The organism is Sphingobium sp. SA916 (assembly GCF_002894065.1).
Lineage (GTDB): Bacteria > Pseudomonadota > Alphaproteobacteria > Sphingomonadales > Sphingomonadaceae > Sphingobium > Sphingobium fuliginis.
The window spans coordinates 1-56760 of sequence record NZ_LXYF01000045.1; the positions used below are offsets into that span (position 1 = coordinate 1).

At 65.8% G+C, this 56760-nt stretch carries 50 protein-coding genes; 35 read left to right on the forward strand and 15 right to left on the reverse strand.

The window, feature by feature from the left end:
- Positions 1-115: 115 nt before the first annotated feature.
- Both A8G00_RS24810 and A8G00_RS14395 read right to left on the reverse strand, forming a co-directional pair.
- Positions 116-448 carry a hypothetical protein gene (locus A8G00_RS24810; RefSeq protein ID WP_146032596.1) on the reverse strand — a complete coding sequence of 111 codons (333 nt, stop codon included), beginning with the start codon at positions 446-448 and terminating at the stop codon, positions 116-118.
- 83 nt (positions 449-531) lie between these two features.
- Complete coding sequence (locus A8G00_RS14395; protein ID WP_158501015.1) at positions 532-1215, reverse strand: GntR family transcriptional regulator; 684 nt, start codon at positions 1213-1215, stop codon at positions 532-534.
- A gap of 401 nt (positions 1216-1616) precedes the next feature.
- Between A8G00_RS14395 and A8G00_RS14400 the strand changes: the two genes are divergently transcribed.
- The 5 genes from A8G00_RS14400 (at position 1617) to A8G00_RS14420 (ending at position 8705) form a co-directional block, all read left to right on the forward strand.
- Entirely contained in the window at positions 1617-2876 is a 1260-nt protein-coding gene (locus A8G00_RS14400; RefSeq protein ID WP_172451860.1) for an MFS transporter, read from the forward strand.
- A gap of 11 nt (positions 2877-2887) precedes the next feature.
- Positions 2888-3628 (forward strand): HpcH/HpaI aldolase/citrate lyase family protein, encoded by a 741-nt coding sequence (locus A8G00_RS14405; protein WP_172451861.1) that lies wholly within the window; start codon positions 2888-2890, stop codon positions 3626-3628.
- Positions 3629-3684: 56 nt separating this feature from the next.
- Positions 3685-5940, forward strand: a complete 2256-nt coding sequence (locus tag A8G00_RS14410) for a TonB-dependent receptor (protein WP_103000987.1) — start codon at positions 3685-3687, stop codon at positions 5938-5940.
- 88 nt (positions 5941-6028) lie between these two features.
- Complete coding sequence (locus tag A8G00_RS14415; RefSeq protein ID WP_172451862.1) at positions 6029-7426, forward strand: FAD-binding oxidoreductase; 1398 nt, start codon at positions 6029-6031, stop codon at positions 7424-7426.
- A gap of 76 nt (positions 7427-7502) precedes the next feature.
- Positions 7503-8705: an alpha-hydroxy acid oxidase gene (locus A8G00_RS14420; RefSeq protein ID WP_103000989.1), complete on the forward strand. Its 1203-nt coding sequence runs from the start codon at positions 7503-7505 to the stop codon at positions 8703-8705.
- Positions 8706-8807: 102 nt separating this feature from the next.
- On the opposite strand, the gene A8G00_RS14425 is transcribed toward A8G00_RS14420, so the two are convergent.
- The gene (locus A8G00_RS14425; RefSeq protein ID WP_103000990.1) at positions 8808-9176 is read right to left on the reverse strand and encodes a YciI family protein; all 369 of its coding nucleotides are present in this window, start codon (positions 9174-9176) and stop codon (positions 8808-8810) included.
- Between the two features lie 296 nt (positions 9177-9472).
- Here A8G00_RS14425 and A8G00_RS14430 point away from each other — a divergent pair, with 296 nt between their 5' ends.
- The gene (locus tag A8G00_RS14430) at positions 9473-9991 is read left to right on the forward strand and encodes a CYTH domain-containing protein (protein WP_226869811.1); all 519 of its coding nucleotides are present in this window, start codon (positions 9473-9475) and stop codon (positions 9989-9991) included.
- A gap of 43 nt (positions 9992-10034) precedes the next feature.
- On the opposite strand, the gene A8G00_RS14435 is transcribed toward A8G00_RS14430, so the two are convergent.
- The 5 genes from A8G00_RS14435 to A8G00_RS14455 form a co-directional block, all read right to left on the reverse strand.
- Positions 10035-11375 (reverse strand): alkaline phosphatase family protein, encoded by a 1341-nt coding sequence (locus tag A8G00_RS14435; protein WP_103000991.1) that lies wholly within the window; start codon positions 11373-11375, stop codon positions 10035-10037.
- A gap of 4 nt (positions 11376-11379) precedes the next feature.
- Positions 11380-13698, reverse strand: coding sequence for a TonB-dependent receptor (locus tag A8G00_RS14440; RefSeq protein WP_103000992.1), 2319 nt, complete (start codon positions 13696-13698; stop codon positions 11380-11382).
- 242 nt (positions 13699-13940) lie between these two features.
- Positions 13941-14690 carry an SDR family NAD(P)-dependent oxidoreductase gene (locus A8G00_RS14445; protein WP_025550367.1) on the reverse strand — a complete coding sequence of 250 codons (750 nt, stop codon included), beginning with the start codon at positions 14688-14690 and terminating at the stop codon, positions 13941-13943.
- A 70-nt stretch (positions 14691-14760) separates the two neighbouring features.
- Positions 14761-17010, reverse strand: coding sequence for an amylo-alpha-1,6-glucosidase (locus A8G00_RS14450; RefSeq protein ID WP_103000993.1), 2250 nt, complete (start codon positions 17008-17010; stop codon positions 14761-14763).
- Between the two features lie 107 nt (positions 17011-17117).
- Positions 17118-18212 (reverse strand): glycosyltransferase family 4 protein, encoded by a 1095-nt coding sequence (locus A8G00_RS14455; RefSeq protein WP_025550370.1) that lies wholly within the window; start codon positions 18210-18212, stop codon positions 17118-17120.
- A 288-nt stretch (positions 18213-18500) separates the two neighbouring features.
- Between A8G00_RS14455 and A8G00_RS14460 the strand changes: the two genes are divergently transcribed.
- The 9 genes from A8G00_RS14460 to epsC all read left to right on the forward strand — a co-directional run bounded on the left by A8G00_RS14460 (position 18501) and on the right by epsC (position 27178).
- Positions 18501-19025 carry a hypothetical protein gene (locus A8G00_RS14460; RefSeq protein ID WP_253258000.1) on the forward strand — a complete coding sequence of 175 codons (525 nt, stop codon included), beginning with the start codon at positions 18501-18503 and terminating at the stop codon, positions 19023-19025.
- Positions 19026-19180: 155 nt separating this feature from the next.
- Positions 19181-19633 carry a hypothetical protein gene (locus tag A8G00_RS14465; RefSeq protein ID WP_103000994.1) on the forward strand — a complete coding sequence of 151 codons (453 nt, stop codon included), beginning with the start codon at positions 19181-19183 and terminating at the stop codon, positions 19631-19633.
- A complete protein-coding gene (locus A8G00_RS14470; protein WP_025550376.1) occupies positions 19630-20340 on the forward strand; it encodes a response regulator transcription factor in 711 nt (236 codons plus the stop codon). The genes A8G00_RS14465 and A8G00_RS14470 overlap by 4 nt, the downstream gene beginning before the upstream one ends.
- A 206-nt stretch (positions 20341-20546) precedes the next feature.
- On the forward strand, positions 20547-21245 hold the full coding sequence (locus A8G00_RS14475) for a carbonic anhydrase (RefSeq protein WP_025550378.1): 699 nt from the start codon (positions 20547-20549) through the stop codon (positions 21243-21245).
- Between the two features lie 4 nt (positions 21246-21249).
- Positions 21250-22746, forward strand: a complete 1497-nt coding sequence (locus A8G00_RS14480; RefSeq protein WP_061936878.1) for a SulP family inorganic anion transporter — start codon at positions 21250-21252, stop codon at positions 22744-22746.
- Positions 22747-23043: 297 nt separating this feature from the next.
- Positions 23044-23889, forward strand: a complete 846-nt coding sequence (locus tag A8G00_RS14485; protein ID WP_025549718.1) for a TorF family putative porin — start codon at positions 23044-23046, stop codon at positions 23887-23889.
- A 165-nt stretch (positions 23890-24054) separates the two neighbouring features.
- Positions 24055-24765, forward strand: a complete 711-nt coding sequence (locus A8G00_RS14490; RefSeq protein ID WP_025549717.1) for a response regulator — start codon at positions 24055-24057, stop codon at positions 24763-24765.
- On the forward strand, positions 24762-26081 hold the full coding sequence (locus A8G00_RS14495) for an ATP-binding protein (RefSeq protein WP_025549716.1): 1320 nt from the start codon (positions 24762-24764) through the stop codon (positions 26079-26081). Before A8G00_RS14490 ends, A8G00_RS14495 begins: the two co-directional genes overlap by 4 nt.
- Before the next feature lie 92 nt (positions 26082-26173).
- Complete coding sequence (gene epsC, locus A8G00_RS14500; RefSeq protein ID WP_025549715.1) at positions 26174-27178, forward strand: serine O-acetyltransferase EpsC; 1005 nt, start codon at positions 26174-26176, stop codon at positions 27176-27178.
- Between the two features lie 63 nt (positions 27179-27241).
- Here the strand turns inward: epsC and A8G00_RS14505 are convergent, their stop codons facing one another.
- A complete protein-coding gene (locus A8G00_RS14505) occupies positions 27242-28894 on the reverse strand; it encodes an alkaline phosphatase family protein (protein ID WP_103000995.1) in 1653 nt (550 codons plus the stop codon).
- Between the two features lie 79 nt (positions 28895-28973).
- On the opposite strand from A8G00_RS14505, the gene A8G00_RS14510 reads away from it, so the two are divergent.
- From A8G00_RS14510 to A8G00_RS14550, 9 genes are all read left to right on the forward strand, one after another.
- Positions 28974-31007, forward strand: a complete 2034-nt coding sequence (locus tag A8G00_RS14510) for a protein-disulfide reductase DsbD (protein WP_103000996.1) — start codon at positions 28974-28976, stop codon at positions 31005-31007.
- Positions 31007-31744, forward strand: coding sequence for a TlyA family RNA methyltransferase (locus A8G00_RS14515; RefSeq protein WP_103000997.1), 738 nt, complete (start codon positions 31007-31009; stop codon positions 31742-31744). Before A8G00_RS14510 ends, A8G00_RS14515 begins: the two co-directional genes overlap by 1 nt.
- A gap of 87 nt (positions 31745-31831) precedes the next feature.
- A complete protein-coding gene (locus A8G00_RS14520) occupies positions 31832-32890 on the forward strand; it encodes an efflux RND transporter periplasmic adaptor subunit (protein ID WP_061936890.1) in 1059 nt (352 codons plus the stop codon).
- A gap of 12 nt (positions 32891-32902) precedes the next feature.
- Positions 32903-36007 (forward strand): efflux RND transporter permease subunit, encoded by a 3105-nt coding sequence (locus A8G00_RS14525; RefSeq protein ID WP_103000998.1) that lies wholly within the window; start codon positions 32903-32905, stop codon positions 36005-36007.
- Between the two features lie 20 nt (positions 36008-36027).
- A complete protein-coding gene (locus A8G00_RS14530; protein ID WP_025549710.1) occupies positions 36028-36576 on the forward strand; it encodes a TspO/MBR family protein in 549 nt (182 codons plus the stop codon).
- A gap of 45 nt (positions 36577-36621) precedes the next feature.
- Complete coding sequence (locus A8G00_RS14535; RefSeq protein WP_007683948.1) at positions 36622-36912, forward strand: accessory factor UbiK family protein; 291 nt, start codon at positions 36622-36624, stop codon at positions 36910-36912.
- Positions 36913-37003: 91 nt separating this feature from the next.
- Positions 37004-37510: a YbjN domain-containing protein gene (locus A8G00_RS14540; protein ID WP_025549709.1), complete on the forward strand. Its 507-nt coding sequence runs from the start codon at positions 37004-37006 to the stop codon at positions 37508-37510.
- Positions 37511-37521: 11 nt separating this feature from the next.
- The gene (locus tag A8G00_RS14545) at positions 37522-38334 is read left to right on the forward strand and encodes a pyrroline-5-carboxylate reductase (RefSeq protein WP_103000999.1); all 813 of its coding nucleotides are present in this window, start codon (positions 37522-37524) and stop codon (positions 38332-38334) included.
- Positions 38335-38404: 70 nt separating this feature from the next.
- A complete protein-coding gene (locus A8G00_RS14550; protein ID WP_103001000.1) occupies positions 38405-38908 on the forward strand; it encodes an asparaginase domain-containing protein in 504 nt (167 codons plus the stop codon).
- A gap of 76 nt (positions 38909-38984) precedes the next feature.
- On the opposite strand, the gene A8G00_RS14555 is transcribed toward A8G00_RS14550, so the two are convergent.
- Together A8G00_RS14555 and A8G00_RS14560 are read right to left on the reverse strand one after the other, a co-directional pair.
- Positions 38985-39611, reverse strand: coding sequence for a hypothetical protein (locus A8G00_RS14555; RefSeq protein WP_025549706.1), 627 nt, complete (start codon positions 39609-39611; stop codon positions 38985-38987).
- A gap of 104 nt (positions 39612-39715) precedes the next feature.
- Entirely contained in the window at positions 39716-41161 is a 1446-nt protein-coding gene (locus A8G00_RS14560; protein ID WP_044661720.1) for a sigma-54 dependent transcriptional regulator, read from the reverse strand.
- Positions 41162-41330: 169 nt separating this feature from the next.
- Here A8G00_RS14560 and A8G00_RS14565 point away from each other — a divergent pair, with 169 nt between their 5' ends.
- The 7 genes from A8G00_RS14565 (at position 41331) to A8G00_RS14595 (ending at position 46879) form a co-directional block, all read left to right on the forward strand.
- Positions 41331-41438 (forward strand): aa3-type cytochrome c oxidase subunit IV, encoded by a 108-nt coding sequence (locus tag A8G00_RS14565; RefSeq protein ID WP_226869800.1) that lies wholly within the window; start codon positions 41331-41333, stop codon positions 41436-41438.
- 29 nt (positions 41439-41467) lie between these two features.
- Positions 41468-41737, forward strand: coding sequence for a proton-translocating transhydrogenase family protein (locus A8G00_RS14570; RefSeq protein WP_103001001.1), 270 nt, complete (start codon positions 41468-41470; stop codon positions 41735-41737).
- Positions 41737-42546, forward strand: a complete 810-nt coding sequence (locus tag A8G00_RS14575) for an NAD(P)(+) transhydrogenase (Re/Si-specific) subunit beta (RefSeq protein WP_253258001.1) — start codon at positions 41737-41739, stop codon at positions 42544-42546. The genes A8G00_RS14570 and A8G00_RS14575 overlap by 1 nt, the downstream gene beginning before the upstream one ends.
- A 59-nt stretch (positions 42547-42605) precedes the next feature.
- Complete coding sequence (locus A8G00_RS14580; protein ID WP_025549702.1) at positions 42606-43298, forward strand: aspartate/glutamate racemase family protein; 693 nt, start codon at positions 42606-42608, stop codon at positions 43296-43298.
- Positions 43299-43603: 305 nt separating this feature from the next.
- The gene (guaB, locus tag A8G00_RS14585) at positions 43604-45061 is read left to right on the forward strand and encodes an IMP dehydrogenase (protein WP_025549701.1); all 1458 of its coding nucleotides are present in this window, start codon (positions 43604-43606) and stop codon (positions 45059-45061) included.
- Positions 45062-45107: 46 nt separating this feature from the next.
- Entirely contained in the window at positions 45108-46283 is a 1176-nt protein-coding gene (locus A8G00_RS14590; protein WP_103001003.1) for an RsmB/NOP family class I SAM-dependent RNA methyltransferase, read from the forward strand.
- A 77-nt stretch (positions 46284-46360) separates the two neighbouring features.
- Entirely contained in the window at positions 46361-46879 is a 519-nt protein-coding gene (locus A8G00_RS14595) for a tetratricopeptide repeat protein (protein WP_044663058.1), read from the forward strand.
- A 369-nt stretch (positions 46880-47248) separates the two neighbouring features.
- On the opposite strand, the gene ndk is transcribed toward A8G00_RS14595, so the two are convergent.
- The 3 genes from ndk to A8G00_RS14610 form a co-directional block, all read right to left on the reverse strand.
- Positions 47249-47671, reverse strand: a complete 423-nt coding sequence (ndk, locus tag A8G00_RS14600) for a nucleoside-diphosphate kinase (RefSeq protein WP_007684133.1) — start codon at positions 47669-47671, stop codon at positions 47249-47251.
- A 93-nt stretch (positions 47672-47764) separates the two neighbouring features.
- On the reverse strand, positions 47765-48214 hold the full coding sequence (locus A8G00_RS14605) for a DNA polymerase III subunit chi (RefSeq protein WP_103001004.1): 450 nt from the start codon (positions 48212-48214) through the stop codon (positions 47765-47767).
- Positions 48215-48365: 151 nt separating this feature from the next.
- Positions 48366-49811 carry a leucyl aminopeptidase gene (locus A8G00_RS14610; protein ID WP_103001005.1) on the reverse strand — a complete coding sequence of 482 codons (1446 nt, stop codon included), beginning with the start codon at positions 49809-49811 and terminating at the stop codon, positions 48366-48368.
- A gap of 180 nt (positions 49812-49991) precedes the next feature.
- Here A8G00_RS14610 and A8G00_RS14615 point away from each other — a divergent pair, with 180 nt between their 5' ends.
- The 4 genes from A8G00_RS14615 (at position 49992) to rsmA (ending at position 55594) form a co-directional block, all read left to right on the forward strand.
- Positions 49992-52256, forward strand: coding sequence for an LPS-assembly protein LptD (locus A8G00_RS14615; RefSeq protein ID WP_061936928.1), 2265 nt, complete (start codon positions 49992-49994; stop codon positions 52254-52256).
- Between the two features lie 86 nt (positions 52257-52342).
- Positions 52343-53728 (forward strand): peptidylprolyl isomerase, encoded by a 1386-nt coding sequence (locus tag A8G00_RS14620; protein ID WP_048578597.1) that lies wholly within the window; start codon positions 52343-52345, stop codon positions 53726-53728.
- Positions 53706-54731, forward strand: a complete 1026-nt coding sequence (gene pdxA / locus A8G00_RS14625; RefSeq protein WP_025549697.1) for a 4-hydroxythreonine-4-phosphate dehydrogenase PdxA — start codon at positions 53706-53708, stop codon at positions 54729-54731. Before A8G00_RS14620 ends, pdxA begins: the two co-directional genes overlap by 23 nt.
- Before the next feature lie 5 nt (positions 54732-54736).
- Positions 54737-55594: a 16S rRNA (adenine(1518)-N(6)/adenine(1519)-N(6))-dimethyltransferase RsmA gene (rsmA, locus tag A8G00_RS14630; RefSeq protein WP_103001006.1), complete on the forward strand. Its 858-nt coding sequence runs from the start codon at positions 54737-54739 to the stop codon at positions 55592-55594.
- A 191-nt stretch (positions 55595-55785) separates the two neighbouring features.
- On the opposite strand, the gene A8G00_RS14635 is transcribed toward rsmA, so the two are convergent.
- Positions 55786-56553, reverse strand: a complete 768-nt coding sequence (locus tag A8G00_RS14635) for a Crp/Fnr family transcriptional regulator (RefSeq protein ID WP_103001007.1) — start codon at positions 56551-56553, stop codon at positions 55786-55788.
- Positions 56554-56760: the final 207 nt, after the last annotated feature.

Sequence of the window (56760 nt, forward strand, 5' to 3'; positions counted from 1 at the left end):
CGTGCTTCCGGTGCTCACCTACTTTGAGTAGGCTGCGCTCCGGGTCACGGAAAACCACCATTTTACCTTCGGTGGCCTTCGGCTCGGCTCGTCATCTTCTGAATGTCGATTGGCTCTAGGCGTCAGTTGGGCCTCGCGCCGATTTCAGGGTGACGGGACGCAGGCTTTCCTTGTCCTCCGGAGCGACCGTTGCATGAATGTCGGGCCGGTAATGTTCGTCCGCGCGTTGCGATCCGTCGGGATGTTCGGGACCTTCCAGATCGACCGGGCGATGTCCCACTTCGCCGGGGGTGTCGGCCTGTTGCCGATGCGCCGCGGTCTGTTCATCATGCTCCGCTGCTGAATCCCGGTTTCCTGTAACGGGCGTGGACCAGGTTGGGCGTCCGCCTTTCAAGAGTTGCCGCCCGGCCAAGGCCGCGACGCCGAGCAATGCCAAAGTCCTCAACATGACAGGTCTCCTTCGTGATGAAGGAACGCGGCGGAGGAGATAGGTTTCCCATGGCGTTCGATGCCCTTTGTTCGATCCGGCGCTCAGGTCGGGTCGTCATCGTGCAAGGGAATGATGTGATCTGCCGGGTTCATGGAAAAGAAGACATGTTCTTCCCACAGGCGCAGAAGGTCGGCGGCGCGGCCGCTTTGCTGGGCGTTCAGCAATGCCGTCAGCAATTCCTCATGCATGACCGCCTGGTCCTGCAAGACACGGCCGTGCAAATCCTCGACCGAGAGCATGGCGAACCGAATTTGATCTCTCAGTTGGTCGTAGCGTGAGATCAATCGCGGAAGTCCGGTGAGCCGGACCAGCGTCATATGGAATTCGATGTCCAGCGCGGAGATGGTTTCCACATCGGAATTGGCCTGCGCCGCCCGCATTCCATCCACCACGGCGGCTAGCGGACCGAGATCGGTCTTGCGCTGCACGAGGATGCGAATGGCCAATATCTCGTCAGCCGCCCGAAGCGCGGCCAGTTCGGGCATGTCGCCCGGCGCGGACGGAGCAACGACATAGGATCGATTATGCGCCTTCACGATCAGTCCGGATTGTTCGAGCAACCGAAGCGCTTCGCGCACGGGGGCGCGGCTGACGGCCATCCTCGTCGCGAGCACGGACTCCCGCAACGGTTGCCCGGCGAGGAATTCCCCTGACAGCAGCTTTTCCCTGATCTGGGCATATACCTCGCTGACGATCGAGCTGGTTCGAACCGCGGTGAAATTCATGTCATCAGTGCTCGCGCGCGCCATTGCCGTTCCACCGCCTTTATGACGATTTTCCATCCGATCGTCTCACATTGAGGTGCTGGCTGTAAGATAAGGTCCTTGTCCTGTTCAAGGTCGAACGGCAAGCCAGGCCTTCGCCTGACAATGGACGGATCATTGTCATGTCATATGCTTGCATATCGAATCGAGGAAATATGGCTGAATCCCTCAGCTATGCTTTTCCGGCGTGCGACGGGGCGCCCGGCGCGGAATCTGCGCTCTTTGAGAGTAATCGATTGAAAAAATGATATTTTTGGGGGTTTCGGACTTCCTCTTTTCAGCATTTGAAAAAAGCAAAAAACTGTCGACAGTCTACAGTTGATAAGATATGCATGCGTACAAATATAAACAGGAGGGGCGAGTTGGAGAAATCTCCGGTCGATCTCGCGGCGCGGCATATTCTACCTACGCTGGCGCTGTGCGTTTTCGTGAATATCGTCGATCGCACCAATGTGGGCATCGCCGCCCTCAACATGCGCGCGGATATCGGCCTGTCGGCATCGGCTTACGGGATGGGGGCGGGCCTCTTCTACATCGGCTTCTTCTTCGCCGGCGTACCCGCCAACCTGCTGCTCGCCCGAATAGGCGCGCGCCGGTGGATCGCGGCCCTGCTGGTCGCCTGGGGCCTTATCGCGATTGCCACCGGGTTCATATCCGATGCCGGAAGCTTCTATGCGGTTCGTCTGGCCCTGGGCATTGCTGAAGCGGGGTTCGTGCCTGCCATCGTCTATTATCTCGCGCAATGGTTCGACCGGCGCGCAATGTCGAAGGTCATGGGGCTGATGATCGCGATGATGCCAGCGTCGCTGGCGATTGGCGCGCCGCTGACCACGGGTCTCCTGATGGCGGTGGATTGGCGTTGGCTGTTCATCATCGAAGGCGCGCCGGCGTTTCTCGTCGCCATTCTGGTGCTGAAATCGCTGCCCGAGCGCATCGACGACGTGCCCTGGCTTTCCGACGATCAGAAAAAGGCCCTGTCCGCCCGGCTGATGGCGGACGGCGCCCATCGTCAGGCCGGGTCCTGGCGGGACGCATTGACGCATCCCCAGGTGCTCCTGCTCAGCCTGCAATATTTCTGCATAGGGCTGAGCAGCCAGGCCATCATCTTCTGGTTCCCCCAGATCATCCGGTCGACCGGCATGTCGACGCTCGAGTCCGGGTTGTTCAGCACGGTGCCATGGGTGCTTGCGGCACTGCTCACGCCGCTCTGGGCCTGGCATTCAGCTTCGACCAACGAGCGTTACTGGCACGCCATCCTGCCCTGCTTGGCGTCGGGAGCGATCACGATCGCCGGCGCGCTGCTCCTTGACGACAGCGCGCTTTCCGGGTTGTGGCTGCTGTCGCTGGGCGTTGCGCTGAGTTCGATGGCGTCCGCATCCTATTGGGCCATTCCGCGGGTCCATGTCTTTGGCGCGGCAGCCGCAGCAGCGGGTGCGCTCACCAATTCTTTCGGCAATCTTGCCGGTTTCGTGGCGCCGGTCGCCGTCGGCATTTCAAAGGATATGACCGGCGAATTCAGGCTGGTGCTCATCCTGCTGGCCATGCCCGCCTTCCTCGCGGCCCTGTGTTCCACCTTTGCCGGCCGAATGGCCGACCCGGTGGACCGGCGTTCGATCCCATGAGGCTGCACCGCATGCGCGATCGATTGAGGCAGGGCGGTCTGATCGGCATGTTCATCTCCCTGCCTGCTCCCTCGCTCGTCGAATCCCTGGGTGGCATCGGCTTCGATGCGCTGGTGCTCGACGCCGAACATGCCGCGTTCGGCATTGCGGAGCTTGAGGCGCTGATCCGCGCCGCCGACGTCGCCGGTCTGCCCGCGCTGGTCCGTGTGGCGGCGATCGGTCCGGACATCGGCAGAGCCCTGGACCTGGTGGCGGCGGGCGTCATCGTGCCGCGCGTGGAAAGCGTCGCCCAGGCCGAAAGGATCGTCGCTGAAGTCCGTTTCCCGCCGGACGGCGCGCGGGGCGCTGGGGCAGTCCGCGCATGCGATTATGGGGCTTCGCTGCAGCCATATCTGGAACAGGCAAATGATCATCTGGCCGCGATCGTTCAGATCGAGACCCTGGCCGGACTGGACATGGTGGAGCAGATCGCCGCTGTTCCGGGCATCGACGGCCTGTGCATGGGACCGTTCGACCTTGCCGTGTCGATCGGCCATCCGGTGGGGTCGCCGGCGCATGCCGCCGCGATGGACCGGATCTGCCGCGCGGCGCGCGATGCAGCCATTGCCGGCATCGCCGTGTGCGCCACCGCCCGGCAGGTCCGGCATGCCCGCGATGCCGGAGCAAAGCTGGCGATCTTCGGCATGGATCGGATGTTCGCGCTTCAGGCGGCCGCGGCGGCTGCCGCATCCATCGAGGCTAAACCCGGATAGACGCACCGAAAAAGACGCGGCCTTGCCCGCGACGAATATCAACAAGGGGAGGTATCATGACAAAAAGGACGATCCACCGGACAATATTGGTCTGCGCCAGCCTGATCGCCATGCCGGCCATGGCGCAGGGGACGACCGAGGCGGGGCAAGAGGGTGCAAGCCTGGCCGACATCGTCGTCACGGCGCAACGCCGGTCGGAAAATCTGCAGAACGTCCCGATCTCGGTAACGGCCATCACGTCGGAACAGGCGATCAAGCTGGGCATCACCCAGCCGGACGTGATCGCTCAGATGGTTCCCGGCCTGCAACTGAACCACTCCGCCTGGGGCCTTACGCCGTTTCTTCGCGGGGTGGGCACCAATTCGGTCGCCATCGGCAATGAGCCTGCGGTGGCGCTGTTCGTGGACGACGTTTATCTGCCGACCGGTTCGGCTGGTGTCTTCCAGCTCAATTCGATCAGCTCGATCGAGGTTCTCAAGGGCCCTCAGGGCACCTTGTTCGGGCGGAATGCGACGGGCGGCGTGATCCACATCCGCACCAGAGACCCAAGCTTCGACCCCTCCGCCAGCGCGACCGCCAGCTATGGAAATTACGACACGATCTCTGGCCAGCTCTATGGATCGACCGGTCTTACCGACACCGTCGCGATCAATTTCGCCCTGCAGGGCATCGACCAGCGCAAGGGCTGGGGCGTCAACGGCACGACAGGGAACGAAGCCAACAGCATGTCGGGCTGGGGAGGGCGCGCCAAGCTGCTCTGGAACATGGGCGAAGAGACGTCGCTGCTGGTCGCGGGCAGCTATGACCGGCGCAGTTCCGATCAGGGGCAGCCGGGGCGCTCGATTGCAGGAACCTTTACGCGGGACGGTTACAGCGCGGATGCGGCGGGGCTGGGATTCTACGACGTAATGTCCAATCTCGACACCGTGCAAAAGTCGACCACCCGGTCCCTGAGCGGCAAGTTGACGCATGATTTCGGATCTGCGCGGCTCGTGCTGATAAGCGCGTTCAGCAAGACCGTCGTCGATCCCGTGGTCAGCGACAGCGACGGATCGCCCAGCCCCTTCTTCCAGACGCGCGAATTCGCCATGGGCGGGCGCACGTTCACGCAGGAGGTGCAACTGCTCTCGCCCGAAGGTTCTGCGGTCAAATGGATTTTGGGCGCCTTCTACCTGCATGACCGGTCCTTCATGGACGCGACCTATGAGGGGCAGGCGTTCGGCACCTCCAAATCGCATACCGACGCGGTTCAGCGGACCAATTCGATCGCCGGCTTCGGGCAGGTGACAACGGAAATCCTGCCGAGGACCAACCTGACGCTGGGCTTGCGCTATACTTCGGACCGCCGGTCGCTCGATGCCGTTGCCCGATTGCTGCCCGCCACGGGCGCGGCTGTCACATTCGGCCCGTTCGAGGATGCAAAGACATTCAACAGCGTGACCGGCCGGGCTTCGATCGATCATCATTTCTCCGACGATCTCATGGGCTATATTGCGTATAATCGGGGCTTCAAATCGGGCATATATAATTTTACCGGCATCGTCGCGGGCACGACCACTCTGCCTCCGCCGGTAAATCCCGAGACGCTGGATGCCTATACGATAGGTTTCAAGTCCGAATTCCTCAATCGCCGCCTGCGCGTGAATGCTGAAGCCTTCCTCTATGAATATTCAGACCTTCAGGTGCAGATCGTCCTGCCGACGGGAACGACCCTCACCAATGCGAGCAAGGCCACCATCAAGGGGATCGACTTCGAAATATCCGCGATCCCGGTCCGCAATCTGACGGTCAGCGCCTCCATCGGATTGCTGGACGGGCGGTACAAGGATTTCCGGAATGCCCCTTCCTTCTTCCTGCTGCCGCCGAACGCGCCCACACCCTATGATCCCGCCAGATGTAGTGGACCCAATCCCTATCCCGCGGTCCAGGGTTCCGCCCCGGCGACGCAACGAAGCTGCGACGTATCGGGCAACAGGCTGATCCAGGCTCCGCCCTTCTCCAGCAATCTTCAGCTTCTCTATACGCTGCCGACCGACCTTGGGGATTTCGACCTGTCGGCATCCTGGGCGCATGGCGGCAATTATGAATATGACGTCTTCAGCAGTCCGCTGACGCGCCAGCCCAGGACGGACATCGTCAATGGATCGGTCCAGTGGACCGCGCCGGGCGGCACTTTCAACGTGCGGTTGTGGGCGAACAACCTGACGGGCGAGAAATATTACACCATCGCCACGACCGGGTCGACGGCCGGCGCCAAATATGCGGCCGCCGCACCCCGCACCTATGGCGTCACGCTGGGCGCGAACTTTTGAGGTCGAGGCGGCTTGCGGGGCAAGTTCCCGGAAGCCGCCCCTGGCGCAGTCCAGGGAAATATTCGCTGAAAGGAAGCCAGTTCTCGTGATGGATCATAGGGAAGAACTTCGATCCATCGTCGGCAGGGCCCATTGCTTTGCCGGGGATGAAATCGACCAGCGCTATCGAACGGACCTGCTTGGCCTCTACACCTGCTCTCCATCCTGCGTCGTCCGCCCGGGAAGCGCGGGGGAGGTGGCGCGGGTGATGGAGGCGGCGCGCAAGGCACGCATCGCGGTCACCGTTCTGGGCGGCGGGACAGGGGGCGTCGGCGGCACGGCCTGCACGGATGGCGGCATCATCCTGTCGCTCGAACGGATGAACAGGGTCCTTGAGATCGACGAGGATGCCATGACCATCACCGCCGAAGCCGGCGTCACTCTCCAGTCCCTGCAGGAGGCAGCCGCCGGCAAGGGCCTGCTGATGCCGCTGGACATCGGATCGCGCGGCAGCGCGACGATCGGCGGCAACATAGCGACCAATGCGGGCGGCCTCAGAACCCTGCGCTGGGGCATGATGCGCGATATGGTGCTGGGGCTGGAAGCGGTCCTTGCCGATGGCACGGTGGTGTCGAGATTGGGCAAGGTGCTGAAGGACAATGCCGGCTATGACTGGAAGCATCTTTTCATCGGCAGCGAGGGCACGCTGGCCATCGTCACCCAGGCGGTCCTGCGGCTGCGGCCGCTTCCCACGACGGCGCAGACCGCCCTGTTGGCGTTCGATACGGTCGAGCAGGCAAGCCGGCTGCTTCGCCGGTTGCAACGGGATCTGGACGGGCGGCTGTCCAGCTTCGAACTGATGTGGAGGGATTTTTTCAACGTCATCGGCCAGGCGCAATCGGCCCGCCGTCCCTTGCCCATGTCGCCGGAATATCGACTATATGCGATAGTCGAAGCGCTGGGTTCTCACCCGGAGCGCGATCGGCAGGTGTTCGAGGAAGTCCTGTCGGCCATATTCGACGGCGGGCTCGTCCATGATGTCGTCATTGCCCAGTCGGAGCGTGAAAGGCAGAATATCTGGGCCTTGCGGGAAGATCTGCTCGAACCGCTGGCGGCCCTCTCCCCTTTTGCGGGCTTCGACATCAGTCTTTCGCTGCTCGATATGGACCGGTTCATCAAACAGACCGATGCGAAAATGGGCGAGATGCTGCCGGGCGCCGTGGTCCTGCACTATGGACATGGCGGCGACGGCAACATGCATCTGATCGTGAGCCACCCCGCCTTGCATGATCCGCAGGTCATGCATGCGACCGAATGCCTGGTCTATGACGCTATCCGTCAATATCGCGGTTCGATAGCCGCCGAACATGGCATCGGGCAGGCGAAGCTGGAATTTCTCGATCGATCGCGCTCCCGGGAGGAAATCGCGCTGATGCGGTCGCTCAAACAGGCTCTCGACCCGCTGAACCTGCTGAACCCCGGCAAGGTTTTTCCTGCCGCCGGATAAGGCCGGGCAGGTCGGCCCGGCGGCCTTCCGGCGCGGGCATGGGGACGATGCGGTCAGGCGCAGATTTGGAGATTCAATGGCGTTTCGATATGCTTGGCGGGATTTCAGCGCGCTGCAGAACATAGAGGATTACCGGAAGCGGGCGCGCCGCATCCTTCCCGACATGATCTGGACATATGTGGAAAGCGGTGCGGGAGATCATCTGACGCGGCTCGACAATGAGGCCGCCTTCACCCGCTGGAAATTGCGGCAGCGCTGTCTGACAGGACAGGCGGCGCCGTCCTTGGGCACGATCATGTGCGGCGTCGACGTCAGCCTTCCGGTCGCGCTGGCGCCGACCGGGCTGGCCGGCGCCTCGCATTGGAGCGGGGATGTCGCAGCCGCGCGCGCCGCGGAGGCGGCGGGCACCCGACTGGCGCTGAGCACGGCGTCCTGCTATTCGATCGAGGAGGTCGCGCAGGCCACGAAGAGCAACCACTGGTTTCAGCTCTATCCCTTTGCCGACCGGCCGGTGGCGTCCTGGTTGATGCGGCGCGCGAGCGATGCGGGCTATGGCGCCCTGATCGTCACCGTCGACGTGCCCGTGCCGGGAAATCGCGAAGGCGAGCGCCGAGCCGGAATAGGCATGCCTACGGTTCTTACACCCGCGCGCATTCTGGACATCGCGCGCCGGCCCCGATGGATGGCGAACGCGCTGCTGCATCGCCGCAATGTGCCGGTTCATTATGTCGAGGCAGAAAGGTTGCGGTTCGACGGGGCGGCTGGGGCAAGGCAGGCTTGGCGCGCCATGCAGCAGGATCTGGGCTGGGACGACCTGCGATGGATGCGGGACCAGTGGCGGGGACGCTTCTACATCAAGGGCATTCTGGACGCCGATGACGCGGAAAAGGCGATCGATCTTGTCGGCGCCGATGGCATTGTCGTGTCCAACCATGGCGGGCGTCAGCTCGATCGGGCCATGGCGTCGATCGATGCATTGCCGGCCATTTCCGACAGGATCGGCGGTCGGGCCGAAATCTATCTGGATGGCGGGGTAAGGCGGGCGGCGGATATTGTGACGGCCCTGTGCCTTGGCGCGACCGGCGTCTTCCTGGGCCGCCCCTATCTTTACGGTTTGGCGGTGGCTGGAGAAAAGGGTGTTGGGGAGATCATCGAGCTGTTGCGATCGGATTTGCATCGCACGCTCATTTTGATGGGATGCCGCTCGGTCCGCGATCTGGACCGATCCTGGATATTGAAAACAGGCGAAGAGGTTCCGCCAATCCGTCATCGCGGTTAGGGCCCGGCAGCTTCGAACCGCTCCCTGCCACGGGCCCCTGGCGCGGGGGGAGGGGATATGCGCCCTTCCCGTCGAATCCTTGACCTGTTGCCCCCCGGCATCTCAGGAAAGATCGGCCAGGTCGTAAACCGGCCGGATTTCGATCTCGCTCGGCCCCGGCATGGGGTTGGGGCAGCGCTTCGCCCAGGCGACGGCCTCTTCCATGTCCTTGACTTCCCACAGCCAGAAGCCGGCGACCAGTTCGCGGGCCTGTGCGAAAGGGCCGTCGATGACCGTCCGGTTCGGACCGTTGAAGGCGATCCGCTTGCCTTGGGAAGAGGGCGTCAGGCCGTCGGCGGCGAGCAGGATGCCGGCCTCCGCCAGTTCTTCGTTGAACCGGCCCATGGCTTCCATCGCCGCCTGAGTCTCCGGAGTCGCGACGAAACCTCGTTCGCTGTCCTCAGTGGCCTTTACGAGCACCATCACGCGCATGGCTTTTCTCCTGTCAGGGCTGGCTGTCGATACAGCCTATATGCTGCCGTTCCGTCCTGGAGCATCGTGCAGAAAAGTGGGAAAGGGGTTTCTGCCTGAAAGGATGCGGCAACGGAGACCGGGAGCGCGCAACCTGCCCCCGATTTTACGCAGCGTGCCTTAGAATGTAGGAGAAAGCGCGCCGGATCAACCTATGACCGCATGGGGCGGCCGCCCTTCCATGCCGGCCGGTGCGGGAAGAGTCATTGCTCAATCGCGACGAACCGACTCCCGTTCATGTCCGACATGCGCTAAACATGGATCAGTTCGCCGGCCGCTGGCGATCCTTCGTCGGAGCGTTCATGGCAGTCGAGATCGAACGGAAATTCCTGGTCGTGAGCGATGAATGGCGGGCGATGGCGGACGCGGGGCGGGACTTGCGGCAGGGTTATGTCGCGCATGACGGCCATGCCAGCGTGCGGGTGCGCCTGTCGGCGGACGGGGCCTGGCTTACCGTCAAGAGTGCGCGGGCGGGCCTGGTCCGGGACGAGTTCGAATATGCGATACCCGCGGCGGATGCGGAGGACATGCTCGACCGGCTCTGCGTCGATACGCTGATCAGGAAGACCCGCTATCGCGTGCCGCATGATGGCAAGGTCTGGGAAGTCGACGTCTTTGCCGGGGCGGCGGAAGGGCTGGTCCTGGCGGAGGTCGAGATGCGGTCGATTGACGAACGCTTCGACCTGCCGGACTGGGTCGGGGACGAGGTGACCAGCGACCCCCGCTTCCGCAACTCCGCCATCGCGCTGATGCGGGGGTTCGAGGCGGCGGTCTGACCCTGAGGATCAGACTAAGGACTCATCCGCCATCGCCGCCGGGTCAGGGGCGCAGATCGATCGCCGGCTTTTCGGCATCGGGCAGACTGGCGCCCATGATCCGCGCCAGGGTGGGGGCGATGGCCCGCATGTCGATCTGTCCCAGCTTCCGCCCGGCGGGTACGCCTTCGCCCATCAGCAGGAAGGTCGATTGCAGATTGGCCGGTCCCGGAAAATAGCCATGCATGCCCCTGATCGGGACGGGCGCCACCAGGGGCGCGGCGGGGCCGCGGAAGATGTCGGTCACGAAGCCGGGCTGGAGATCGACGTAGAAGGCCGCCTGCGGATTGCCGCCCATGCGGGCGATCCGTTCGCGGTCGGCGATATGGGCAATGCCATGGGCGGGATCGGCGGCCAGCCTGTCGAGCAGCGCCCTGACCCGCGCGGCGAGTGCCTCATCCTCCGGCCGGGCCAGCATGATCGCGGCCGATCCGCCGGAAATCCAGGGCATGGCCAGCCAGGATGCGACCTTGCCGTCCTTGTCCAGCACGATCAGCTTTTCGTCGATAAAGGGGCGGAAAAGGTTGACGGCGCTGTGCGTCGCCTGGAAGCCATGGTCGCTGACCAGCGCGATCACCGCATCGGGATGCGCCTTGCGCTCCGCCGCGACGATCCGGCCGACGATGCCGTCGATCTTTTCCAGCACGGTCTTCGCTTCGGCCGTGTCCGGACCCTTCGCATGTTGCTCATGGTCCAGCGCGGTCAGGTAGACGGTCAGGAAACCGGGTCTGTGGCTTTCGATCAGGGCGTTGGCGAAGCGGCCGCGATTTTCATCGCCCGACAGGCTTTCATCGATCCCCATGGCATAGGGCGTGCCGGTCGCGCGTTCCAGTTCCGACCTGAGGCCCGGCGTCGCCAGCGCATCCAGCAGCTTCACGTCGTCGGCATGGCCGGTGCGCCAGATCTGCGGCAGGTTCCAGGTCACGCCGCTGGCCGCGACGCTGACCGGCCAATGGACATTGCCGGTGGTGAGCCCGGCCTTCGTCGCCGCTTCCCACAATGTCGGCACCCGGATGTCGGAGGCGTACCAGGTCCAGCCGCTCTGGTTGATGCCATTGGGATCGAAGCTGTTATTGGCGGTGATCCCGTGCCGCGCGGGCGCAACGCCGGTGATCAGCGTCGTATGGCTGGGGTAGGTGAGAGTGGGCAGCACCCCCGTCACGCCCGAAGCGGAGGCCCCCTCCTTCACGAAGCGGCGCAGATTGGGGATGGCAAGGCCGCGCCTGTCCGCTTCCAGCACGTCGCCCGGACGCAGCCCGTCGATGGAGATCAGCAGGACCGGGTTCGCCAGCGCCGCGCCCGGAAGGGCGGCGAGGGCGGCGAGGAGCAGCGCGGCCTTGTTCATCGCCTTAGAATCCCGCCTTCAAGGTAGCGAAGAATTGCGAGGGAGCGCCGACCAGCAGGGTCTGCGCATCGCCGCTATTGCCGAAACCGCCCGAGCCGATGGTGCTGACATAGCGCTTGTCCAGCAGGTTGGTGGCGTTGAGCTGCAATTCCAGATTCTCGTTGAAATGATAGCCGACGCTGGCGTCCACGATCACCCGGCCCGGCACCGATTGATCGTTGGTGTAGGTGTAATAGCGGCGCGACATGTAGTTGACGCCGATCCGGCCGAACGCGCCCTCATGGTCGTAGCTGATCTCGCCCCGGGCGATATGCTTGGGGCTGTCGACGACGGTCCTGCCCTTGATCGGCGTGACGGCGCCGCTGTCGTCCACCACATCGTCGCGATAGGTGGAGTCGGTGTAGCTGTAGGAGCCATAGAGGCTGAAACCGCCGCCCAGCGTCAGCGTGCCCGCCGCTTCCACGCCGATCGCGCGGACATTGCCGACATTCTGGAGCGCCGAGGCGAAGCCCTGAATGGGGCTGCCGACCTGCACCGCGAGAAGGCGGTTGCGGAAGTTGACCAGATAGGCGCCGATCACGCCGTTGAAGACGCCGTCATGGTAGCGCAGGCCCAGTTCATAGGTGTCCGATGCTTCGGGCTTCAGCCTGCCCTTGATCGCGTCGAAGCCGGTCTGGTTGGTCGAGAAGGGACCGGTCGTCGTCGCGCTGGCGAAGGCGCGGGTCGCCTGGGTGAAGCCGCCGAAGACCTCTGCGTTTTGAGACAGTTCGACCGCGAAACCGGCATGGGGCTGGAACCAGTCCTCGGCCTTGATGCGGCCCTCCGGGAAGCTGGCCTGCACCACGGCGTCGGCTTCGTTCGTGACCTTGAACCCCTTCCAGCCCAGGTCGATCTTCACCATGCCAAGGTCGATCCTGTCCTGGACATGATATTGGATGGTGTCGGTGGTGAAGTCGAATTCCCACTGGGTCGCGAAGGGGTTCTTCGGATAGTCGCGGAAGCTGAGGCCCGGCTCGGTCCGGCTGGCGAAGGCGTAGAAGCGGCGGGCCTGGTTGAATTCGTTGTTCTCATACCAGCCGCCGACCGTGAAATTCTGGATGCCCAGCGCGAAGTCGACGCTGCCGAAGACGCCGATCCGGTCCATTTCATATTCGGTGGTGCGGACCGACATCGGCACGCCGTTGGGGCTGGGGACATAGGGCGTCGCCCACAGGCCCATGCCCTTGTTGTGGTGATAATAGCCCTTGAGCTTGAAGCTGGCCCGCTCGCCCAGTGGGGCGGCGATGCCCAGAGCGCCCAGCCAGTCCTTGCGCAGGCCGGCGGCGTCATAATAGGCGTCGTCCGCGCTGGTGACGTTGCCGGGATAGACCTGCCCGCCGGAAACGGGCGCGCCGCTATAGTCGTAGCGGCCATCGGGGAAGGGCGACCCGCCGCTGTTGCTGACCCGATCGACATCGTTCAGGCGGCTGGCATAGTCGATGGCGCGGGCATAATCGGGATATGTGTTGTCCCAATCCCAGCCCAGCCGCCGGATCATCGACATCGACATGTCCTGATAATCCTGTTCCCGCCGGTCGGAATAGCTGAGCCAGCCGTCGACCGTCACATCGCCGACAGGGATCACGACCTTGGCATTGCCCATATGCTGGTCCTGCGTGCCATTGCCCTTATATTTGTCGGTCGAGCCATAGGCGTAGGAGACATAGCCCCGGATGCCGTCGCGGCTGCCCAGCGCCAGACGGGCGAAGCCGCGCCAGCTTTCGTCGCTGCCATAGGTGAGGTTGCCCTGGCCGGCCAGCGCACCGCCGGTCAGATAGTCGGCTGGATCGGCGGAGAAATGTTCGATCGTGCCGCCCAGCGCATTGGTCGCCTGGGTGCCGATGGAGCCGGCGCCCTGCGACACGCGCACGCTGCCGATATTTTCCGAGCTGATCGCGCGGGTGATGTGCAGGCCGTTGTGATTGCCGTAACTCATGTCGCCCAGCGGAATGCCGTCGAAGGTGAAGCCGAGCTGGTTCTGGCTGAAGCTGCGGATGGTGACGCGCTGCGACCATTCATAGTTGCCGAAGGGATCGGCCGACTGGAAATTGACGCTGGGCAGCTTTTCAATGGCCTTCAGCGGGTTGGTGCCAGGCGTCAGGGTGACGATGTCCTGCGCCTGGATTTCCTGAACCTGACGGGTTTCGCCCCGGCCGAAGACGATGATGTTCGCACCCTCGACCGCCGCGTCGGCGGCGGACGGAACGGGCGCGGCTTCCTGCGCGAAGGCTGGCATGGCGGCCATGGCCGTCGAGGCCATCAGCAGGGCGGTGGCGATATGCATGTGGACTTCCCCTTTTTCCGCAATCGTGGATTGGGGGGCGCCCTAGCGGTTCAATGTTGCACTGCGATGTGGGGTGTTTGACTGGAGGGAGACGTTTTTGTGACGGGGATGTCACAATGGCGTGGCGTGATGGGCAAGTTGACGGATGAGGGAATAGGTTCCCGGCCGCGTGGACGAATTCGGAATGTCTTGCAGCCACCCGATCAATCAGTCCGGCGAGGTCATGACCATGTCCACGCTGCCTAGCCCTCGCGAGCGACCTGGAAGCCGGCGAAGGACTGGGTGACCGGCATCAGTTCGATGCGGTTGAGGTTCAGATGGGGCGGCTGGCTGGCGACCCAGAACAGGGTTTCCGCAATATCTTCCGCCGTCATCGGATTGGCGGAGCCATAGAGCGCGTCCGATGCCGCCTGGCTGCCAGTGCGGACCAGGGTGAATTCGGTTTCGACCATGCCCGGTTCGATGGACGTCACGCGGACCCCCGTGCCATGCAGGTCCGACCGCAGCCCCAGCGAGAACTGGCTGACGAACGCCTTGGTCCCGCCATAGACGTTGCCGCCCGCATAGGGATAGGTCGCCGCGACCGAGCTGATGTTGATGATCGCGCCCCTGCGCTCGATCAGGCGGGGCAGCAGCTTGTGGGTGATGGTGACGAGGCTGGTGACATTGGTGTCGATCATCTGGCGCCACTGGTCGAGATCGGCCTGCTGCGCCGGCGCGGTGCCCAATGCCAGTCCCGCATTGTTGATCAGCAGGTCGACATCGGCAAAGCCCGGAGGCAGGGCGGCCAAGGCCGCGTCGATGGCGGCTTCGTCGCGCATGTCGAAGCTGATCGCATGCACCCTGTCCGCGCCCAGTTCCTCAACCAGCGCGTCCAGCCGTTCGGCGCGGCGCCCGGTGACTATCGCCTTCCACCCGGCGGCGACGAAACGCCGCGCCGATGCGGCGCCTATGCCCGCGGTTGCTCCGGTGATCAGCGCCGTCCCTGCCATGCTTCATTCCATCCTGTCAGCCAATGGCCGGGGATGTAAGCCCATTTGCGGCAATGCCAAGCGCCATTTGTCAGGCAATGGTCACGACGCGCGCATGCCCCTTCCGGTCGAGCGGCTTCACCACCACCTTGTCGCCCATCCGGTCGAAGGCGATGTCCACCGCCGCGTCCCCGAGGCGCAGGCCGTAGAGCGTCAGCTCGTCGATGAAGCGGGGCAGGGTGGGATCGCGCAGGGCAATCTCCGCCCCCGCGACATCGAAGGTCAGGCCCAGGCTCGACTGGATCAGCGACAGGGGCGCCGCCGCGGACCAGGCCTGCGGGCTGCACGCCACGGGATAGAATGTCGGCCCCTGCGCCCGCCGCCGGGGAAAGCCGCAGAACAGTTCGGGCAGCCGCATCAGGTCGACATAGGTCGCGGCCGCGAACAGCCCCTCGAAGATCTGGGCCGCCTGCGTCCGGTAGCCATAGCGGGAAAAGCCCGCCGCGATCAGCGCATTGTCATGCGGCCAGATCGATCCGTTATGATAGCTCATCGGATTGTAGCGCGCCTCCGTCGAGGCGATGGTCCGCACGCCCCAGCCGGAAAAGGAGGCAGGCGCCATCAGCGTGTGCACCACCATGTCGGCGCGCGCCTCCTTCGCGAGGCCGGTGAACAGCACGTGCCCGGCATTGGAGGAGCGGACGCGGCACGGCCTCTTATCCCCATCCAGCGCCAGCACATAGGTGCCGATCCCGGCGTCGAAGAAGGCGGCGTCGAAACGATCGCGCAGATCGTCCGCCCGCGCGCGGTGGTTCAGCGCCCTGTCCGGATCGCCCAGGGCGGTGAAGATCGCCTCCGCCGCCCGCCAGGCGCCATAGACATAGGCCTGCACCTCCGCCAGCGCGATCGGGCCGCGCGCAATGCTGCCATCGGCATGGAAGACCGAATCATGGCTGTCCTTCCATCCCTGATTGACAAGCCCCTGGTCGGTCAGCCGGCCATATTCGACGAACCCGTCGCCGTCGCGGTCGCCATGCTCGTCTATCCACCTCAGGGCAGCCTCGACATGGGGCAGGATGGAGGCGATGAAGCCGCTGTCGCCCGTTCTTTCCAGATAGGCCCCGGCCAGCATCACGAACAGAGGCGTCGAATCGATGCTGCCATAATAATGGCGGAAGGGGACTTCGCCCAGTTCCGCCATTTCGCCATGGCGCACTTCATGCAGGATCTTGCCCGGTTCGGCATCGGCGGCGGCGTCATATTCGGTTGCCTGATGCGCGGCCAGATAGCCGAGCACGCCGCGGCTGATCGCCGGGTCCAGCCACAGCGTCTCCAGCGCGGTGATGATCGCGTCGCGACCGAAGACGGTGCTGAACCAGGGAATGCCGGCATAGGGATAGGGCCCATATTCGGTGTCGGTCGACAACATCGTGATGTCGGCCACGGACCGCCGGGCCACCTCGTTGAAAAGCTGGTTGGAGGAGCGCACGGTCGCCCCGCGCGTGCGCGCCTGCTTCAGCGCCTGCATGGATTCGCGCAGCGTCTTCAGGAAATGCTTGGACAGGTCGCCCACCGGCTCATCATCCTGCGGCTGGCAGCAGATTTGCAGATATAGCGTGCGCCGCTCGCCGGGCGGCACGGCCACCTCGAAGCGTGCGCGGCTTTCCGTCAGGATCTGGGGAGCGGGATCGAAGCGCAGCAGCGTTTCGCGCCGCTTGTCGTCGCGCCCGTCATAGCCCAGCAGCACGGACTTTGGGCCGATCACAGGTTCCCGCACGGCGCCGCGCCGCAGACGGGTCATGCCGCGTATCTCGAACAGGTCCGCGAAATCGGCGGCGAAACCGATATTCACCGCCACGGTGCGGACCTCCGTGTCGAAATTGCGGATCGTGATCCGTTCATGCACCGCGCCTTCCCACAGGAAACGGGTGCGGCGCAGGTGGATGAGATCGTGTTCGACCGCCACCCGGCCGTCCCCGCCCGGGAAATCGGGATTGGTGAGGTCGCAGGTCAGCATCGCATTGTCGTCGCGAAGGCCAGAACTCAGCAGGATCGGCCGGGTGTCGTTGATGGTGAGGTAGAGATGCGACAGATGCCGGGTGTCGCGATGATAGAGTCCTTCCGGACTGCCCGGACCGGCAATCGCATCGCCGCTATGGTCGAAGACGGCGAAGCTGTCCCCATGTTTCAGCGTTCGCGGCCGCCGCTCATGCAGCGACGCCGTCGCCGGGATGAAGAATTGCGTCTGCGCCTGCGACAGCGCCTGTCCCGGATCGACGCCGTGACCGGCGTTCGGGACCGAAGGGCTGGGGTTTTCCGGCTGCAACTGGCTTGCCGTCATGCCTCTCTCCTGATGCCGGAGCGTTTTCACGACGGGTGAAAACGCTCTTGTCCTTTGATGCCGCATTTTCCGGGCTGTCGACCGTAAACGGTCCAGTTGAAAATGCCCTATCCCACGACCTGAAGTTCCGAACCTTCTCCGCGTAGCCGGCGCAGCATCGCGGCCTGCGTCCGCGCGCCGGGAAGATCATGATAAAGCTGAACATAATCGGCCGCCATCCGCTCTGCCGTGAAGCGTGCGTCAAAGGCGGCGCGCACCTGCGCGCGGTCGAGTTCGTGGAGTCGGCGGACCGCCGCGACCGCTTCATCCTCGCTCTCGACGATATAGCCCGACTGGCCATGGTCGATCACCTCGGGGACGGAGCCGCAGCGGAAGGCGACGACCGGCGTGGCGCAGGCCATGGCCTCTATCATCACCAGGCCGAAGGGTTCGGGCCAGTCGATGGGGAACAGCAGGGCGCTTGCCCGGCCCAGGAATTCGGCCTTCTGCGCCTCGTTGATCTCCCCGATATAGTGGATATTGGGATAGCGTTCGACCAGCGGCGCGATCTCCTCCTCCCAATAGGCGCGGTCCACCGCATCGATCTTCGCCGCGATCCGCAGCGGCAGTCCGGCGCGGGCGGCAATGCGGATCGCCCGGTCGGGGCGTTTTTCGGGCGAAATCCGTCCCAGAAAGGCAAGGTAGCCGTCGCTGGGGCCGGTGCGGGGCGGCAGCAGGTCGGCGGGCAGCCCGTGATGGATCGTCCTTGCCCAGTTCACCGGCGGCATCGGCAGCCGCTGATGGTCGGAAATCGACACCAGGCTGTGATCGGGAAAGGCGCGGTAGAAGGCGGGAAGATCGGGCAGGTCCAGCCGGCCGTGCAGCGTCGTCACCGTGCGGCCGATGAAATCCTGGACCAGCGGCATGTGCAGCAGGTCGATATGGAAATGCAGCGCGTCGAATTCGTCGGCCCGGCGGCGCACGGCGTCCAGCAGGATCATGTGATAGGGGATGGGGTCGCGCACGTCGGGATTGAGCCGCAGCGCCATGTCTGTCACCGGCACCAATTCCGCCGCGGTCACGGAGTCGCCACTGGCGAACAGCGTCACCTCATGACCCTGACGCACCAGTTCCTCCGTCAGGTAGGACACGATGCGTTCGGTACCGCCATAGAGGCGCGGCGGCACGCTTTCGGCAAGCGGAGCAATCTGTGCAATTTTCATGGTCGGGCATCCCTTCGAAGATCGCGCCGCCACCGATCCCCCGACCTGCGGTGGGCGCCCCCGTTAAAAGCGTGAAAGGCCCGCAGGTTGCATGGCGACTGCGCTTCCATGTCGGGATTTTCCGGTGGGCGGGCCTTTTTCGGCCGGTCGACGGAAAGCGCCCGTCCGCATCATTTTTCGCGCCGCTGACTTCGGACTGACATAGTCGCCGCTTAGGTGAGCGACAGCGAAAATCTGGCCGGCCGGTCTGAAGTGGGGCGGACATGGCCTTGAAATATGGAGAGCAATTTGACGGTCATCACGATCGATTTCGAGGCATCGTGCCTGCCCCGGCACGGCCTGTCCTATCCCATCGAAGTCGGTATCGCCCGCAGGGGCCAGGCGCGAAGCTGGCTGATCCGGCCGCATGACGATTGGGCCGGATGGCATTGGTCGGCCGAGGCGGAGGCGCTGCACGGCCTGAGCCGCGACCGGGTGGAGCGCGAAGGCCTGCCCGTCGAAACCGTGCTGGCCGAACTGGCCGACGCCTGCGCGGGGCAGCGGATGGTGGCCGACAGCATGATCGACCAATATTGGCTGGACACGCTGGCCGACGCGGCGGGGCAGGCGACGCCCTTCCTCATCGATCATGTCTCGCTGCTGCTGGACGAGCATCGCGCGGACGAGCGGCAGATCATGGAAGCGGTCGCCCTTGCCGACTCGGTCCAGCCGCATCGCCACCGCGCGGCGAGCGATGCGCTGTGGCTGGCGTCGCTGCTGGATCATATCGCCGGCCGGACGATCCATGCCCCCGCCCTGATGCGCATGGCCTGATCCGCCCTCCCATCGGAAGACCGGGAGGATGTTCCATGCGCCTGCCGCAACCGGAAAATGCTTGAGCAACAATTTGTAACGCTCGGCAAATTTCGGAGACATTCAGTGCGCCTAAACCCTGACCGACCATGTCCGGTCGTCAGGGAGAAGGCCCCATGTTGCTCATTCTCGCATCCAGCGCGGCGGCCCTTGCCGTCGCCACGCCGATCCACAGCGCTGAAATCACCCATGCTTCGAACGCCTATCAGGCGAGTTACGAGACCGAATCGACGGTCCGCTTCCGCGAGGTCGAATCGCGCTTCGCCAACCGGCCGTCCATGCCGGTGTGCCGCTGGCAGGCTGAACTGGTCGTGAACCGGGACGTCGCGACGCAGGGCCGCACGCTGGCCGCCGTCGCCAAGCCGATCCATCGCTTTGCCCCGCTGTCGGGCAGCCATGCCGGCGGCTGCACTGCCGCGCGCGACGAGATCAAGGCGGAAGTCGCCCGCCACGCCAGCGCTCGCGCCGCCGAAGCGGTCGCCGTGGCGCAGCGGGACCGTTCGGTATTGCTGGGCGAGCTTGACGGCATTCATGCGCTGTCCGCGAAGGACGCCGTAACCGGCGGATGAGTCCACCGCTGATATTGATCGCGGAGGCCCAGCAGGATGTGCGCCATGAAGTGCGCCAGTCGCTGGAGGAAAGCGGGTTTCGGGCCCTGGCCGCCGCCTCTGCGAACGAAATCTGGAATGCCATGGACAGCATGCCCGTGGGAGCGGTCGTGCTGGACGCCGCGCTGCGTGGCCCGGACGGCATGGACCTGTGCCGCGACGTCCGGGACCGCAGCGACGTGCCGATCATCCTGGTGGGCGCCAACAGCAGCGAGGTCGACCGGGTGGTCGGGCTGGAACTGGGCGCCGACGATTATATGGCGAAGCCCTATTCGACCCGCGAACTGGCCGCCCGGCTGCGCGCGGTGCTGCGCCGTGGGCGCAACGAGCGCGCCCTTGGCGTGCGCCGCCCGGCCGAGGCGCGGTTCGAAGGATGGGTGGTGGATTCCTCCCGGCGCGAAGTTCTCGATCCCGACGGCGCGCAGGTCGATCTGACCGCCGCCGAATTTTCGTTGCTGCTCGTGTTGCTCGACCATCCGCAGGTGGTGATCGCCCGTCCGCGCCTGATGGAACTGGCCGGCGTGCGGGACGCGCCGTCGTCAGACCGCAGCGTCGACGTGCTGGTTAGCCGGCTGCGGCGCAAGCTCAGCCATGGCGGCCGGCCCGCGCCCATCGTTACGGTGCGGGGCGGCGGATATATGTTCAGCGCCGTGGTCGACCGGCGCTGAGCCGATTCGGCGCGGTTGAATGTTTCCCATCCATTGCATTGATTCCGTTGGAAAATAGGACGAGCCGTCCTGTCGATCGCGCTTTCCATCGCTCAGACATATTATTTAACAAAGCCGCTGCGACGCAGCAAAAACGCTTCCCTATTGTGCATCCTCAAGGCCGGTCTGCCCCCTGACCGGCCATCAGATAAGAAGGATGCAACGACATGAACGATCTGATCGGTCGCGTCTTCAGCTTCGAAAGCCATGTCTTTCCGAACCAGAGCGCGCTTTACAACCGCCTCGCCAGCGACGGGCAAAGCCCCAAGGCGCTGATGATCTCCTGCGCGGATTCGCGCATCGTGCCGGAACATATCATGCAGGCCGATCCGGGCGACCTGTTCGTCTGCCGCAATGCCGGCAACATCGTGCCGCCCCATGCGACGCAGAATGGCGGCGTGACCTCTACGGTCGAATATGCCGTCATGGTGCTGGGCGTACGCGACATCATCGTATGCGGCCACAGCGATTGCGGCGCGATGAAGGCGCTGTCCACCAATGCCGACCTGAGCGCCATGCCCAATGTCGCCGCCTGGCTGCGCCACAGCCATGCCGCCCAGAAGGTGTGTCGCGAAAGCTACCCCGCCGACCTCAGCGATGCGGAGAAGCTGCGCAACATGGCGCTGGAGAATGTGGTGGCGCAGCTCGCCCATCTGCGCACCCATCCCTCGGTGGCGTCGGGCATCGCCCGCGGCGAGATCGCGCTGCACGGCTGGTATGTCGACATCCATGCCGGCCAGGTTCTGGGTCTTGACGGCGAGACCGGCCGTTTCCTGCCGCTGCGCGAAGGCCAGCCGCTGCCCGTGGCGCTGCCCCATGCCAGGCGTCTGGCGGTCGACATCGCCTATGCCGAGGCCGCGGAGTAAGCTTATGCTCAAGGCATTTTCCGGCGGCACCTTCAGCCGCGACTTCACGGCGTCCATCGTCGTCTTCCTGGTGGCGATGCCGCTCTGCATGGGTATTGCCATTGCTTCCGGGGTACCGCCGGAAAAGGGCCTGATCACCGGCATGATCGGCGGCCTGATCGTCGGCCTGCTGGCGGGTTCGCCCCTTCAGGTCAGCGGCCCGGCGGCGGGTCTTGCGGTCATCGTCTTCGAAATCGTGCAGAAACAGGGACTGTCCGCCCTTGGGCCGATCCTGATCCTGGCCGGCGCCATTCAGGTGATCGCCGGGCTGCTGCGGGTCGGGGGCTGGTTCCGCGCGATCTCGCCCGCGGTGGTGCACGGCATGCTGGCGGGCATCGGCGTGCTGATCGTCGTCGGTCAGTTCCACGTGCTGTTCGACGACAAGCCGCTTTCCAGCGGCCTTGCCAATCTGATCGCCATGCCGGGGCAGATTTTCGGCCTCAGCAACCAGGACGCGGCCACCGCCTTCGCGGTCGGCCTTGTCACCATCGGCGGCATGCTGGGGTGGGAAAAGCTGCGTCCGGCCTCCATGAAGCTGCTTCCCGGCGCTCTGGTGGGCGTGGTGCTGGCGACGCTGGTCGCCTTCTTCCTCGGCCTTCCCGTCGCGCGCGTCGTGGTGCCGGAATCGATCGTCTCGGCCATTTCGCTGCCGGGCGACAATCTGGTCCAGCAGCTCCTGAACCCGACGATCATCACCACGGCCATCGCCATCGCCTTCATCGCCAGCGCGGAAACGCTGCTGTCGGCGGCGGCGGTCGACCGCATGCATGACGGCGTGCGCACCAATTACAACCGCGAACTCAGCGCCCAGGGCGTGGGCAACCTGCTTTGCGGCGTGGCCGGCGCGCTGCCGATGACGGGCGTCATCGTCCGCAGTTCGGCCAACGTCCAAGCCGGCGCCAGGACGCGGCTGTCGACGATCCTGCACGGCATCTGGATCCTGGGTTTCGTCGCCCTGCTGCCGTGGCTGTTGCGGGAAATCCCGATGGCGGCGCTGGCGGGCATCCTGGTGGTGACCGGCGTGCGTCTGGTCAGCGTGGACCATGTGAAGCATCTCCTCCACCGCTATGGCCCGCTGCCGGCCGTGGTCTGGGCGGCGACGCTGATCTGCGTCGTGGCGACCGACCTGCTGACCGGCGTACTGGTCGGCATCGGCCTCTCGCTGATCGAGCTTCTGCCCCATGCCCGGCGTCTCCGTCTGGGCGTGGACGAGGAAGCACGCGACGACGCGCATGAAGTCGCGCTGCATGGCACCGCCACCTTCCTCAACCTGCCGAAGCTGTCGGCCAGGCTGGAGGCGCTTCCCGCCGGGCGGCTCGTCATCCTGAATGTCGAGCGGCTCAGCCATATCGACCATACTTGCGCGGAAATGGTCCGCGAATGGGTCGACCGCCGCCGCGGGACCGGCGCACAGGTCGAACTGTTCGGCGCCACCGGCCGCATGCGCCACCTCGCCGCCTGATCCTTCACCCCCTCGTCAGGCGTTGAACGAACCGCCGCATCACCCTTGGGCGATGCGGCGGTTTTTCGTTAAGATGCAAACTGGAAACACAATAGAAATATTCAGAAGACTGTAGGACAATAATCGTGTTGCGGACATCACAGTGCCTTCATGTCCTTTCGCATTTGCGAAAAAGCCATTTCCCCAATTCGCCTTATCCCCATAACTTGCTCTCGATCCGCCGGTATCGAAGACGATAAGACAAGAGATCTTCGGACGGAGCGGACGCAGGACGGAACATTCTTACGTAAAAGGGGAATGTTCATGAAGTATCAGATTGCCTGTGCCGCGCTTGCGCTGCTTTCCAGCGCTCCGGCTTTCGCTCAGGAAGAGCCCGCAGGCCCCGTCACCGTCACTGGCAGCGTCGGCCTGGTTTCCGACTATCGTTTCCGCGGCGTGTCGCAGAGCGACCGTGGCATGGCCATTCAGGGCGGCATCACCGCCACGCATGAAAGCGGCTTCTATGTCGGCACCTGGGGTTCGAGCCTTGGCGGCTGGGGCCGTTTCGGCGGGGCGAACATGGAACTCGACCTGGTCGCCGGCTATTCCGCCGCGCTGGGCGAGGGCACCACGGTCGACGTCGGCCTGACCTGGTACATGTATCCGTCGGGCGCCGACAAGACCGACTTCGCCGAACCCTATGTGAAGCTGTCCCACCAGTTCGGCCCGGTCAAGGGCCTGGTCGGCGTCGCCTATGCTCCCAAGCAGGAAGCGCTCGGCAAGTGGCAGAGCAGCGCCACCAGCGGCATCGACGATCCAGGCGACAAGGAAGACAATTTCTACGTCTGGGGGGATCTGAGCGCCGCGGTTCCCAACACCCCCGTCACGCTGAAGGCCCATATGGGCTGGTCGAACGGCAATTCGGGCCTGGGCCCCAACGGCACCTCGATCGCGCCCACCGGCAAATATCTCGACTGGCTGGTCGGCGCCGACCTGGCCATTCCCGGCACGCCGCTGACCGTTGGCGTCGCCTATGTCGACACCGACATCGCCAGGGTCGAGGAAGAATATCTGCGCCCGAACTTCATGGTCAATGACAGCAAGGACTTCGGCAAGTCGATCGCGCGCAGCACGATCCTCTTCTCGCTGAGCGCCGCTTTCTGATCCCATGCGCCGGGCCCGGTTCGCCGGGCCCGGCCATGCTTCTTTCCCGGTCGTGACAAATTGTTTCTGCTGTCGCATCCGGGCGCTTCCCGCCGGCCCTGCGGTTGACCCGGGGTCCGGCCGTCCTTATCCCGCTGTCATGCCCATAGCCGTGCCGACATTTTCATGACCGCGCCGACCATCATCCTTGTCGAAGACGACCCGCCGCTGCGCACCCTGACGGCGCGGGCGCTGCAGGAGCATGGCTATCAGGTCCGCCCGGCGTCCTCCGGGCCGGAGATGTGGGTGGCGTTCGACGCCGGGCCGGTCGACCTTGTCGTGCTGGACGTCATGCTGCCGGGCACCAACGGCATCGATCTCTGCCGCCAGATCCGCCGCAAGAGCGACGTTCCCATCATCTTCATCAGCGCCAAGGGCAGCGAGACCGACCGCATCGTCGGGCTGGAGCTGGGCGCGGACGACTATCTGCCCAAGCCCTTCGGCACGCGCGAGCTGATCGCCCGCATCCGCGCCATATTGCGCCGCGTCGGCGTGGAGCGCGGCCCGGACGAGCATCGCGAGAATGAGGCGCGTTTCGACGGCTGGATCGTCAACTTCCCCCGGCGGGAACTGCGTTCGCCGACCGGCGCCATCGTCGACCTGACCGGCGCGGAGTTCGACCTGCTGGGCAGCTTCCTCAGCCATCCGCAGCGCGTCATCGCCCGCGAGCGGCTGATCGAGCTTTCGCGCACCCGCATGGGCGACAGCAGCGACCGCAGCATCGACGTGCTGGTCAGCCGCCTGCGCCGCAAGCTGTCGACGCAGGATCGCACGGCGCCGATCACCACCGTTCGCGGCGTCGGCTATATGTTCAACGCGGAGGTCAGCCGCGCTTGAGACGGCATGTCAGCCTGGTCGGGCAGATTTTCGCGATCCTGCTGCTGACCCTGACGCTGGAATTCGCCGTCGGCATCTTCCTGAACGAACGGTCCAACCACCTCTCGCTGCAGGATGACGAGGCCCGGCGCCTGGCCGAACATCTGGTCATCGCGCGCAAGCTGCTGACCGAACATCCGCCGGATGAGCGGCATGCGCTGTCGCTGCAACTCACCACCGATCGCTACGACGTGCACTGGACCCCGTCCTCGCCGCCGCCGCCGGCGCTGGCGCCGGGGCTGGAGCGGATGCGCCGGCAGATCGTCAACTGGGAACCGACGCTGGAACAGTCGGGCCTGTGGCTGCGCCTCGCTTCGCCCGGCCGGGTTTCGGAGATCAATGGCGGCCTGCGGCTGGCAGATGGAAGCTGGCTTTATTTCGGCATGCGCCATAGCGGCGGCAAATGGACCTTCGCCATCGGCCGCATGGGGCTGGCGCTGATCCCGGTGCTGGCGCTGCTGATCGTCGGCGGCATCATGATCCGGCGGACGCTGGCGCCGCTGCGCGACCTGACCCGCGCGACCGAGCGCATTGGCCTGAGCGACGAAGTGATTGTGGAGGAGGGCGGGTCCAATGACGTCCGCAACCTCATCCGCGCCTTCAACGCCATGCAGAAGCGCATCCATCGCCTCATCACCGAACGGACGGAGACTCTGGCGGCGGTCGGCCACGACATGCGGACCCCGCTCGCCCGGTTGCGGCTGCGGCTGGAGAACCTGCCCGACAATGAAGCGCGGGAGGCGATCGAGGGCGACCTCGCTGAAATGGGCGAGATGATCGATTCGCTGCTTGCCTTCCTGGGCGGCGAGAAGAATGGCGAACCGCCGGTGCGCACCGACCTGGCCGTGCTGGTGGCGACGGTGGTCGACGCCTTCCAGGATCAGGGCAGGCAGGTCGATTATGCGGGGCCCGACCATCTCGAAATGGCGGTGCGGTCGCTCACCCTGCGCCGGGCGATCGTCAACCTGATCGAAAATGCGCTGCACTATGGCAGCCGCGCCCGCGTCACGCTGGAGCGCCGCGACCGGGAAGTGCTGATCCGGGTCGACGATGACGGGCCCGGCATCCCGCGCGACAAGCTGGACGAGGTGTTGAAGCCCTTTGCGCGTCTGGACGAGGCGCGGCAGCGCAACACGCGCGGGCTTGGCCTGGGTCTGGCCATCGTCGCGCGGGCCGTGGAACTGGAGGGGGGCGAACTGACCCTCGCCAACCGGCCCGAAGGGGGATTGCGGGCGGAAATATGCCTGCATCTTCCGGCCGATGCCCAGAAGCGCTGACAAAAGAGAATCTGCCTGCCCCCAAGCAAAACTCATTTACTGGCGGGCGGGATGCCGCGCTATGCCGGGCGTCTGTATGAAAAGAGGCGCTTATGACGGCAGAAGGCGAAAAGGAAATCGCCCAGGGTTATTGGGATATAGACAGGCTGGCGACCGAGCTGGGCGCGGTGCGGCGGCGCTGGCGGCAGGGGCAGGATCACCATGCCGAATATGGCGCGGAGGGATTTCCGTCGCGCGCCACGCTGACCAAGATCATGGAGGCGCTGTGCGGTGCGCTGTTTCCGCTGCGCCTTGGCCCCAGCTTCGTGCGCCTGCATAATGAGGACGCCTATGTCGCCCAGACGCTGCAGACGGTGCTCAGCCGGCTTTACGGACAGATCAGGCTGGAACTGATCTATGCGATGAAGGACGAGCCGATCGCGCATGTAGACCGGGAAGCGTCGCGCATCATCGGCGCTTTCGCGGAAAGCCTGCCGGCCCTGCGCGAACTGCTCGACAGCGATGTGGAGGCGGCCTTTCTGGGCGATCCCGCCGCGCGCAGCGTGGATGAGGTGCTGATCTGCTATCCCTCGATGATGGCGATCACGCACCATCGTCTGGCGCATCGGCTTTATCAGCTGGGCGCGCCGCTGGTGGCGCGGATCATCTCCGAAATCGCGCATGGCAGCACCGGGATAGACATTCATCCGGGTGCGAGGATCGGGCACAGCTTCTTCATCGACCATGGCACCGGCGTGGTCATCGGGGAGACGGCGATCGTCGGGGACCGGGTGCGCGTCTATCAGGGCGTGACGCTGGGCGCGCGCAGCTTCCCGGCCGATGAGAAGGGCGCGCTGGAAAAGGCCCTGCCGCGCCATCCGATCATCGAGGACGATGTGGTGATCTATGCCGGCGCGACGATATTGGGGCGCATCATCATCGGCAGCCGGTCGGTGATCGGCGGCAATGTCTGGCTGACCGACAGCGTGCCCGCGGACAGCAACGTCCGCCAGGCCAAGGCGCATTATGAAGTCACCAGCCGCGTGGAAGTGTCCGCGCCCCATCGCGTCCACGCGCTGCTGGAGGAAGGGCGCGACGGGATAGCGGAGAATATCTGAGGCGGCAGCGAGCCTCCAAAAACTTCGTCATCCCGCCTTCGCGGGAATGACGGGTTTATTGATTTACTCCGCCGCGCAGCTATCCCCGTCCCCGGCGATCAGGTCGAGGCAGCGCCCGTCGATCTGGTCCTTCGGCACCGGCAATTCGATCAGCGCGGCCAGCGTCGGCATGATGTCCACCGTTTCCACGCCGAGCGGCTGTTCGAAATGGGCCAGCCCCTTGCGCCAGAACAGGATCGGCACGCGGCGGTCGGTATCCCAGGGCGAGCCATGGGTCGCGACCGATCCCATCACCGCCGCTTCGGGGATCGACATGACGCGCGGCTTCAGCAGCAGCAGCAGGTCGCCCGAACGCTGCGGGTCGAAGCTGGCGCGGGCTTCCTGGATCAGCGACCAGCTTTCCGGGGGCCCGGAGGGGGAGGGGGTGGCGGCGATTTCCGCCCTGGTGAAGACGGTCTGCACCTGGGGGTGAGCGCGGAGAAGGGCCAGGGCCGCCGCTTCCACCCTGTCGCGCTGGGCGGCAGTCAGGCTGCGGTCGAAATAGAGGTCGCCCGCCGGGCCATCGCCCCAGATCAGCGTCTTGCCCATGATGCCGGTCCTTTCCGCGACCGCCGCCGACAATGCCTTGGGCGTGAGCGCCCTGTCGACGCGCTGCTCCATCGGCATGGCGTTCATCCGGTGCCGCTCGGGCAGGTCATGGCCGCCATGGTCGGCGGTCAGCACCACGGCATAGTCGATGCCATCCTTGTCCAGCCGGTCGAAGAAGGCGCCCAGTTCGCGGTCCAGCCGGTCGACCTGGATGCAGCTTTCCGTACCCTCCGTGCCGTAGGTGTGGCCGATATAGTCCGTCGCGGACAGGCCGATGGAGATGATGTCGGTCTGCGCCTGCCTGCCCAGGGCCATGTTCTCGACGGCGGCGGCGGCGAAGGCGAGGGTCATCGCATCCTGCTCCGGCGAGATGCGGAAGGCCTTGTAATCGCCCGCCTCCCGCGCGAAACGGCCGGTGCCGACGATCCGGTCGCCCGCCTTCACCGGAAAATCCTTGGCCGCGCATTGCGGCGGCAGTTCGAAGCCGGGATTGCCCTCTGCCAGACGCTGGGCCATCACCTCATTGACCCTGGCGACCAGCGGCGGCGTCGCCACGCCCTGGTAGCTGACATAGCCCTTCGGCCCGCCCAGCCACCAGACCTGATCGGCCGTCGGTCCGCCCATCATGATCGCCGCGCGGTCCTTGCCCGCGACCGATACGACGCGCGTCGCCGGATTGGCCGCCTTCATCCGCCCGCCCAGCGTCGGCACCCTGAGATGCATTGGCGAAGCCTGGTAATTTTCGCTGTCGGTGCCCGGCTGCGTCTCATCCTCCGCGCAATAGACCAGCTTGTCGGCGCGGGCGGTGCGCAGGTCGAACCAGCTATTGGCGATGATGCCGGTGCGCGACGGGCGGCTGCCGGTCAGGATGGTGCTGTGGCCGGGGCAGGTTTCGGTCGCGGCATGGCTTTGATAACCGCGCGGGAAGACGATGCCCTGTTCCGTCAGCCGCTTGAGGCCGCCGCTATAATATTGGCGATATTCGCTGAACAGATCGGCGGAAAACTGGTCGACGGCGATGGCGACGATCAGCCTGGGCGGGGCGGAAGGCGTTGGGGTGGTCGCTGGTTGGGCCAGCGCGGGCAGCGAACTGGCGATGAGCAGGGCGGCGGCGACTTTTTTGAACATGGGGGAGGAGACCTTCTGATGCCTTGACGGCGCATGCAAGCGGACCTAGCCCCCTTGCGTCCACCGGAACAGAGGCCCGATGCGGATTTTTCATGTCCTTCTGATGACAGTGCTTTTGCTGTTCGCGCCAGCCATGGCGCGGGCGCAGGGCGCGTTCGGCGGGGGCGCGCCGCATATCGCGGCGGAACTGACCGCCGAAAGCGCCGTGCCGAGGCCGGGCGAGGGGCAGGCGTCGGGCACGACGATCGCCTTTTCCATGACGCCGGAGCCGGGCTGGCACGGCTATTGGGAAAATCCCGGCGATGCGGGGCTGGGCATGACCGTGAAATGGACGCTGCCCAAGGGGGTGGCCATCGGCCCGCTGCGCTATCCGGTGCCGGAGACATTGTTGATCTCCGGCCTCATGAACCATGTCTATGAGGGCCCCTATGGCGTGCTGGCGAAGCTGACCGTCGCGCCGGACGTGCCCAAGGGCACGAAGCTGCCGATCCGCGTCCGCGCCGACTGGCTGGCCTGCACCGACAAGGTCTGCGTGCCCGAGGGGGCGGAACTGGCGCTGGACCTGATGGCGGGCGACGGCTCCGTCCTGCCGGGCAGCAGGGCGCAGTTCGACGGCTGGCGCAGCCACCTCCCGCGTCCGCTGGGCAGCGAGGCGGCCTATGCCATGGCTGACGGTCGCCTGCGCCTGTCCATTCCTTTCCCCGCGGCGGCGAGCGCCCGCGACGTCCATCTTTTCGCGCTGGCCGACGGCCTCATCCGCTATGCCGCCCCGCAAAGCGTCACGCGGCAGGGCGATCGGCTGCTGATCGAAACCGAAGCCGGACAAGGCATGAAATCCGGGCCGGTCCAGGCCGTCCTGCGCACCGGCGACCATGTCGGTTTCCTGCTGACGGCACGGCCCGGCGCGGTTGCCGCGGTGCGGCCCGCCACCTTCCAGACGGTCCTCCTCGCGCTGGTCGGCGCGCTGGTCGGCGGCCTGCTGCTCAACATCATGCCCTGCGTCTTTCCGATCCTGGGGCTGAAGGCGATGAAGCTCGCCCGCGCGGGGGGCGATGAGCATGTCGTCCGGCGGGAGGCGCTGGCCTACAGCCTTGGCATCATCCTCACCTGCCTCGCGCTGGGCGGCCTGCTGCTGGGCCTGCGCGCGGCGGGCGCGGCCGTGGGCTGGGCGTTCCAGTTGCAGGACCCGCGCATCATCCTGCTGCTGTTGCTGCTGGTGACGGCGATCACGCTCAACCTCGCCGGGCTGTTCGAACTCAGCGCCTTCGGCGGTGGCGACAGGCTGGCGGACAAGGGCGGCGCGTCCGGCGCCTTCTGGACCGGCGCGCTGGTCGCCTTCGTCGCCACGCCCTGCACCGGGCCGTTCATGGGCGCCGCCATGGGCGCGGCGCTGGTCCTGCCGCTCGGCGCGGCGCTGGCGATCTTCGCGGGGCTGGGCCTTGGCCTGGCGCTGCCCTTTCTGGCGCTGGCCTATATCCCGCCGCTCCGCACGCGGTTGCCCAGGCCCGGCGCGTGGATGGGGCGGCTTCAGAAGATCCTCGCCATCCCGATGGCGTTGACCGCGCTGGGCCTGCTGTGGCTGCTCGGCCAGCAGCGCGGCGTTATGGCCATCATGCTGGGCGTCGCCGCGGCGCTGATCCTCGGCGCCGGCCTGTGGTGGCTTGGGCGCAGGCAGCGTCACGGCCGGCGCGGCGGGCTTGCCATGATCTGCGCGGCGCTCATCCTCTTCGCAGGCGCCGCCATTTTGTTGCCGGCGCATGCGCCGGCCGCCGCGGCATCGGCCCATGGCGTCCCCTTCGACGAAGCCCGCCTTGCCAGCCTTCGCGCCGCGAAAAAGCCGGTTTTCCTTTATTTCACCGCCGATTGGTGCCTGACCTGCAAGGCCAATGAAGCCGCCGCCATCGATCGCGAAGAGACCCGCGCGGCCTTCAAAAGGGCCGGCGTCACGGTGATGGTGGGCGACTGGACCAATGCCGACCCCGCCATTACCCGCTTCCTGGAAGGGCAGGGGCGTTCCGGCGTCCCGCTCTACCTCTGGTATGCGCCCGGCCGGGAGGCGCAGACATTGCCGCAGCTTCTGACGCCCGCCACGCTGACGGCGCTGGTGCCCTGATGGCCAAGGTCCGCGCTGATCAGCTGCTCGTCGACAGCGGCCTTGCCGAAAGCCGGGCGCGCGCGCAGGCGCTGATCCTGGCCGGCCTCGTCTTCCTGGGCGACCGGAAGATCGACAAGGCCGGGCAGCAGGTCGCCGCCGACGCCGGGCTGGAGGTGAAGGGCCGCGACCATCCCTGGGTGTCGCGGGGCGGCATCAAGCTGGCCCATGCGCTGGAGCATTTCCATATCGACGTGACCGGCGCCGTCGCCATCGACGTCGGCAGTTCGACCGGAGGCTTCACCGACGTCCTGCTGACGCATGGCGCGGCGCGGGTCTATGCGGTGGACAGCGGCACCAACCAGCTTGCCTGGAAGCTGCGTTCCGACCCCCGCGTCATCGTCCATGAACAGACCAGCGCCCGCATCCTGACCGCCGATCACATCCCGGAGCCGGTGGACATCATCGTCTGCGACGCCAGCTTCATAGCGCTCGCCAAGGTATTGGACCGGCCCTTGAGCTTCGCCCGTCCCGGCGCGCGCCTGGTCGCCCTCATCAAGCCGCAGTTCGAGGCGGGGCGGGAGGAAGTCGGCAAGGGCGGGGTCGTGCGCGATCCCGCGATCCATGAACGGGTGTGCAACGACGTCCGGGAATGGGTGTCGTCGCGGGGGTGGCAGGTCGAAGGCATAACCGCCAGCCCGATTACCGGCCCACAGGGCAATGTCGAATTTCTCCTCTTCGCAATATTTGGCGGATAATCCCATCCTGTTCGTTTCGCCGCTATAGTCATCATCTGCGACAAATGCCCATTTGAGTCGCTTGCAAAGGCCGATTAGCCCGATCCCATGCGCACCATCCTGCCTGTCTTCCTGATCGCGCTGACCCTTTCCGCCTGTGGCGGTCAAAAGGAAAAGAAGCCGCGTCCTTCCGCACTGGTCGAAGCCGCACCCATATTGCGCGAAACCTTTACCGACAATCTGGACGCGGTCGGCACCGCCTTCGCCAATGAGCAGGTGGTGTTGTCCGCCCCGGTGACGGAGCGGATCGTCTCCCTCAATTTCAGCGACGGCGGCTATGTCAGCAAGGGGCAGGTGATCGCGTCCCTGGCCGTGGGTCAGGAGAAGGCGGAGCTCGCCGCCGCCCAGGCGCAGGCGCTTCAGGCGCAGCAGCAACTGGAGCGCATCAAGGCGTTGAAGGAGCGGGGCTTCGCAACCGCCGCCAGCCTCGACAGCCAGGTCGCGCTGGCCAATGCCGCCCGCGCCAGCGCGCAGCAGGCCCGCGCCTCCATCGGGGACCGGGTGGTCCGCGCGCCTTTCTCCGGCTGGGTCAGCCTGCGCATGGTGTCGCCCGGCGCCATCGTCACCGCCGGCACGCCGATCGCCACGGTCAGCGACATTTCGCGGATCAAGCTGGACTTCACCATCCCCGAAACCCGCCTGGCGCTGGTGCGGGAGGGGCAGCCGATCAGGGCGGTCTCCGCCGCCTGGCCCGACCGGCCCTTCACCGGCACCATCGCCACCATCGATCCGGTGATCGACCCCGCCACCCGCGCCGTCCGGATACGCGCGATCCTGCCCAATCCCGACCGCGCGCTGAAGCCCGGCATGCTGCTGACGGTGAATGTGCTTGCGAAGCAGCGCCAGTCGCTGGCCGTGCCCGAGCTGGCGGTCGTGGGCGATGGTGAGGATCGCTTCGTCTTCCTGGTGGAGGATGGCAAGGCCAGGCGGACCAGGGTCGATACCGGCATCCGCCAGAACGGGCTGGTCGAGATATTGGGCGGGGTGAAACCGGGCCAGACGGTCGTCACCGACGGCGTCGTCAAGCTGACCGACGGCGTGCCCGTCCGCCTGCCCGGCGACAAGCCGGAAGCGAAAAGCGCCAGCGCCGGCCGGGCGGCCGGTTAGGGAGGCGCGGCCATGCAGCTTTCGGACCTGTCCGTCCGTCGCCCGGTCTTCGCGGCGGTCGTCGCGGTGCTGCTCTGCATCGTCGGGATGGTCGGCTATCTCAGCCTTTCCATTCGCGAATATCCCGATACCGATCCGCCCATCGTCTCGGTGGAGACGACCTATACCGGTGCGGCGGCGTCGGTGGTGGAAACCCGCATCACCCAGATCATCGAGGATGGCGTCGCGGGCGTACAGGGCATACAGAATATCACCTCGACCTCGCGCGACGGCGTCTCCTCGATCAGCATTGAATTCGATCCGTCGCGCGACATCGATTCCGCCGCGAACGACGTGCGCGACCGCGTGGGCGGCGTGGTGGAGGATCTGCCGGAGGATGCGCTCGCGCCCGAAATCCGGAAGGTCGATGCGGATGCGCGGTCGATATTGTTCATCGTGTTCACCAGGGACGGCTGGACCCCGACGCAGATCGCCGACTATCTCGACCGCAATGTGCTGGACCGTTTCTCGGCCATTGACGGCGTCGCCCGCGTCACCGGCGGCGGCGACGAACGGCCCTCCACCCGTATCTGGCTGAATGCGGAGAAGCTGACCGCCTTCGGTATCACGCCGGGCGACATAGAGGCCGCCCTGCGCGCACAGAATGTCGAACTGCCCGCCGGGCGCTTCGAATCGAAGGACCAGAACCAGACGCTGCGCGTCGAGCGCGCCTTTTCCACGCCCGAACAATTCGCCCAGCTTGTCGTCGGGCGCGGTGCGGACGGTTATCAGGTGAAGCTGGGCGATGTCGCGCGGATCGAGCAGGGCGCGGAAAACCCCTATACCTCCTTCCGCTCCAACGCCGCGACAGGCGTCGGCGTGGGCATCATCCGCCAGTCGGGCGCGAACACGCTGGAGGTCGCGGAAAAGGCGAAGGCGCTGATCGCTGAACTGCGGCCCACGCTTCCCGCGGGCATGAAAGTCACCATCGGATCGGACGAATCGCTGTTCATCAGCCGCGCCATCGACAATGTCTACGACACGCTGGCCGAAGCGGCGCTGCTGGTCGTGCTGGTCATCTTCCTCTTCCTCGGCTCCCTGCGCGCGACGATCATTCCGTCGGTCACAGTGCCGATCTGCCTGCTGGCGACCTGCGCGGTCATGTGGCTGCTGGGGCTGTCGATCAATCTGCTCACGTTGCTCGCCTTCGTGCTGGCCATCGGCCTGGTGGTGGACGACGCCATCGTCGTGCTGGAGAATGTCTATCACCGCATCGAACAGGGGGAGGACCCGCTGGTCGCCTCCTATCTCGGCACGCGGCAGGTGGGCTTCGCCATCATTTCGACCACGCTGGTGGTCTGCGCGGTGTTCGTGCCGGTGATGTTCCTCGCCGGGCAGACGGGCCTGCTCTTCCGCGAACTCGCCATCGCGATGATCGCCGCCATCGCCTTTTCGGGCTTCATTTCCCTGAGCCTCGCGCCGATGCTCTGTTCGAAGCTGTTGCGTCATTCCGAACGGTCACGCCTGTCGCGCTGGGTCGACGAGCGGTTCCAGCGGCTGGAGGCGGGCTATGCGCGGCTGCTGGACCGCGTGCTGAAACGGCCCGTCCTCGCTCTCGTGCCCGTGCTGCTGTTCCTGGCGGGGGCGGGCGTGCTGTTCACCACGCTGCCGACCGAACTGGCCCCGGCGGAGGATACCGGCGTCGTCGATGGGCAGGTGACTGCGCCCGAAGGCACCGGGTTCGACCGCATGAACGCCTATATGCAGAGGATCGAGACCGATCTTCAGCCGTTGCGCGATGAAGGCACGCTGCAGGTGCTGAACATCCGTGCCCCCGCCGGCTTCGGCACCAGCGACGATTTCAACGGCGGCAACATCATCGCCTTCCTGCGGCCCTGGGAGGACCGCACGATCACCACGGCGCAGGTGGCCGACACCATCAACAAGGTGATCGCCAACCAGCCGGGGGTGCGCGGCAATGTCGCGCCGCGTTCCGGGCTGGGCCGTGGCCGTGGCCTGCCGGTCAATCTGGTGCTGGCCGGTGCGACCTATGAGGGGCTGGTGGCCGCGCGCGACCGCATCATGGCCGCCGCCGCGACCAATCCGGGCCTGATCAACCTCGATTCCGACTATAAGGAGACCAAGCCGCAGATGCGGATCGAGGTGGATCAGCAGCGGGCGGGCGACCTGGGCGTGTCTGCCAACGACATCAGCCAGGCCTTGCAGACGCTGCTCGGTTCCCGCCGCGTCACCACCTATGTCGACCGGGGCGAGGAATATCGCGTGCTGGTGCAGGCAGAGCGGGAGGGGCGGCAGACCCAGGCGGACCTCGAACGCATCAATGTGCGCAGCCGCACCGGCGTCCTCGTGCCGCTGTCCGCCGTGGTCACCGTCCGCGAGGTCGCCGGTCCGCGCCAGCTCAACCGCTACAACAAGCTGCGCGCCATCACGCTGACGGCCGCGCTCGCGCCGGGCTATTCGCTGGGCGAGGCGCTGGGTTTCCTGGAGGAACAGGCGCGCCAGTCGCCTGAGGTGCTGGCGCTCGGCTATCGGGGCGAGAGCCAGTCGCTGCGCGAGACCGGCGGGTCGATCTGGCTGGTCTTCGGGCTCACCATATTGATCGTCTATCTGCTGCTCGCCGCGCAGTTCGAAAGCTTCGTCCATCCCGGCGTCATCATCGCCACAGTGCCGCTGGCGGTGGCGGGCGGCGTGCTGGGGCTGGCGCTGACGGGCGGATCGGTCAATCTCTACAGCCAGATCGGCATCGTCATGCTGGTGGGGCTGGCGGCGAAGAACGGCATATTGATCGTCGAATTCGCCAACCAGCTGCGCGACGAGGGGCTGGAGATCGGCGCGGCCATCCGTCAGGCCGCCGCTCGCCGCCTGCGCCCGATCCTGATGACCTCCATCGCGACGGTCATCGGCGCCGTGCCGCTGGTCATTCGCGGCGGCGCGGGCGCGGCGGCGCGCCATTCCATCGGCGTGGTGGTGGTTTCGGGCGTCAGCCTGGCGACGCTGATCACGCTGTTCCTGATCCCGATCCTCTATTCGCGGGTTGCAGGACGAACCGTTTCACCGCAAACCGTCAGTCGGCGGCTTGACTCGGCCTTGAAGGATTCGCCCGAAGCCGCCGAATAAAAGGTGGAGCTTCGTTGCCGATGAACGAGATTGCGTCTCCGGGTCAATTACGTCTTGCCTATGCGCGCTGGGCGCTGGTTACTGTGCCTGCGATTGTTTTCCTTGGCTTTCTTTCGGGCAAGCTCGCCAATAGTGGCTATGGCAATCGCTGGTTCGCCGCCCTCGCCAAGCCGGAGCTGATCCCGCCCGGCTGGGTCTTCGGCCTTGCCTGGACCGTGCTCTACATATTGATGGCGCTCGCCTTCGCCATCGTCCTGCACGCGCGCGGCGCACGAGGGCGGGGCATCGCGATTGCGGCCTTCATCGTGCAACTGGGCCTCAACCTCCTCTGGTCCCCGCTTTTCTTCCGCGCGCATCTTGTGGACCAGGCGCTGCTGCTGATCGTCCTGCTGTTCCTGCTCGTCGCCGTCACGACCGCGCTGTTCTGGCGCGTCCGCCGCGTTGCGGGCCTGCTGCTGCTGCCCTATCTGTGCTGGCTGGCCTTCGCCTCCTACCTCAACTATGAGATCGGCCGCCTCAATCCGGATGCGGAAAGCCTTGGCAAACCCGCGCTCCAGACCCAGATATGATTTTTGGCGCCGCCCATGGCGGCGCCGCACGGAAGGATAAGCATCATGCAGAGCGAAAACCGCTTTTTCGACGACCTTGCCAAGCTGGTGAACGGCGCGGCCGGAACCGTCGCGGGCATGAGCCGGGAATTCGAGACCAATGCCCGCGAAAAGGCCAAGCAGTGGATCGGCGGCATGGATTTCGTCAGCCGCGACGAATTCGACGCGGTCAAGGCGTTGGCCGCCGCCGCCCGTGAGGAGGTGGAATTGCTGAAGGCCCGGCTCGACGCGCTGGAGGGCAAGGCGTCCGAACCGGTCAAGCAGACGGTCCGGGCCAAGCCCAGGGACGGCGAATAACCGGCTGATTTCCGGCGGAAGCGGAGTTGTCCACGCATTTTCCATGCCGCGCCGGTTTCCACCGGCGCAAAAAATGCTTTAAGGCGCGCAGATGATGGACAGCGACGAATATGAAAATGGCGGTCAGGAGGCCGCGCCGATCGACATGCTGGCCGCCTATTTCGAGGCGCATGGCTGGAGCTACGATCAGGTCGGTGAGGATGAGATCGTCGCCAGCACCCAGGGGTCCTGGGCGCAATATGAGCTGCGCGGCATCTGGCGCGACGAGGATCAGGTGCTGCAAATGCTCGCCTTGCCCGACATCAGGGTGAATGAGGACAAGCGCAGCGCCATCTACGAAACGCTGGGCCTGATCAACGAACAGCTTTGGCTCGGCCATTTCGAACTCTGGTCCTCCAGCGGCATCGTGCTGTTCCGCCACGGCGCGCTGCTGGGGGCGGGCGGCACGCTGACGCTCGACCAGGCGCAGATATTGGTGGAAACCGCCATAGACGAATGCGAGCGCTTCTATCCGGTGTTCCAGTTCGTCCTCTGGGGCGGCAAGACCCCGACGGAGGCGATTTCCGCCAGTCTCATCGAAACGCGCGGCGAAGCCTGAGACCCTTTCCCATGACCGACATCTGGCCCGACCATCTTTTCCTTGTCGGCTGCGGCAATATGGCGGGGCAGATGCTGCGGCGCTGGCTCGCCTGCGGTCTCGATCCGGCGCGGGTGGTCGTGTTGCGTCCCAGCGGCAAGGCGGTGGCGGAAGGGGTGAGGGTCGTCACCGACTATCCCGCCTCCCTGCCCGCCGGCACCACCATCCTGCTGGGCATGAAGCCCTATCAGCTTGGCGATGTCGCGGGCCTGCTTGCGCCGCTTTGCAGCGCCGATATGCGGATCGTTTCGATCCTTGCGGGAACGCGGCTGGCCGATCTGCGCGCCGTCTTCCCCGCGGCGGCGGAAATCGTCCGCGCCATGCCCAACCTGCCGGTGGGCATAGGGGAGGGTGTCACCGCGCTCCATGCGGATGCCGCATTCCCGGCGGCGTCGCGCAAGGCGGTGGAGGCGTTCATCGCCCCGCTAGGCCTAGCCGAATGGATTGCGGATGAAGGCCAGTTCAACGAAGTCACCGCGCTGTCCGGCTGCGGACCCGCCTTTCTGTTCCGCTTCGTCGATGCCCTTGCGCGGGCGGGCGAGGCGATCGGCCTCTCCGCCGACCAGGCCGGGCGCATGGCGCTCGCCACCGTGCGCGGCTCTGCCAGCATGGCTGCCATGGCGAGCGAAAGCCCGGCCGTGCTGGCGGATCGCGTGGCCAGCCCCGGCGGCATGACGCGGCAGGGTCTGAACGTGCTCGATGCCGACGACCGGTTGCTGAAGCTGCTCACCGATACGCTGGTCGCCGCGCGCAACCGGGGCGAGGCGATGGCCCGGGGCGAATAGGGCCTGGGCGGTTCACCTCTTCCCGAAAATCCCTTAGAGAAACGACATTTCCCTCCTTTGGAGTCCTGCGATGCTGTCCCCCGAAACGTCCATCCTTGTCCTCACCACCGGGGGAACGATCGACAAGATCTATTTCGATGCGCTGTCGGATTATCAGGTAGGCGAAACGGTGGTGGCGAAGCTGCTGGACATCGCCCGCGTCAAGCGGCCCTTCCGCATCGAGGAAGTGGTGCGCAAGGACAGCCTGGAACTGGACGATGCCGACCGCGCCCTGATCCGCGACCGTGTGGCCGCCGCGTCTGAAAGCCATATCGTCATCACCCACGGCACCGACACGATGACGGAGACGGCGAAGCTGCTTTCCGCCATCGCCGGCAAGACGGTCGTGCTGGCGGGCGCGCTCGCCCCGGCGCGTTTCGGGGAAAGCGACGCCAGCTTCAACCTCGGCATGGCCTTTGCTACGGTGCAGCTGGCCGCGCCGGGCGTTTACATCACGATGAGCGGATCGGTTTTCCGGGCCGACAGGGTGGTGAAGGATCGGGAAAAGGGCGCCTTCGTCCCGATTGGCGAGTGAGTTTGCGCTGGGGGTGTTCCTGGTCGATCAGGGGACATTTCCCCTCTCGCCCATGATCCCTTCATGACCCGCCGCTTCAGCGCGTGCCGGCATTCTCCGCCGCCACGGGAACCGCGCCGCCCTCCGGCGTCTGCGCCTTGGGCGCGAAGATGCGGAGGCTGTCGAGCGTCTTTTCCGCCATCGCCTGATATTGCTCGCTCAGCATTTCAGGATAGACGAAGCTGGCCGTGACGATGGAGCCGTCCGGCTGTTTCATCAGCCGCAGCGCGACATTGTTGCCCTCGCCGTCATTGGCGGTGCCGCGATATTCATTATCGCCGATATAGTCGCCGCTCACCCCTTCGGAGCCTTCGCTCACCGTCTCGACGATCTGTTGCAGCGTCTGGTCGCCCTCCTTCTTCTGCCAGAAGATGCGGACGTCCGCGCCCGCGCCAGGGTCCTGATAGACCACGCCGTCCGCATTGCTGGAGGCCGCGTCCTTCTGCCAGCCTTCGGGGAAGGTGATGGAAAAGCCGCGCTCGACATTGACATAGTTGCGGGATGCGGGCGTGTCGGCCTTCGCTTCGGCCATCGCCCTGGCCGCGGCGGCATTGGCGGCGGCGGCGAGTTCGTCCTGGCTTGGGAGGTCCTCCACCGGTTCCGCGCGGCCGCAGGCGACCAGCAGGAGGAGGGGCATGGCGGCGGCGAGGATGGCGCTTTTCATCGCTCCCCCAAAGCATAGCCGCCGCGACATTTCAACGCCGCAACCGCGTGTGGCGCGATGGGACGACGGCAGTGCGGGGCGTCCGCCCGCGGCAGCCGGTCCGATCAGGCAGCGCTGTCGATGCCCAGTTCGGCGAGCTTGCGGTAGAGGGTCGAGCGGCCGATGCCCAGCCGCCGGGCCACTTCGGTCATGCGCCCGCGATAATGGCCGATGGCCAGGCGGATGACGTCCGCTTCGATCTCCGCCAGTTGGCGGACATGGCCGTCGCCTTCGAACAGGGTGATGCCGGCGGCCTCTCGATGCGGCTGCGGCACGGCATGGAGCCGGCCACGGGACTCGCCATGGCCGCGCCCGCGAATATGGGCGGCGATCTGTGGAAAATCCTGGGGCGTAAGAGCATCGCCCTCGCACAGCACCGCGGCGCGGAACAGGGCGTTCTGAAGCTGGCGCACATTGCCCGGCCAGTCATGCTGCATCAGCAGCGCCAGCGCGTCGTCGGTAAGGCCAAGGCCGCGCAATCCCGGCTGGGTCGCGATGCGGGCGAGCAGATGGCGGCACAGCGCCGGCACATCGCCCAGACGTTCGCGCAGCGGCGGAATGGTGAGCTGCACGACGTTGAGGCGGTAATATAGGTCTTCGCGGAAGCGCCCCGCCTCGATCTCGTCGTGCAGCCGCTTGTTGGTGGCGGCGATGACGCGGACATCGACATGGATCGGGCGGCGCGCGCCTATGGGCTGGACTTCGCCGTCCTGAAGCACGCGCAGCAGCTTCACCTGCGCGTCCAGCGGCATTTCGCTCACTTCGTCGAGGAAGATCGTGCCCATGTCGGCGGCGACGAATTTGCCGACCTGCCGGTCGAAGGCGCCGGTGAAGGCGCCGCGTTCATGGCCGAACAGGTCGGATTCCACCAGATTGGCCGGGATCGCGCCGCAATTGACGGTGATCATCGCCTGCTTGTGGCGGGGGGAAGCGGCGTGGATCGCGCGGGCGATCACATCCTTGCCGACGCCGCTTTCGCCCTCGATCAGCACAGGGACGCGGGCGCGGGCCGCCTTGGCCGCGATGGCGAGCGCGGCGCGGAACTGCGGCGCGGCGCCGACCACATCCTCGAAGGACAGGGCGGCAGGGATCTTTTCGGTCAGCGGGCGCAACTCGCCCTTGCCATGTTCGCCGTTCAGCGTGGCGTTGAGCGCGGCGAGCAGCCGCTCAGGCGCGATCGGCTTGGCGAGATAGTCGGTGGCGCCGGCCCGCATCGCCTCCACCGCGACGGCGACATTGTTATGCGCGGTGAGGATCAATATGGGCAGGGCCGGCCGGCGGGCACGCAGTTCGCGGATCAGGCCGGTCGGCTCATAGCTCGGGCTCCACTGGTCGAGCAGCACGGCGTCGAGCCGCATGCCGTCCTGCGTGCCCAGCATCGCAATCGCGGTGTCGCCGTCATTGGCGAAGATGGTGCGCCATCCCGCACGGGCGGCGAGAGCCGACACCAGCCTGCGCTGCGCCGGCTCGTCGTCGATCAACATCAGCATCGGAACGCCGTCGCGCGCCATCCTTACCCCTCATAAGCGAACTGGTGCCGAAGGTAGGGAAGAGGGGTAAAGACCGGCTTAACCGGAAAAATTTTCTTGTCCGCTGACGGCTTGAGGGGGAGAGGGCTTGGCGATAAGAGGATGCCGCGAAACGGACAGAGAGGGACAGTGCATGGCTTCGGACGGGAATATGAACAGCGCAACCCAGACCTATGAAGGGTTCGTGGCCCTCATCAAATGGGGAACCATCGCCAGCGCCGTCGTCGCCGCTCTGGTCGTGCTGCTGATCGCCAGCTAAGCCAGGCTTGATCGCTGAAGGGGGAGCAGATGACGCCGTTCCTTCTCCCCTGCTTTTTGGCGGCCTGCATCGTCGGGGCGCTCGTTGCATGGCGGGCGCGGCCGGACGAGGGCTGGGCGCTCGTTTCCGTTCTTCAGATGCTGTCATCCGCCATTCTGGTCGGCGCGCTGATCGTGGCGGCGGAGGCGGGCAGCAGTATCGCCCGGACATTGGGCCTGCTGGCGACAGTGGCGGGCAGCGCCGGGTTTTGCGGCGGTTTGGTGGCGGCGCGGCGGATCGGCATGCCGCCGCGGCCATGATGGAAGGCGTGAACGCGACGATCCTCGCCGGCTGGTCGCTGGCCGCCTTATTGTTCGCGGCGGCTCTGCTGGCCCCGCTTGGCGGCGGGTTGCGGCGGGGCGCGCATCTGGCGGGCGCCGCGATGATGGTTGCGGGCGCCGTGACCCTCTACAGCCATGATGTCATGGCCCTGCCGCAAATCTGCGCGGCGCTGATCGCGGGAAGCGCGATCGGGCTGGCATTGGGGCGCGGCATGCCGCGATCCGCGCTTCCATCGCTGATGAGCGGTCTCATCGGACAGGCCGGCCTGGCGGCCGTCTTCATCGGCGGAGCGGCCTTGCGCGATCCGCATGCCTTCGGCCTGCTGGACGATGCGACGGACCGGCTGCGTATCGAGGGCGCCGCTGCGATCGGCGCAGCCGTCGCCTGCGGAGCCATGGCCTGCGCGGGGGCGGCGGCGGTCCTGTGGCGCGGGGCGGCGGGGCGGTGGCATCCGCTTGTGGCCGCTGCCATGCTGCCGGCGACCGGCGGGCTGGTCGCGGCCTTCATCGCGACTCCGGACCTGGGCAGGCTTCTTGCCTGCGTCGGAGCCGCATGGCTTGCGGGCTGGATGGTTGTGAAATGGGCCTTGTCGTGGGGAACCGGACCTGCGCTGGCGCTGGTGGGCGGCTTTGCCGGCTGGTCGCTGGCGGCGTCCGCTTTCCTGATGGAAAATATGCCGATGGCCGTCGCGGGAGGGCTGGCGGGCGCGGCGGGCAGCCTGTTCGGCGCGCGCCTTTGCGGCGGTGCGGGCAGGAAGGGGCTTGCCGATGCGGGACGCCGTCCCTAACGATTTGGGCGAGGGACAAGCCTGTCCGGCTTTGTCGGCGCATGGGGATAAGCGGATTCATGAAGAAGCTCGGCCTGATAGGCGGTCTCAGCTGGACGTCGACGGCGCGCTATTATCAGATCATCAACCAGGCGGTGTATCGCGCCCGGGGCGGCCAGCATAGCGCTCCGCTGCTGATCGAAAGCCTCGATTTCGCGGACATAGGCCGTTCCATCACCGAAGAGGAATGGGCCCATGCGGCCGATGTGCTGACCGCGTCCGCCAGGCGGCTGGAGCAGGGCGGGGCGGCGGCCTTGCTGATCTGCGCCAATTCCATGCACCGCGTCTATGACGATGTGCAGGCGGGCGTCGACATTCCGATCGTCAACATCGCCGAAGCCGTAGGGCGCAAGATGCAGGCCGACGGCATCGAAAAGGCCGCGCTGATCGGCACCCGCAATGTGATGACGGAGAAATTCTATCGCCAGCGGCTGGTGGCGCACGGCATATCGCTGCTGCCCCCGGACATGGAACTGGCCGAGCGGATCGACCGGATCGTCTATGACGAACTGACCATCGGCAAGGTCAGCCGCGAGTCGGAACGCTATATGAAGTCCGAACTCACCGACATCGCCAAGGAGAATGTGCAGGCGGCGATCCTGGCGTGCACCGAATTGGAGATGATCGTCGATGTGAAGGCGAACGTCCTGCCGATCTATGACGGCACCAGCATCCATGCACGTGCGGGCGTGGACGTGATCCTGGGGGATTGAGGCGTCTGGACCTTTAGCGGGCCTGGCCCCAATCCTCCCTCCGCGCAGCGGACGATGGAGCGAAACGCGCCGGCGTCGAGACGCCGGACGCCCGCCAATCCGGGGCGGCGACGGGAATCGCCTGCTTCTCTCGAACCTTCACCTTCCACCCCGTTGCGCGCCGCGCAGGGATTTTCTCGCCTCCGCAATAAAATGCTTTCGGGGGTCTGGCTGTTTTGCCGGTTAATGGTTACATGGGCCGCCACGAATCCCCCAGCGATCATGCCAGGCCCCCGCATGAAACGCGCAGCAGAAAGTGGCTTCACATGGACATCCGCCTTGGCCTCACCTTTGACGACGTGCTTTTGCAGCCCGCCGAATCCGATGTGCTGCCCAGCCAGGCGGACACCAGCACCCATGTGACCCGCGCAATCAAGCTCAACATCCCGATCCTCTCCTCCGCCATGGACACGGTGACGGAGGCGGACATGGCGATCGTCATGGCCCAGCTGGGCGGCCTTGGCGTGTTGCACCGCAACCTGTCGGTCGAGGAACAGGCCGACGCGGTACGCGCGGTCAAGCGCTTCGAAAGCGGCATGGTGGTCAATCCGATCACCATCACGCCCAATGCGACGCTGGCCGATGCGCAGATGCTGATGACCCGCCACAAGATCAGCGGCATTCCGGTGGTCGAGGCGTCGGGCAAGCTGGTCGGCATCCTCACCAATCGCGACGTGCGCTTTGCGGAGAACCCCGCTCAGCCGGTCAGCGAACTCATGACCCGCGACAATCTGGCGACGGTGAAGACCGGGGTGGGCCAGGACGAAGCGATGCGCCTGCTGCATCAGCGCCGCATCGAAAAGCTGCTGGTGGTGGACGATAATTATCATTGCGTCGGACTGATCACCGTCAAGGACATCGAAAAGGCCGTCACCTATCCGCAGGCGACCAAGGACGCTTCGGGCCGCCTGCGCGTGGCGGCGGCGTCGACCGTCGGCGACAAGGGGCTGGAACGCAGCAAGGCGCTGATCGACGCGGAATGCGACCTGATCGTCATCGACACGGCCCATGGCCACAGCCGCCAGGTCGCCGTCGCGGTCGAGGCGGTGAAGAAGCTGTCCAACCATGTCCAGGTGGTCGCCGGCAATGTCGCCACCGCCGAAGCGACCAAGGCGCTGATCGGCGCGGGCGCGGACTGCGTGAAGGTCGGGATCGGGCCGGGTTCCATCTGCACCACCCGCGTCGTCGCGGGCGTGGGCGTGCCGCAGCTGACCGCCGTCATGGATTCGGCCGAGGAAGCCGCGAAGCAGGGCGTGCCGGTGATCGCGGATGGCGGCCTGCGCACCTCCGGCGACGTGGCGAAGGCGCTGGCGGCGGGCGCGGGCTGCGTCATGGTGGGCTCCCTGCTCGCCGGTACGACGGAAGCTCCGGGCGAGACCTTCCTCTATCAGGGCCGCGCCTATAAGAGCTATCGCGGCATGGGCAGCGTCGGCGCCATGGCGCGGGGTTCCGCCGACCGCTATTTCCAGGCGGACATCAAGGACCAGATGAAGCTGGTGCCCGAGGGGATCGAAGGCCAGGTGCCGTTCAAGGGGCCGGCGAAGGACGTCATCCACCAGCTTGTCGGTGGCGTGAAGGCGGCCATGGGCTATACCGGCAGCGCCACGATCAAGGACCTTCAGGAACGGGCGCGCTTCGTCCAGATCACCAATGCCGGCCTGTCGGAAAGCCATGTCCACGACGTGACGATCACGCGGGAAGCACCCAATTATCCGACGCGGTAAGGCCCTTTTTCCATTCTCTTCCTTTCCCGTGATGGGGGAGTAGCGCATGACCCCGTCCGCACGCGTTCAGGCCGCGATTGAGTTGCTCGACGCCATCATATCGTCGGCGCGTGACGGCGGGCCGGCGGCGGATACGCTGATTGCCCGCTATTTCAAGGATCGGCGCTATGCCGGATCGCGGGACCGGCGGGCGGTGCGCGACCATGTCTATGACGCCGTGCGCCGCGCGGCCGAGCGTCCCGAAAGCGGGCGCGCCGCGATGGTCGGGCTGGCCCGCGAGCGGCCGGAACTGGCGGAACTGTTCAATGGATCGGCCCATGGACCGGCGCCGATTTCCGCGGACGAGGCGGGAGCGGCGGCAGGCGTCGTGCCCGGCTGGATCGACCCTCTGCTGGCCGCGCCCGTGGAGCGCGAGGCCCTGTTGGGCCGGGCGCCGGTCGACCTGCGCATCAACCGGCTGAAGGCCGGCCCGGACAGGGTGGCGTCCTTCTATCCCGATGCGGTGCGTCTGTCCGGCCTGCCCGAGGCCTTGCGCCTGCCCGAAGGCGCGCCGGTCGAGCAGAGCGATCCCTGGAAATGGGGGCAGGTCGAGGTGCAGGATGCCGGCAGCCAATGGATCTCCGCCGCCTGCGGGGCGCAGCCGGGCATGACCGTGATCGATCTCTGCGCCGGGGCGGGGGGCAAGACGCTGGCGCTGGCGAGCGCCATGGCGGGCAAGGGCACGCTGATCGCCGCCGACACCATCCGGTCGCGGCTGTCGCGGCTCGACCCACGGGCGGAGCGGGCCGGGGCGACCTTCATCGAGACGCTGCTGCTGGATCAGGGGCATGAGGCGGGCGCGCTGCAAAGCCTGCATGGCCGCGCCGACGTGGTGCTGGTCGACGCGCCCTGTTCGGGCACCGGCACCTGGCGCCGCAATCCGGAGGCGCGCTGGCGGCTGACCCCCGCGCGGCTCGACCGGCTGGTGGCGGAGCAGGCGCGAATCCTGGATTTCGCTGCGCCTTTGCTGGCACCGGGCGGCCTGCTGGTCTATGCTACCTGCGCGCTGACGGACCGGGAGGGGCGGGATCAGGTGCGGGCATTTCTGGCACGGCATGCGGGATGGATGGCCGAACCGGTCGATGTGCCGACGGGCCGTGCCCATGGCGACGGGCTGCTGCTGACGCCGGCGCATGACGGGACGGACGGTTTCTATTTCGCGCGGCTGCGACGGACGGCGTGAAAGAGTCGATGGACAAGCGCCCGCAAAATCGCGAGACTTGGACGGAATCAGCGCCTGAAACATGGCTGGAGTTGTGCATGCGTTTTACCCCCGCTTCGATCGCCCTGGCCGTCCTGTTGACCACCGTTTCCAGCGTCGGGCTGACGCAGCGCCCGGATTCGCAGATTTCGCCGCTGTCCATCGAGTGGCAGAAGGCGGGCGAAGCAGCGCGCAAGGCGGGCAATTATCAGGGCGCCACCGACGCGCTGGAAAGCGCGTTGGCGGTCGATCCCCGCAACCGCATGGCCTATATCGAGCTGGCCGAAGTCGCGCGGGCCCAGGGATTGCAGGGCAAGGCGATCCGGCTGTATCGCGAGGCGCTGTTGCTGGAGCCCAATGACGTCGCCGCCCTGGTCGGTCAGGGCGAGGCGATGGTCGAGAAGGGCGCCATCGCCAAGGCGAAGGAAAATCTCGCCCAGGCGCAGGGGCTGTGCAAGGTGAACTGCGCGGCGGTCGGACAACTGGCGGCGGCGATAGAGAAGGGGCCGCCCGCGACGGTGCTGAGCGCGAAGGACAAGGTGCCCGCGCCCAAGGCGGCGGAAACCGAGACGCCCTGACCCGTTTCCGCGGGACTGTTATCGAACCTTTTACACCGAAGTTCACACCATATGCGCGCGCGTGCCTGCGCGCGTGGGCGGGCGCGTGTGGTTTACCGCATGTTTCAGGGAAGGAAGCGGGATAGGCCCGTGGATGCGGAACAGGACAGGCCGAAATCATGTTTCGGTCGAAAATAGGATGCTTTTTGGTCGGCCTGTGGCGATCGGGTTACGGGTGATCCTGGGTTGAAGTCATTCCGGTTCCGGGTTTGGCGGGTTGGATCATTTGAAGGGGGTCTGGCTTAAAATCCGTTTCCCACCCAAGATTCCAAAAGAAAAGGGCCGGCAGGCTTGTCGCCCCCGGCCCGTTTCCAATCCGACTATGCCGGATCAGCCGACGATTTCGTCCGGCTTGAAGAAATAGGCGATCTCGATCGCGGCATTTTCCTCGCTGTCGGAACCATGGACCGAATTGGCTTCGATCGATTCGGCATATTCCTTGCGGATGGTGCCCTCATCGGCATTGGCGGGGTTGGTGGCGCCCATGATGTCGCGGTTGCGCTTCACGGCGTCCTCGCCCTCCAGGACCTGCACGACCACCGGGCCGGAGATCATGAACGCGACCAGATCGGCGAAGAAGGGGCGTTCCTTGTGCACGGCGTAGAAGCCCTCGGCCTGCTCGCGGCTCATGCGGATGCGTTTGGAAGCGACGACGCGCAGGCCCGCTTCCTCCAGCTTCTTGGTCACGGCGCCCGTCAGGTTGCGACGGGTCGCGTCGGGCTTGATGATCGAAAAGGTGCGGGTCACGGCCATAAGGCTCAAAAGCTCCGAATTGTTGGGATAAGTTGGCGCGCCCTTTAGACCGGGCCGCAGCCTATCGCAAGAGGGCTGATCTTTGGTCCATGCTTATGGACCTTGCACCCATTTGCGGCCTTCCTGCCGCCAGAATCGTGGCGTCACGCCATCCCGTTTGGCGAGATCGCGCCAGCTTGCCCGCGCGCCTTCGACGGTTTCCGCGTCGAAGAAGTAAAAGGCCCGCTCGAAACCCAGCGCCTCCTCGCGCCAGAGACCATCGGCCAATGCGACATGCCGTGCCCCATTGGCGGCCAGATCGACGCTTGGGCAATCCTGCGCCAGCAGCACCGGCTGCACCGATTCGCCGCCCTGGCCCGCCCGGCCATGCGCCAGGAAGCTTTCCGGCGGCCCCGCCCACAGCCCGGCGGAGATTCGCTCCAGCCGTTCAGGCTCCCCCGCCACCACCAGCAGTCGCTCGCCCATGTCCAGGATACGGCCCGCTATGGCAGGCAGCACCTGTTCCACCGGATCGCGGCTGAGCTGGTAGAAATCGACTTGCATTCTTCACGCTCTAACCGTTCGCCCCAGGCTTGTCGAACCGAAGGTCGGCGAGGCCAACGGCTTCGACAGGCTCAGCCCGAACGGGGCGGGGTTTTAGCCAGACAATGCTTGCCCTCGGTCCGGACCAAATCAAACCGAACGGGAAGAAAGATCAGCTCTCGAACTTGTCCGCGACATAGCGGTCGAGCAGCCGCACGCCATAGCCGGTCGCGCCCTTGTCCCATGTCGCGCCGGGCTTGTCGGCCCAGACCATGCCCGCAATGTCGAGATGCGCCCATTTCACGCCCTCATCGACGAAGCGCTTGATGAACTGCGCCGCCGTGATCGACCCGCCATAGCGCGGCCCGATATTCTTCATGTCGGCAATCGGGCTGTCGATCAGCTTGTTGTAGGCGTCGCCCAGCGGGAAGCGCCACAACTGGTCGCCCGCCGCCTTGCCCGCCGCGATCAGATCGTCGGCCAGCCCATCGTCATTGGAGAAGATGCCCGCATATTCGTTGCCGAGCGAGATGATCATCGCCCCGGTCAGCGTAGCGAGATCGATGATCACCTCCGGCGCATAGGTCTTCTGCGCCCAGGTAATGACGTCGCACAGCACCAGACGCCCTTCGGCATCGGTGTTCAGCACCTCGATCGTCTGCCCGGACATGGAGGTGACGATGTCGCCCGGCCGCTGCGCATTGCCGTCGGGCATATTCTCGACCAGCCCGCAAATGCCGACGACGCGCACCTTCGCCTTGCGCCCGGCCAGCGCCTTGATCGCGCCCGCGACCGCGCCCGCGCCGCCCATGTCCCATTTCATGTCTTCCATGCCCGGCCCGGGCTTCAAGGAAATGCCGCCCGTGTCGAAGGTCACGCCCTTGCCGACGAAGACCAGCGGCTTTTCGGTCGCGCCACCCGTGCCGTCCCATTCCATGGCCAGCAGGCGCGGCTCGCGCACCGAACCCTGCGCCACGCCCAGCAGTGCGCCCATGCCCAGATCCGCCATCGCCGTCTTGTCCAGCACGGTGATCTTGACGCCCAGCTCCTCCAGATGCCTGCAGCGCTCGACGAAGCTTTCGGGGTAGAGGATGTTCGCCGGTTCCGACACCAGCTCGCGGGTGAAGGCCACGCCCGCCGCGACCGCGGACCGGCTTTCCCAGGCCGCCCCGGCGTCGCTCGAAACCAGCGTGATCTGCTTGAGCGTCGGCTTGGCCTTTTCCGCCTGCCGCGTGCGATAGGTGTCGATCCGCCAGCCGCGCAGCGACGCGCCGAAGGCCAGCGCCGCCGCCTTGTCCCCACTCGCGCCGCCGAAGAATTCGACCGCCGCATGGGTCGCGCCGCTGGTCGACAGGCGCGCCGTCAGCGCGCTGCCCGCGCGCTCATAATCCGCATCGCTGCCCGCGCCGGTGCCGACCAACACCACGCGCAGCACCCTGCCGCCTTCCTCCACGAAGCTCTCGAAGCTCGACCCCGCTTCGCCCGTGAAGCGCGCCGCGGCGGCGCCCGCCGCCAACACGGGCGCGGCGCTCAGGGGCAAGGCGTCGAAACCGCCCTTCGGCACGGCGAAGACCAGCGTATCGGCTTCGGGACGGACGGGGCTGAACGCGATTTCCATCTAGGGTCCTTTATTTCCTGCAAGGCTTGTATCTCTATGGCCAGATAGTGCGGCTTACCCTGTCTGGCAAAGCCGTTCGACTGATTTTCCCGCAAAACTCTTGGCGGAGACGATTGCAGCGCAGACAAAGCAGTGCGATAGGCGGGAAACAAAGCGCCCCGTCAAAGAGGCCCCATCCTTTTGCAGAACAGCCCTTTCCCCTTGCGTTTGAAACCTCTCCTGGCCGCCGGCGCCGCCTTTCCGTGCCTGGTCGCCGTCCCGCATGCCACGGCCCAGCAACTCCAGGAACCGCAGGCGACGATCAGCGCGCCCGACGCCCCCGTGCCCGAAAGCGACGAACAGATCGGCTTCGCCGCCGATGCGCTGGAATATGACAGCAACAGCGAGGTCGTGACCGCCAGCGGCAATGTGCAGTTGCTGCGGGAGGGCAACCGGCTGCGCGCCGACAAGGTCGTCTGGAACCGCACCACGGGGAAGGTGGAGGCGAACGGCAATGTCTCCGTCACCGATCCGGAAGGCAATATCGCCTATGGCGACCGGTTCGACGTCACCGATTCCCTGCAGGACGGCATGGTCCAGAACATGCTGCTGGTGCTGCAATCGGGCGGGCGGCTGGCCGCCGCCAGCGGCCAGCGGGTGAACGGGGTCTATACGCTGCGCAAGGCCGCCTATACCGGCTGTGTGGTCGAGGATCATGAAGGCTGCCCCAAGGAGCCCACCTGGCAGATCAAGGCGGTCAGGGTCGTCTATGATCCGGTCAAGGCCCGCGTCAAATATACCAATGCCAGCGTGGAACTGTTCGGCCTGCCGCTGATCCCGCTGCCCGGCTTCTCCCATCCGGTGGGCGACAATGGCGGCAGCGGCCTGCTGGTGCCCAATCTTCGCTACGACCGCACCAACGGGTTCGAGGTCGCGCTGCCTTATTATCTGAAGCTGGCGCCCAATCGCGACCTCACCGTCACGCCGCATGTCTATACCGACACGCTGCCGATGCTGGAGACCAACTACCGCCACTTATGGGACCGGGGCGCCTACCAGATCACCGGCTATGCGACCTATGGCAGCCGCGTCGCCACCGGCAATGCCTCTTCCACCACCCCGGCGGGATCGGAAAGGGATTTCCGCGGCTATCTCGACGCCAGCGGCGCGCTGCAACTGACGCCGGAATGGAGCATCGGCGGGTCGATCCGCGCCGCGACCGACCGCACCTTCCTGCGCCGCTACGACATCAGCCGGGACGACCGGCTGCGTTCTACGCTCAACGCCCAGCGAATCGGGGAGAACAGCTATTTCTCCATCGCCGGCTGGGCGGTGCAGACGCTGCGCACCGGCGATTCGCAGGGGCAGATGCCGATCGCGCTGCCCGTCATCGACTATCGCCTGCGGATGAAGGACCCGCTGCTGGGCGGCGTGGCGCAGTTCCAGGCGAACAGCCTGGCCATCACCCGCACCCATGGCCAGGACACGCAGCGCGCCTTTGCCGCCTTCGAATGGAACCTGCGCAAGCTGACGCCGATGGGTCAGGAACTGACCTTCACCACCTATTTGCGCGGCGACGTCTATCACAGCAGCGACAATCTGATGAACAGCATCGTCAGCTATGCCGGCGATCCGGGCTGGAAGGCGCGCGGCATCGCGGCGGCGGCCATCGACATGCGCTGGCCCTTCATGGGCGAGGCGTTCGGCGGCGTGCAGCGTATCGCCCCGCGCGTGCAGATCGTCGCCGCGCCCAAGATCGCCAATCTCTCCGTCCCCAATGAGGACGCCCGCGCCATCGATCTGGAGGACAGCAACCTCTTCGCGCTCAACCGCTTTTCCGGATATGACCGGTTCGAGGATTCGACCCGCGTCACCTATGGCATGGAATATAGCCTGTCGCTTCCGGACTTCTCGCTGGAAAGCGTGGTGGGGCAAAGCTACCGCCTCGACAAGCGAGAGAGCATCCTGCCGGAAGGAACCGGCCTGTCGGACCGCCTGTCCGACGTCGTCGGGCGCACCACCGTCCGCTACAAGGATTTCATCAGCTTCACCCACCGCTTCCGGCTGGACAAGGACAATCTGTCCGTCCGCCGCAACGAGATCGACGCCACCATCGGCAGCCGCAAGACCTATGCGACGGTCGGTTATCTGCGCCTCAACCGCGACGCGAACCTCAATCTGGAGGATTTGCAGGACCGCGAGGAACTGCGGCTGGGCGGTCGCGTCCAGTTCGCGCGCTTCTGGTCGGTCTTCGGCTCGACCGTCATCGACCTGACCGACACGAAGGAAGATCCGCTGTCCGTCGCGGACGGCTATGAACCCGTGCGCCATCGTCTGGGGATAGCCTATGAAGACGATTGCCTGACGCTCGGCCTCACCTGGCGGCGCGACTATCAGGTGCTGGGCGACGCACGAAAGGGCAACAGCTTCCAGCTTCGGCTGGCTTTTCGCAATATTGGCATATAAGGATCAGCCTTCCCGCTTCCTGCTCAGGGTCGGTTAAGGCGGATCGGCGCATCTCGTGCCGAACCGATTGGAGAGTTTTGTCGACGATGCAGCCTGTCGTTTCCCCGTTTTCCCGCATTGGCAGCACGGCCTACAGGGGCCTGCGGACCGTGCTTCTGTCCTCGGCGCTGCTGGCTACCGGCGTCAGCGGAAGCCTGGCCCAGACGGTCGCCGACGATGACAATGTCGCCACGCAACAGCTCAACCTGCCCAGGGATGTGACCGTCTTCGGCAAGAGCGACCCCAATGTCCGCAAGGCGACGGCCATCGTCAATGGCCGGATCATCACCGGCACGGACGTCGACCAGCGCCTGGCCCTCATCATCACGGCCAATGGCGGCAAGGTGTCGGACGAGGAAAAGGAAAGGCTGCGCGTCCAGGTGCTGCGCAACCTGATCGACGAGACGCTCCAGATCCAGGAAGCCGCCGCCAACGACATCAAGGTGGACAAGGCCGAGATCGACCAGAGCTATGAGCGGGTCGCGGCCAATTTCCGCCAGTCCCCCGCCCAGTTCGACCAATATCTGCGCCAGCAGGGCAGCTCCGCCGCCAGCATAAGGCGCCAGATCGAGGGCGAGCTGGCCTGGAGCCGCCTGCTCCGCCGCAACATCCAGCCCTTCGTCAACGTGTCGGAGGACGAGGTGAAGTCGGTGGTCGACCGCATGAACGCGGCCAAGGGCAGCGACGAGTTCCGCATCGGCGAGATCTACCTGTCGGCCACGCCGGAAAACCAGCAGCAGATCATCGCGAACGCCCGCAACATCATCGAACAGATCAAGCAGGGCGGCAGCTTCGCCGCCTATGCGCGGCAATTTTCCGAAGCCTCCACGGCGGCGGTCGGCGGCGATCTGGGCTGGGTCCGCCCCGTCCAGCTGCCCGACGAACTGGCGCAGGCGGCGGCCGAAATGCAGGTCGGCCAGATCGCCGGTCCCATCGGCGTGCCGGGCGGCGTCTCGATCATCTATGTCATGGACAAGCGCAAGGTGCTGACCGCCGATCCGCGCGATGCGCTGCTCAGCCTCAAGCAGCTCTCCGTCAGCTTCCCCGCCGGCACGACCAAGGAACAGGCGAGTACCAGGGCGGCCGCGTTCGCCGCGCAGGTCAAGACGATCAAGGGCTGCGGCCAGGCCAATGAACTGGGCGGCAAGATCGGCGCCGACGTGGTCGACAACGACAATGTGAAGCTGCGCGACCTGCCCCCGCAATTGCAGGACATCCTCCTGAACCTCCAGGTCGGTGAGGCGACGCCGCCCTTCGGCTCGATCAACGACGGCGTGCGCGTGCTGGTCGTCTGCGGCCGTGACGAAGCCTCCTCCGCCGCCGCGCCCAATGCCGAACAGATCATGGCGCAGTTGGAAGAAGAACGGGTCAACAAGCGCGCCCGCATCTATCTGCGCGATCTCCGCCGCGATGCCGTTATCGACTATAACTGATCCGGCGGATATGCCGCCATTCGCCGTGTCGCTCGGTGATCCGGCGGGAATCGGGCCGGAAATCGTCGCCAAAAGCTGGGTCATGCGGGAGGCGCGGGGCCTGTCGCCCTTTTTCGCCGTGGGCGACGCCGCGTCCCTGCGCGCCGTCTGGCTCGGGCCGGTCGAACCGGTCAGCACGCCGGAGGAAGCGGTGGAGGTCTTCGACAAGGCCCTGCCATGCCTGCAGGTGGCGGAGGCGGGCGAGATCACGCCCGGCACGCCCAGCATGGATGGCGCGCGCACGGCCTTTCAGGCGCTGGAGGTCGCGGTCGGCCTCGCCCGCAGCGGTTCGGCCGCCGGGATCGTCACCGCCCCGGTGGGCAAGGAACAGCTCTACGGCGTCGGCTTCACCCATCCGGGACAGACCGAATTCATCGCGGAACGCTGCGGCGTCGCGCCCCACAATGCCGTGATGATGCTGGCGGGGCCGTCACTGAAGGTCGTGCCGATCACCATCCACATCCCCCTGGCAGAGGTGTCGTCCGTGCTTACGGTCGATCTGATCCGCGCCCGCGCCATCACCACGGCAAAGGGGCTCCAGCGCAATTTCGGCATCGGCCGTCCCCGTCTGGTCGTCGCGGGCCTCAATCCCCATGCGGGCGAGGGCGGGGCGCTGGGGCGGGAGGAGATCGACGTCATCCGCCCCGCCGTGGAGTCGCTCCAGGCGGAAGGTTACGACATTCAGGGGCCGCTCGCCGCCGACGCCCTGTTCCACAGCCGCGCCCGCGAAACCTATGACGCGGCGCTCTGCATGTATCACGATCAGGCTCTGATCCCCATCAAGACGCTGAATTTCGACGAGGGGGTGAACATCACCCTTGGCCTTCCCATCGTGCGCACCTCGCCCGACCATGGCACCGCCTTCGGCATTGCGGGCAAGGACAGCGCCAATCCCAGCGCGATGATGGCCGCGATCAGGATGGCCGCCGAAGCGACACGCGCCCGGCTGACCCCCGGCTGCTGAGGCTCATGGCCGCAGATACCCGCTCCAAGCTCCCGCCGCCCAAGCTCCCACCGCTGCGCGACGTCATCGCCGCCCACGGGTTGCAGGCGAGCAAGGCGCTCGGCCAGAATTTCCTGCTGGACGAACAGTTGCTGGACCGGATCGCGGCCATCCCCGGCCCGCTGGAGGATCAGCCCGCCTTCGAGGTCGGCCCCGGTCCCGGCGGCCTGACCCGCGCGATCCTGCGCGCCGGGGCAAGGCTGGTGGCGGTCGAGCGCGACCGGCGCTGCCTGCCCGCGCTTTCCGAACTGTCGGAGGCCTTTCCGGGCCAGTTCCGGGTGATTTCCGGCGACGCGATGGCGGTCGACGCCCGCGCCGAGGCAGGCGAAGGCGCGCATATCATCGCCAACCTGCCCTATAATGTGGGCACCGCCCTCCTCATCGGCTGGCTTTCCACCGACTGGTCTCCACTCCCCTGGTGGTCGAGCCTGACGCTCATGTTCCAGATGGAGGTTGCCGAGCGGATCGTGGCGAAACCCAATGGCGATCATTATGGCCGCCTCGCCGTGCTGTCCCAATGGCGCAGCGACGCCCGCATTGCGATGAAGGTCCACCGCAGCGCCTTCACGCCCCCGCCCAAGGTCATGTCGGCGGTCGTCCACATCACGCCCAGACCCGCCCCCGAAGGCGTGCAGTTGAAGCATCTCGAACGCCTCACCGCCGCCGCCTTCGGCCAGCGCCGCAAGATGCTGCGCCAGAGCCTCAAGGGCCTGCCCGGCGCCCTGCAAGCGCTGGAGGCGGTCGGCATAGACCCGCAACGCCGCGCGGAAACCGTCAGCGTCGAGGAATTCGTGGAAACAGCACGCGTTCTGGGACGCCTTTAGCTCTAAAAGCCCGGCTTGGGTGGGAAGCGGACATTCCCCCTCCCGCAGGCGGGAGGGGGCTAGGGGGTGGGCGCGAGCGAAGCGAGCCTCTGCGCTATCGGTGAGGGAAGACGCCGCTAACGCGGCGGCCCGCCCCCGGCCCCTCCCGTTTACGGGAGGGGAGAAAACGTCTGCAAGGGGCCAACCACCCCTCACTCCCCCTCGGCCATCCCCTCCAGCCGCCCGGCATCCACGATCCGCACCCCGCGCCGCCCGGCGAGCGCGATCACGCCCATCCGCTTCAGATCGCCGATCTGGCGCGACACCGTCTCGATGGTCAGCCCCAGCACATCCGCGATCTGCTGCCGCGACAAGGGCAGTTCGATCACCCCGGCCCCGTCCGCCCGCAACCGCCGGTGCATGTCGAGCAGCAGGGTCGCGACCTTCTCCCGCGCATTCTTCCGCCCCAACAGCAGCATCCACGCCCGCGTCCGGTCCAGATCGTCCAGCGTCCGCTGCAACAGCCGGTGCTCCAGCGCCGGATGCTCCCGCGCAAAGCCGTCGAACGCCCCCCGCGGATAAAGGCACAGCCGCGCATCGGTCAGCGCGGTGACGCTGTGCGGCGTGCGCGCGCCGAAGGGGCGGCCGATGAAATCCGATGCATAGACGACGCCGACGATCTGCTCGCGCCCGTCGCCGGTGGAGGTGGACAGCTTCAGCGTCCCCTCGATCACATTGGCGACCAGCGTCGAACTGTCGCCTTCCCACATCACGGTCTGCCCGGCCTGCAACGACACCCGCCGCCCGATCCGGTTCAGCGCCACGCGCTGCTTTTCGTCGAGATCGGCGCAGATCGCCTGATCGCGCACCTCGCACCGTTCGCAATATTGCCCACCGCAGCCCTTGGCCGGCGGCGTCGCCGCCATGACGAAGGCCCCATCGTCCTGCCCCTTTTGCGCCAGATCAAATCGCATATCCATGCGCCGATCCATGCCGCCACCGCGCGCCGCAACCTATCCGTAATTGTCCCTAAGAGGCGAAAGTGGGTGGATTGCGGACATTCCCCCTCCCGCAGGCGGGAGGGGGCTAGGGGGTGGGCTGGCGCGACATCAGCGTGAATTTTCAACGGCTAAGCTGGAAGCTCGCTGCGCTCGCACCCACCCCTAACCCCTCCCGCCTGCGGGAGG

What these genes read in the sequence shown, in the direction of transcription:
- A8G00_RS24810 (WP_146032596.1), bottom strand. Translation starts at nt 448, where the DNA reads ATGTTGAGGACTTTGGCATTGCTCGGCGTCGCGGCCTTGGCCGGGCGG.
- A8G00_RS14395 (WP_158501015.1), bottom strand. Translation starts at nt 1,215, where the DNA reads ATGAATTTCACCGCGGTTCGAACCAGCTCGATCGTCAGCGAGGTATAT.
- A8G00_RS14405 (WP_172451861.1), top strand. Translation starts at nt 2,888, where the DNA reads ATGCGCGATCGATTGAGGCAGGGCGGTCTGATCGGCATGTTCATCTCC.
- A8G00_RS14410 (WP_103000987.1), top strand. Translation starts at nt 3,685, where the DNA reads ATGACAAAAAGGACGATCCACCGGACAATATTGGTCTGCGCCAGCCTG.
- A8G00_RS14415 (WP_172451862.1), top strand. Translation starts at nt 6,029, where the DNA reads ATGGATCATAGGGAAGAACTTCGATCCATCGTCGGCAGGGCCCATTGC.
- A8G00_RS14420 (WP_103000989.1), top strand. Translation starts at nt 7,503, where the DNA reads ATGGCGTTTCGATATGCTTGGCGGGATTTCAGCGCGCTGCAGAACATA.
- A8G00_RS14425 (WP_103000990.1), bottom strand. Translation starts at nt 9,176, where the DNA reads ATGCGCGTGATGGTGCTCGTAAAGGCCACTGAGGACAGCGAACGAGGT.
- A8G00_RS14430 (WP_226869811.1), top strand. Translation starts at nt 9,473, where the DNA reads ATGGATCAGTTCGCCGGCCGCTGGCGATCCTTCGTCGGAGCGTTCATG.
- A8G00_RS14435 (WP_103000991.1), bottom strand. Translation starts at nt 11,375, where the DNA reads ATGAACAAGGCCGCGCTGCTCCTCGCCGCCCTCGCCGCCCTTCCGGGC.
- A8G00_RS14440 (WP_103000992.1), bottom strand. Translation starts at nt 13,698, where the DNA reads ATGCATATCGCCACCGCCCTGCTGATGGCCTCGACGGCCATGGCCGCC.
- A8G00_RS14445 (WP_025550367.1), bottom strand. Translation starts at nt 14,690, where the DNA reads ATGGCAGGGACGGCGCTGATCACCGGAGCAACCGCGGGCATAGGCGCC.
- A8G00_RS14450 (WP_103000993.1), bottom strand. Translation starts at nt 17,010, where the DNA reads ATGACGGCAAGCCAGTTGCAGCCGGAAAACCCCAGCCCTTCGGTCCCG.
- A8G00_RS14455 (WP_025550370.1), bottom strand. Translation starts at nt 18,212, where the DNA reads ATGAAAATTGCACAGATTGCTCCGCTTGCCGAAAGCGTGCCGCCGCGC.
- A8G00_RS14465 (WP_103000994.1), top strand. Translation starts at nt 19,181, where the DNA reads ATGTTGCTCATTCTCGCATCCAGCGCGGCGGCCCTTGCCGTCGCCACG.
- A8G00_RS14470 (WP_025550376.1), top strand. Translation starts at nt 19,630, where the DNA reads ATGAGTCCACCGCTGATATTGATCGCGGAGGCCCAGCAGGATGTGCGC.
- A8G00_RS14475 (WP_025550378.1), top strand. Translation starts at nt 20,547, where the DNA reads ATGAACGATCTGATCGGTCGCGTCTTCAGCTTCGAAAGCCATGTCTTT.
- A8G00_RS14480 (WP_061936878.1), top strand. Translation starts at nt 21,250, where the DNA reads ATGCTCAAGGCATTTTCCGGCGGCACCTTCAGCCGCGACTTCACGGCG.
- A8G00_RS14485 (WP_025549718.1), top strand. Translation starts at nt 23,044, where the DNA reads ATGTTCATGAAGTATCAGATTGCCTGTGCCGCGCTTGCGCTGCTTTCC.
- A8G00_RS14490 (WP_025549717.1), top strand. Translation starts at nt 24,055, where the DNA reads ATGACCGCGCCGACCATCATCCTTGTCGAAGACGACCCGCCGCTGCGC.
- epsC (WP_025549715.1), top strand. Translation starts at nt 26,174, where the DNA reads ATGACGGCAGAAGGCGAAAAGGAAATCGCCCAGGGTTATTGGGATATA.
- A8G00_RS14505 (WP_103000995.1), bottom strand. Translation starts at nt 28,894, where the DNA reads ATGTTCAAAAAAGTCGCCGCCGCCCTGCTCATCGCCAGTTCGCTGCCC.
- A8G00_RS14510 (WP_103000996.1), top strand. Translation starts at nt 28,974, where the DNA reads ATGCGGATTTTTCATGTCCTTCTGATGACAGTGCTTTTGCTGTTCGCG.
- A8G00_RS14515 (WP_103000997.1), top strand. Translation starts at nt 31,007, where the DNA reads ATGGCCAAGGTCCGCGCTGATCAGCTGCTCGTCGACAGCGGCCTTGCC.
- A8G00_RS14520 (WP_061936890.1), top strand. Translation starts at nt 31,832, where the DNA reads ATGCGCACCATCCTGCCTGTCTTCCTGATCGCGCTGACCCTTTCCGCC.
- A8G00_RS14525 (WP_103000998.1), top strand. Translation starts at nt 32,903, where the DNA reads ATGCAGCTTTCGGACCTGTCCGTCCGTCGCCCGGTCTTCGCGGCGGTC.
- A8G00_RS14530 (WP_025549710.1), top strand. Translation starts at nt 36,028, where the DNA reads ATGAACGAGATTGCGTCTCCGGGTCAATTACGTCTTGCCTATGCGCGC.
- A8G00_RS14535 (WP_007683948.1), top strand. Translation starts at nt 36,622, where the DNA reads ATGCAGAGCGAAAACCGCTTTTTCGACGACCTTGCCAAGCTGGTGAAC.
- A8G00_RS14540 (WP_025549709.1), top strand. Translation starts at nt 37,004, where the DNA reads ATGATGGACAGCGACGAATATGAAAATGGCGGTCAGGAGGCCGCGCCG.
- A8G00_RS14545 (WP_103000999.1), top strand. Translation starts at nt 37,522, where the DNA reads ATGACCGACATCTGGCCCGACCATCTTTTCCTTGTCGGCTGCGGCAAT.
- A8G00_RS14550 (WP_103001000.1), top strand. Translation starts at nt 38,405, where the DNA reads ATGCTGTCCCCCGAAACGTCCATCCTTGTCCTCACCACCGGGGGAACG.
- A8G00_RS14555 (WP_025549706.1), bottom strand. Translation starts at nt 39,611, where the DNA reads ATGAAAAGCGCCATCCTCGCCGCCGCCATGCCCCTCCTCCTGCTGGTC.
- A8G00_RS14560 (WP_044661720.1), bottom strand. Translation starts at nt 41,161, where the DNA reads ATGGCGCGCGACGGCGTTCCGATGCTGATGTTGATCGACGACGAGCCG.
- A8G00_RS14565 (WP_226869800.1), top strand. Translation starts at nt 41,331, where the DNA reads ATGAACAGCGCAACCCAGACCTATGAAGGGTTCGTGGCCCTCATCAAA.
- A8G00_RS14570 (WP_103001001.1), top strand. Translation starts at nt 41,468, where the DNA reads ATGACGCCGTTCCTTCTCCCCTGCTTTTTGGCGGCCTGCATCGTCGGG.
- A8G00_RS14575 (WP_253258001.1), top strand. Translation starts at nt 41,737, where the DNA reads ATGGAAGGCGTGAACGCGACGATCCTCGCCGGCTGGTCGCTGGCCGCC.
- A8G00_RS14580 (WP_025549702.1), top strand. Translation starts at nt 42,606, where the DNA reads ATGAAGAAGCTCGGCCTGATAGGCGGTCTCAGCTGGACGTCGACGGCG.
- guaB (WP_025549701.1), top strand. Translation starts at nt 43,604, where the DNA reads ATGGACATCCGCCTTGGCCTCACCTTTGACGACGTGCTTTTGCAGCCC.
- A8G00_RS14590 (WP_103001003.1), top strand. Translation starts at nt 45,108, where the DNA reads ATGACCCCGTCCGCACGCGTTCAGGCCGCGATTGAGTTGCTCGACGCC.
- A8G00_RS14595 (WP_044663058.1), top strand. Translation starts at nt 46,361, where the DNA reads ATGCGTTTTACCCCCGCTTCGATCGCCCTGGCCGTCCTGTTGACCACC.
- ndk (WP_007684133.1), bottom strand. Translation starts at nt 47,671, where the DNA reads ATGGCCGTGACCCGCACCTTTTCGATCATCAAGCCCGACGCGACCCGT.
- A8G00_RS14605 (WP_103001004.1), bottom strand. Translation starts at nt 48,214, where the DNA reads ATGCAAGTCGATTTCTACCAGCTCAGCCGCGATCCGGTGGAACAGGTG.
- A8G00_RS14610 (WP_103001005.1), bottom strand. Translation starts at nt 49,811, where the DNA reads ATGGAAATCGCGTTCAGCCCCGTCCGTCCCGAAGCCGATACGCTGGTC.
- A8G00_RS14620 (WP_048578597.1), top strand. Translation starts at nt 52,343, where the DNA reads ATGCAGCCTGTCGTTTCCCCGTTTTCCCGCATTGGCAGCACGGCCTAC.
- pdxA (WP_025549697.1), top strand. Translation starts at nt 53,706, where the DNA reads ATGCCGTTATCGACTATAACTGATCCGGCGGATATGCCGCCATTCGCC.
- rsmA (WP_103001006.1), top strand. Translation starts at nt 54,737, where the DNA reads ATGGCCGCAGATACCCGCTCCAAGCTCCCGCCGCCCAAGCTCCCACCG.
- A8G00_RS14635 (WP_103001007.1), bottom strand. Translation starts at nt 56,553, where the DNA reads ATGGATATGCGATTTGATCTGGCGCAAAAGGGGCAGGACGATGGGGCC.